At 72.5% G+C, this 43,872-nt stretch carries 41 protein-coding genes; 18 read left to right on the forward strand and 23 right to left on the reverse strand.

Going from position 1 to position 43,872, the window contains the following annotated elements:
• On the reverse strand, positions 1–389 hold a 389-nt coding region (locus tag L6E10_RS28805), incomplete at its 3' end, for an RICIN domain-containing protein (RefSeq protein WP_236223212.1).
• Between the two features lie 154 nt (positions 390–543).
• On the reverse strand, positions 544–870 hold the full coding sequence (locus L6E10_RS28810; RefSeq protein WP_236223214.1) for a YciI family protein: 327 nt from the start codon (positions 868–870) through the stop codon (positions 544–546).
• 172 nt (positions 871–1,042) lie between these two features.
• Here L6E10_RS28810 and L6E10_RS28815 point away from each other — a divergent pair, with 172 nt between their 5' ends.
• The 10 genes from L6E10_RS28815 (at position 1,043) to L6E10_RS28860 (ending at position 16,357) form a co-directional block, all read left to right on the forward strand.
• Entirely contained in the window at positions 1,043–2,113 is a 1,071-nt protein-coding gene (locus L6E10_RS28815; RefSeq protein ID WP_236223215.1) for a hypothetical protein, read from the forward strand.
• A gap of 1 nt (position 2,114) precedes the next feature.
• Positions 2,115–3,251, forward strand: coding sequence for a toxic anion resistance protein (locus L6E10_RS28820; protein ID WP_236223217.1), 1,137 nt, complete (start codon positions 2,115–2,117; stop codon positions 3,249–3,251).
• Complete coding sequence (locus tag L6E10_RS28825) at positions 3,248–4,849, forward strand: VWA domain-containing protein (protein ID WP_236223219.1); 1,602 nt, start codon at positions 3,248–3,250, stop codon at positions 4,847–4,849. The genes L6E10_RS28820 and L6E10_RS28825 overlap by 4 nt, the downstream gene beginning before the upstream one ends.
• A complete protein-coding gene (locus tag L6E10_RS28830; protein WP_308102899.1) occupies positions 4,836–5,399 on the forward strand; it encodes a hypothetical protein in 564 nt (187 codons plus the stop codon). Before L6E10_RS28825 ends, L6E10_RS28830 begins: the two co-directional genes overlap by 14 nt.
• A 131-nt stretch (positions 5,400–5,530) precedes the next feature.
• Complete coding sequence (locus L6E10_RS28835; RefSeq protein WP_236223221.1) at positions 5,531–7,858, forward strand: glycoside hydrolase family 3 C-terminal domain-containing protein; 2,328 nt, start codon at positions 5,531–5,533, stop codon at positions 7,856–7,858.
• A gap of 405 nt (positions 7,859–8,263) precedes the next feature.
• Complete coding sequence (locus L6E10_RS28840; RefSeq protein ID WP_236223222.1) at positions 8,264–10,948, forward strand: BTAD domain-containing putative transcriptional regulator; 2,685 nt, start codon at positions 8,264–8,266, stop codon at positions 10,946–10,948.
• Between the two features lie 189 nt (positions 10,949–11,137).
• Positions 11,138–13,534: a lantibiotic dehydratase gene (locus L6E10_RS28845; RefSeq protein ID WP_236223224.1), complete on the forward strand. Its 2,397-nt coding sequence runs from the start codon at positions 11,138–11,140 to the stop codon at positions 13,532–13,534.
• Between the two features lie 149 nt (positions 13,535–13,683).
• On the forward strand, positions 13,684–14,409 hold the full coding sequence (locus L6E10_RS28850) for a GntR family transcriptional regulator (RefSeq protein ID WP_236223226.1): 726 nt from the start codon (positions 13,684–13,686) through the stop codon (positions 14,407–14,409).
• Between the two features lie 333 nt (positions 14,410–14,742).
• On the forward strand, positions 14,743–15,342 hold the full coding sequence (locus L6E10_RS28855; protein WP_236223228.1) for a DedA family protein: 600 nt from the start codon (positions 14,743–14,745) through the stop codon (positions 15,340–15,342).
• 175 nt (positions 15,343–15,517) lie between these two features.
• Positions 15,518–16,357 carry an alpha/beta fold hydrolase gene (locus L6E10_RS28860; protein ID WP_236223230.1) on the forward strand — a complete coding sequence of 280 codons (840 nt, stop codon included), beginning with the start codon at positions 15,518–15,520 and terminating at the stop codon, positions 16,355–16,357.
• Here the strand turns inward: L6E10_RS28860 and L6E10_RS28865 are convergent.
• Genes L6E10_RS28865 through L6E10_RS28880 form a run of 4 tightly spaced genes read right to left on the reverse strand, consistent with a single transcriptional unit; the run spans position 16,332 to position 20,327 of the window.
• Positions 16,332–17,435 carry a macrolide family glycosyltransferase gene (locus tag L6E10_RS28865; RefSeq protein WP_236223232.1) on the reverse strand — a complete coding sequence of 368 codons (1,104 nt, stop codon included), beginning with the start codon at positions 17,433–17,435 and terminating at the stop codon, positions 16,332–16,334. The two genes, L6E10_RS28860 and L6E10_RS28865, sit on opposite strands and share 26 nt — an antisense overlap.
• A 34-nt stretch (positions 17,436–17,469) precedes the next feature.
• Positions 17,470–18,384: a Gfo/Idh/MocA family protein gene (locus tag L6E10_RS28870; RefSeq protein WP_236223234.1), complete on the reverse strand. Its 915-nt coding sequence runs from the start codon at positions 18,382–18,384 to the stop codon at positions 17,470–17,472.
• Positions 18,385–18,388: 4 nt separating this feature from the next.
• Positions 18,389–19,456, reverse strand: a complete 1,068-nt coding sequence (locus L6E10_RS28875) for an ABC transporter permease (RefSeq protein WP_236223236.1) — start codon at positions 19,454–19,456, stop codon at positions 18,389–18,391.
• A gap of 1 nt (position 19,457) precedes the next feature.
• Positions 19,458–20,327, reverse strand: a complete 870-nt coding sequence (locus tag L6E10_RS28880; RefSeq protein WP_236223237.1) for an ABC transporter ATP-binding protein — start codon at positions 20,325–20,327, stop codon at positions 19,458–19,460.
• Positions 20,328–20,416: 89 nt separating this feature from the next.
• Between L6E10_RS28880 and L6E10_RS28885 the strand changes: the two genes are divergently transcribed.
• Positions 20,417–20,890, forward strand: coding sequence for an NUDIX hydrolase (locus tag L6E10_RS28885; protein ID WP_236223238.1), 474 nt, complete (start codon positions 20,417–20,419; stop codon positions 20,888–20,890).
• Between the two features lie 85 nt (positions 20,891–20,975).
• On the opposite strand, the gene L6E10_RS28890 is transcribed toward L6E10_RS28885, so the two are convergent.
• The 6 genes from L6E10_RS28890 to L6E10_RS28915 all read right to left on the reverse strand — a co-directional run bounded on the left by L6E10_RS28890 (position 20,976) and on the right by L6E10_RS28915 (position 25,732).
• Positions 20,976–22,145 carry a 4-hydroxybenzoate 3-monooxygenase gene (locus tag L6E10_RS28890; RefSeq protein ID WP_308102900.1) on the reverse strand — a complete coding sequence of 390 codons (1,170 nt, stop codon included), beginning with the start codon at positions 22,143–22,145 and terminating at the stop codon, positions 20,976–20,978.
• The gene (gene pcaC / locus L6E10_RS28895) at positions 22,142–22,501 is read right to left on the reverse strand and encodes a 4-carboxymuconolactone decarboxylase (protein WP_308102901.1); all 360 of its coding nucleotides are present in this window, start codon (positions 22,499–22,501) and stop codon (positions 22,142–22,144) included. Before pcaC ends, L6E10_RS28890 begins: the two co-directional genes overlap by 4 nt.
• 7 nt (positions 22,502–22,508) lie before the next feature.
• Entirely contained in the window at positions 22,509–23,612 is a 1,104-nt protein-coding gene (locus tag L6E10_RS28900) for a lyase family protein (protein WP_236223240.1), read from the reverse strand.
• Complete coding sequence (locus tag L6E10_RS28905; protein WP_236223242.1) at positions 23,609–24,103, reverse strand: protocatechuate 3,4-dioxygenase subunit alpha; 495 nt, start codon at positions 24,101–24,103, stop codon at positions 23,609–23,611. The genes L6E10_RS28900 and L6E10_RS28905 overlap by 4 nt, the downstream gene beginning before the upstream one ends.
• Positions 24,096–24,833 (reverse strand): protocatechuate 3,4-dioxygenase subunit beta, encoded by a 738-nt coding sequence (gene pcaH, locus L6E10_RS28910; protein WP_374237570.1) that lies wholly within the window; start codon positions 24,831–24,833, stop codon positions 24,096–24,098. The genes L6E10_RS28905 and pcaH overlap by 8 nt, the downstream gene beginning before the upstream one ends.
• A gap of 95 nt (positions 24,834–24,928) precedes the next feature.
• Positions 24,929–25,732, reverse strand: a complete 804-nt coding sequence (locus L6E10_RS28915) for a cellulose binding domain-containing protein (protein ID WP_236223244.1) — start codon at positions 25,730–25,732, stop codon at positions 24,929–24,931.
• Between the two features lie 209 nt (positions 25,733–25,941).
• Between L6E10_RS28915 and L6E10_RS28920 the strand changes: the two genes are divergently transcribed.
• The gene (locus tag L6E10_RS28920) at positions 25,942–26,352 is read left to right on the forward strand and encodes a ribonuclease domain-containing protein (RefSeq protein WP_236223246.1); all 411 of its coding nucleotides are present in this window, start codon (positions 25,942–25,944) and stop codon (positions 26,350–26,352) included.
• A 4-nt stretch (positions 26,353–26,356) separates the two neighbouring features.
• On the opposite strand, the gene L6E10_RS28925 is transcribed toward L6E10_RS28920, so the two are convergent.
• Positions 26,357–27,487 (reverse strand): CdaR family transcriptional regulator, encoded by a 1,131-nt coding sequence (locus L6E10_RS28925; protein ID WP_236223248.1) that lies wholly within the window; start codon positions 27,485–27,487, stop codon positions 26,357–26,359.
• 161 nt (positions 27,488–27,648) lie between these two features.
• Here L6E10_RS28925 and L6E10_RS28930 point away from each other — a divergent pair, with 161 nt between their 5' ends.
• The 3 genes from L6E10_RS28930 to L6E10_RS28940 all read left to right on the forward strand — a co-directional run bounded on the left by L6E10_RS28930 (position 27,649) and on the right by L6E10_RS28940 (position 31,623).
• Positions 27,649–29,430, forward strand: coding sequence for an FAD-binding dehydrogenase (locus L6E10_RS28930; RefSeq protein ID WP_236223250.1), 1,782 nt, complete (start codon positions 27,649–27,651; stop codon positions 29,428–29,430).
• Between the two features lie 264 nt (positions 29,431–29,694).
• Complete coding sequence (locus tag L6E10_RS28935; RefSeq protein WP_236223251.1) at positions 29,695–30,543, forward strand: GDSL-type esterase/lipase family protein; 849 nt, start codon at positions 29,695–29,697, stop codon at positions 30,541–30,543.
• 141 nt (positions 30,544–30,684) lie between these two features.
• Positions 30,685–31,623: a class I SAM-dependent methyltransferase gene (locus tag L6E10_RS28940; RefSeq protein ID WP_236223253.1), complete on the forward strand. Its 939-nt coding sequence runs from the start codon at positions 30,685–30,687 to the stop codon at positions 31,621–31,623.
• 6 nt (positions 31,624–31,629) lie between these two features.
• Here the strand turns inward: L6E10_RS28940 and L6E10_RS28945 are convergent, their stop codons facing one another.
• The gene (locus L6E10_RS28945; protein ID WP_236223255.1) at positions 31,630–32,241 is read right to left on the reverse strand and encodes a TetR/AcrR family transcriptional regulator; all 612 of its coding nucleotides are present in this window, start codon (positions 32,239–32,241) and stop codon (positions 31,630–31,632) included.
• A 355-nt stretch (positions 32,242–32,596) separates the two neighbouring features.
• On the opposite strand from L6E10_RS28945, the gene L6E10_RS28950 reads away from it, so the two are divergent.
• Entirely contained in the window at positions 32,597–34,216 is a 1,620-nt protein-coding gene (locus L6E10_RS28950; RefSeq protein WP_236223257.1) for an SDR family oxidoreductase, read from the forward strand.
• 41 nt (positions 34,217–34,257) lie between these two features.
• Here L6E10_RS28950 and L6E10_RS28955 read toward each other — a convergent pair whose 3' ends face one another.
• The 6 genes from L6E10_RS28955 to L6E10_RS28980 form a co-directional block, all read right to left on the reverse strand.
• Entirely contained in the window at positions 34,258–34,704 is a 447-nt protein-coding gene (locus L6E10_RS28955; protein WP_236223259.1) for a tetratricopeptide repeat protein, read from the reverse strand.
• 53 nt (positions 34,705–34,757) lie between these two features.
• Entirely contained in the window at positions 34,758–36,188 is a 1,431-nt protein-coding gene (locus L6E10_RS28960) for a carboxylesterase/lipase family protein (protein WP_236223261.1), read from the reverse strand.
• A 56-nt stretch (positions 36,189–36,244) separates the two neighbouring features.
• Positions 36,245–37,213 (reverse strand): NAD(P)-dependent alcohol dehydrogenase, encoded by a 969-nt coding sequence (locus L6E10_RS28965; RefSeq protein ID WP_236223262.1) that lies wholly within the window; start codon positions 37,211–37,213, stop codon positions 36,245–36,247.
• A gap of 284 nt (positions 37,214–37,497) precedes the next feature.
• Entirely contained in the window at positions 37,498–38,457 is a 960-nt protein-coding gene (locus L6E10_RS28970) for a hypothetical protein (protein WP_236223264.1), read from the reverse strand.
• Positions 38,458–38,603: 146 nt separating this feature from the next.
• A complete protein-coding gene (locus L6E10_RS28975; RefSeq protein WP_236223266.1) occupies positions 38,604–39,350 on the reverse strand; it encodes an SDR family oxidoreductase in 747 nt (248 codons plus the stop codon).
• A gap of 78 nt (positions 39,351–39,428) precedes the next feature.
• Positions 39,429–40,295, reverse strand: a complete 867-nt coding sequence (locus L6E10_RS28980; RefSeq protein ID WP_236223267.1) for an RNA polymerase sigma-70 factor — start codon at positions 40,293–40,295, stop codon at positions 39,429–39,431.
• 125 nt (positions 40,296–40,420) lie between these two features.
• Here L6E10_RS28980 and L6E10_RS28985 point away from each other — a divergent pair, with 125 nt between their 5' ends.
• On the forward strand, positions 40,421–40,927 hold the full coding sequence (locus L6E10_RS28985) for a DinB family protein (RefSeq protein WP_236223269.1): 507 nt from the start codon (positions 40,421–40,423) through the stop codon (positions 40,925–40,927).
• Here the strand turns inward: L6E10_RS28985 and L6E10_RS28990 are convergent.
• From L6E10_RS28990 to L6E10_RS29000, 3 genes are read right to left on the reverse strand one after another with little or no spacing between them, the layout of a single operon-like run.
• Positions 40,914–42,065 (reverse strand): MAB_1171c family putative transporter, encoded by a 1,152-nt coding sequence (locus L6E10_RS28990; protein WP_236223271.1) that lies wholly within the window; start codon positions 42,063–42,065, stop codon positions 40,914–40,916. The two genes, L6E10_RS28985 and L6E10_RS28990, sit on opposite strands and share 14 nt — an antisense overlap.
• A gap of 17 nt (positions 42,066–42,082) precedes the next feature.
• Positions 42,083–42,592 carry a hypothetical protein gene (locus L6E10_RS28995; RefSeq protein ID WP_236223273.1) on the reverse strand — a complete coding sequence of 170 codons (510 nt, stop codon included), beginning with the start codon at positions 42,590–42,592 and terminating at the stop codon, positions 42,083–42,085.
• Complete coding sequence (locus L6E10_RS29000; protein WP_236223275.1) at positions 42,589–43,023, reverse strand: XRE family transcriptional regulator; 435 nt, start codon at positions 43,021–43,023, stop codon at positions 42,589–42,591. The genes L6E10_RS28995 and L6E10_RS29000 overlap by 4 nt, the downstream gene beginning before the upstream one ends.
• 390 nt (positions 43,024–43,413) lie before the next feature.
• Between L6E10_RS29000 and L6E10_RS29005 the strand changes: the two genes are divergently transcribed.
• Positions 43,414–43,701, forward strand: coding sequence for a muconolactone Delta-isomerase (locus L6E10_RS29005; protein WP_236223277.1), 288 nt, complete (start codon positions 43,414–43,416; stop codon positions 43,699–43,701).
• Positions 43,702–43,872: the final 171 nt, after the last annotated feature.

Genomic DNA, 43,872 nt, shown 5'->3' on the forward strand with positions numbered 1-43,872 from the left:
TTGTCGCCCGCGGACGCGGGGTAGTCGAGGCACCGGCCGCTGGCCTCGTTGACGAGGTTGTACCCGTAGAACATGCCGCTGTTCCACAACCGCAGGCGCCACCGCTCGGTGACTCCGCCGTTGCAGGTCCACAGCCCGACCTTCGAGTTGTTGGCGCCGCCTCCGCTGGCGAAGTTGTCCAGGCAGTAGCCGCCGCGGCCCAGTGACCGCAGGTAGAACCAGTCGGAGTCGGCAACCGCAGCGCCGGCCCTGAGCTGCTTCTCGGCGTTCTGCACGGCTTCACCGAAGGTGGTCGGCGCTTCGTCCGCGGCGACGGCGGTGGACGTTCCCAACGACGTCAGCGTCGCCACGGCGAAGACAGCGGACAGCACGATCTTGCTCAGTTTCATCAAGCCCCCAGGCTCGTGAACGCCCAACGGACGAGGACGGTCCCCCATGGCCCGCCTCTGACCCGTTGAGCCCGGCAAGTAAAGCGAACCTTCGATTTGGCTGTCAACGACCCGTTTGTGTCCCAAGTGGACTGTGAGTGGCGTGCGGCCGAAGTCACCCCTGCGTCAGCGGCCACACCTCGACGACCCCGTGCGCGACCGCGCACGGGGTCCCGGACACCATCCGGACCGCTTCCTCCACCGAGTCGGCCTCGATGATCGCGAACCCCGCGACGGGCAGGTCCGACCTCAGGAACGCCCCTTCCGCCACCGCCACGCCCGCCCCACCCGGGTTGCGCACCCGCACGGGTGCCCCGGCGATGCCCATCTCCGCTCCTGCCGCCCGCAGCCGGTCGTCGTGCGCGTGCGCGGCATCGCGGACCGCCGGGTCGGTCCGGTCGTAGTCCGAGCGCTCCCCGTAGCCGATCGTCACGAACTTCACCGCTGAACCTCCTCCGTCCGGAACCCTTCACCGGGTACCGACCCCCCGGCCGCCCGGAACTCATCGGCACGTTCATCGACTGTTCACCCCACGGCTGCCACCACCCCCCTCGCGACGGCGTCGAAGTGGCGAAAGATCTGTTCTCCGACAGGGTTTTCCGCAGGGGTGGGAAGTGAAGAGAACGCTCGGCATCGGCCTCGCGGTCGTGCTGCTCGCGGGTGTGGTGACCGCGATCGTCCTCGGTCAGGGCGACGGGGCCGCCGGCCTCCGGACCGTGCGCGGGGTGATCGGCTCGGAGAAGCTCGCGTTCTTCGCCGACCAGCGGGTCAGGGACGTGTTCGCGAGGCACGGGCTGGTGGTCGAGGTGGACCCGGCCGGGTCGCGGCAGATCGCGACGGCGACCGACCTCGGCCCGTACGACTTCGCGTTCCCGTCGAGCGCGCCGGCGGCCGAGAAGATCCAGCGCGACCGCAAGGCCGCGCGGACGTACGCGCCGTTCTCCTCGCCGATGGTGGTCGCGACGTTCGACCCGATCGTCGACCTGCTCGCCGGGGCGGGCGTGGTGAAGTCCGGGCCGGGCTACCGGACGTTCGACGTGCAGGCCTACCTGGCGATCGCGGCGACCGGGACGCGGTGGGACCAGCTGCCCGGCAACAGCTCCTACCCCGCGCGCAAGAACCTGCTCGTCACCACGACCGACCCGCGCGACTCGAACTCGGCGGCGATGTACCTCGCGATCACGTCGTTCGTCGCCAACGGCGGTGTCGTGAGCAGTCCGGACGCCGAGGCGAAGGTGCTGCCGGCGGTGTCGCGGCTGTTCCTGGAGCAGGGGTACACGCAGAGCAGCACCGAGGGGCCGTTCGAGGACTACCTGTCCGCGGGGATGGGCAAGACGCCGCTCGTGCTCGCGTACGAGGCGCAGTTCGTCGACCGGGTGGTGCGCGGCGACTCGACGGTCCGGCCGGAGATGGAGCTGCTCTACCCGGCGCCGACGGTGTTGTCCAAGCACACGCTCGTGCCGCTGCGCGAGGCCGGCGACAGGGTCGGGCAGCTGCTCCAGACCGACGCCGAGCTGGGACGGCTCGCGGCGGCGTTCGGGTTCCGCACGGCCGACCCGAAGCACTTCGACGACGTCGTGCGGGAGAAGCGGCTGACCGTGCCGCGGACGATCGTGGACGTGGTCGAGCCGCCCGCGCACGAGACGCTCGAGCGGATGCTCGAGGCGATCGCGAAGCAGTACTGACGTGGCCGACTTCGTCCTGACCCCACCGGAACCCGTCGGACCCGTGCCCGCCGACCGCGTCGCCGGGCTGATCCCCGTCGCCGGCTCCGCCGAGCTGTCCTCGCGCGCCGAGGCGTTCGTCGCCGCGCTGGGTGCCGTCGACCCGCGGTCCCCCGGCTTCGGCCGGATCGTGGACGAGGCGCTGGTGCTCGGCGAGGCGGAAATGCGCGTGGCGGCGCAGATCGCGGGCAGGATGCTCGACCGCACGCTGGCGTCCGTCTCGTCACCGCTCGGCGCACAGGTCTCGACGAGCCTCGCCGAACTGCGCCGCTCGGTGCGCGAGCTCGACCCGCGGGACCTGGGCGAGCTCACCGGCCGCAAGGTCCTGGGGTTCCTCCCCGGCGGCAACGCGGCGAAGGGGCTGCTGGCACGGCTGCGGGCGGCGGACGAGCCGGTCAACCGGATCGTGCTGAGGCTGAGGTCGAGCCAGGACGCCCTCAAACGCGACAACGCGGCCATCAAGGGCGAGCGGCAGCGGTTGTGGGACCTGATGACCGAGCTGTCGCGGGCCTCCGCCCTGGCCGCCGAGATGGACGAGGCCGTCGAACGCCAGGCCGCGATCCTCGACCTCGCCGAACCCGAACGCGCCGAGGCGTTGCGCGCGGACGTCCTCTTCGGACTGCGGCAACGACGTCAGGACCTGCTGACCCAGCTCGCCGTGTGTGCACAGGGGTACCTGGCGCTGGACGTCGTGCGGCGCAACAACGACGAACTGGTCAAGGGCGTCGAACGAGCCGTCACCACGACGGTGACGGCGCTGCGGATCGGTGTCGCGGTCGCGGCGGCACTGGCCGGGCAGCGCGAGGTGGCCGGCCAGGTCGACGCCGTGCGCGGGCTCACCGACTCGATCCTGAAGTCCAACGCGGCACTGCTGTCCTCCCAGGGGCAGGACGTCCAGCGCATCGCCGCCACCCCCGCCGTCGGCGTCGAGGCGGTGCGGACGTCGTTCGACCAGATCTACGCCGCGATCGACGCGATCGACACCTTCAAGGCCCGCGCGGCCGACTCCCTGTCGAGCACGGTCACCGCGCTCGACGCCGAGATCCGCCGCGCCCACGACCACCTGAGCCGCGTGCGCGGCGCCGAGGAGCAAGCATGATCCGCCGTCTCCTCCCCGCGGCCGCCGTCGTGGCGCTGCTGGCGGGGTGTTCCGATTCCCCCGACCCGGCGAAACCCGTCGGCGACGCCGAGCCCGGCACGCTGCGCGTCCTCGCCGGCAGCGAACTGGCCGACCTCCAGCCGGTCCTCGACGAGGCCGCCAGGGCCACCGGTGTCAGCGTCAAGTTCAGCTTCACCGGCACGGTCGAGGGCGCCGAGAAGGTCGCGAGCGGCGCGGCCGAGCAGGGCTTCGACGCCGTCTGGTTCTCCTCCAACCGCTACCTCGAACTCGTGCCGGACGCCCAGAGGCGGCTCGGCACGCCGACCAAGGTCATGTCCTCGCCCGTCGTGCTCGGACTGCCCGCCGCCAAGGTCGAGGAGCTCGGCTGGGACGGCCGGCGCGTCGGCTGGGCCGAGATCGCCGAGGCGGCCGGGGCGCGGAAGTTCACCTACGGCATGACCGACCCGTCCGCCTCCAACTCCGGGTTCTCCGCACTGGTCGGCGTCGCGGCCGCGTTGTCGGGATCGGGTTCGGCACTGGACGCGGCGCGGATCGACGCGGTCGCGCCGCGGCTCAAGCAGTTCTTCTCGGCGCAGACGCTGTCGGCTGGCTCGTCGGGCTGGCTGTCCGAGGCCTACACGAGGCGCGCCAGGGGCGAGGACCCCGGTGCGGGCGTGGACGGTCTGATCAACTACGAGTCGGTGCTGCTGTCGCTGCCCGAGCCGTTGACCCTGGTCTACCCGAGCGACGGGGTGGTGACCGCCGACTACCCGCTGACCCTGCTCACCTCGGCGTCGGCGGAAGCCCGTGAGGCGCACCGGAAGCTGTCGGACCACCTGCGCGGCGCCGACGTCCAGCGCAGGATCGTGGAGACCACCCACCGCCGCCCCGCCGTGCCGCAGGTGCGGCTCGGTGACGAGTTCGCCGTCAAGGACCTGGTGGAGCTGCCGTTCCCCGGCAGCCAGTCCGCTGTGGACGGTCTGATCACCACGTACTTCGACCGGTTGCGCCGCCCGTCCCGGACGCTCTACGTGCTCGACACCTCCGGGTCGATGCAGGGTGACCGCATCGAGGGCCTGCGCCAGGCGTTGACCGGCCTGACCGGGGCCGACGAGTCGCTGGCCGGCAGGTTCAGCCGGTTCCACGGCCGCGAGCAGGTGACCCTGCTGCCGTTCAGCAGCACCGCGCGGCCGCCGCTGACCTACGAGGTGCCGCAGGACGACCCGCGGCCGGTCCTCGACCGGATCCGCTCGACGGCGACCTCGCTCGACGCGGCCGGCGGCACGGCGATCTACAGCAGCCTGCGCGGTGGTTACGACGTGCTGCGCCGGCAGGTCGACGCCGATCCGGACAGGTTCACGTCGATCGTGCTCATGACCGACGGCGAGAACACCGGCAGTGAGGACGCCGGCGACTTCCGGCTGTTCCACCAGGCCCTGCCGAGCGACCTCAAGGGCGTCCCGATCTTCCCCGTGCTGTTCGGCGAGAGCGCGACCGCCGAGATGGAGCAGGTGGCGAAGATGAGCGGTGGCAAGGTGTTCGACGCCCGCAGCCGCTCGCTCTCCTCCGCCTTCAAGGAGATCCGTGGCTATCAGTAGGTACCTCGCCTCCTGGAAGAACCTCGCGGGCTGCGCCGGCGGCCTGATCGGCCTGGGGCTGCACCTCGCCGGGCTGGCCGGCTCCTACTGGCTGCTCGTGGTGGCGGGCCTGTACGGCGTGGGCGCTCTGGCCGCGCCACCCGAGCGGATCACCCTCGTGACCGACCCGGAGGAGGAAGCCGGCGCGCTGCGGTCGGAACTGGACGCGCTGGTGGACCGGGTGGGAGGCCTGCGCGTGCCCGCCGAGGCCGTGCCGAGGCTCGCGGAGGTCGCCGAGGTGCTGCGCGGCATGCTGGACCGCCCGCGCGAGCTGCGCGCGGACCCGGACGCCCTGCACGCCGTCACCCGGCTCGTCGGCACGGACCTGCCGCTGTCCGTGCAGTCGTACCTGAACCTCCCGTGGTGGTATGCCGCCGCACGCGGTTCGGGCGCGGAACTGCTCCGGCAGCTGGACCTGCTGCACGCCGACGCGATCAGCGCGGCGGAGCGGTTCCACGCGGCCGACGCACAGCGGCAGGCCGACCACACCCGCTACCTGGAGGACCGCTGAGTCCTCTTCGGACTCGAGGGCGCGGACCGGCGCCGGAGTCGCCGCACGGCACATCACCGAAGAGCAACCGAATGGTAACGGCGGGACATACCGACCAATCGCCCGGCCGACCGGGCTGGTGTGCTCGGACCATGGACATCGAGAAGGCGATCGCGGCCCTGGACCTGCCCGCGAAGGTGCGGCTGCTGACGGGCTCCGCGCTCTTCGCGCTGCACGACGAGCCCGGGATCGGGCTGGCGTCGCTCAAGCTGTCCGACGGGCCGACCGGTGTCCGCGGCGCGGAGCTCCGGGGCGGCACGGTCGCGTGCGTGCTGCCGAACGCCACCTTGCTCGCCCAGCACTGGGACACGGCGCTGGCCCACGAGGTCGGCGAGGTGCTCGCGGACGAGGCGCAGGCACAGCAGGTGCACGTCGTGCTCGGGCCGACGATCAACCTGCACCGCACCCCGCTCGGCGGCCGCCTGTTCGAGGCCTACAGCGAGGACCCGCTGCTCACGGGAGCCCTGGCGGCCGCCTACGTCCGGGGCCTGCAGGGAAAGGGCATCGCGGCGACGCCGAAGCACTACGTGGCCAACGAGTCCGAGACCGAGCGGCGCACGGCGAGCATGGTGCTCGACGACAAGACGTTGCGCGAGGTGTACCTGTTGCCGTTCGAGATCGTCGTCCAGGACTCCGCGCCGTGGGCGGTCATGGCGGCCTACAACAACGTCAACGGCGTTCCCGCCACCGAGCACACCGAACTGGTGGAGGGTGTGCTGAAGGGCGAGTGGGGGTTCGACGGCCTGCTGATGTCCGACTGGTTCGCCACCAAGTCCACGGCGGCGAGCGCCAACGGCGGCCTCGACCTCGTGATGCCCGGTCCCGGCGGCCCCTGGGAGGACCGGCTCGTCGCGGCCGTCGAGGCGGGTGAGGTCGCCGAGGCGGTCGTCGACGACCACGTGCGCCGGCTGCTGCTCCTGGCGTCGCGGACCGGCGCGTTCGGCGTCCCGCGGTCGTGGCCGCGGGACCTGCCCGCGCCGGACAGCCCGGGGCGCCGCGACCAGCTGAGGAGGTTCGCCGCGGGCGGCATGGCCGTGCTGAAGAACTCCGGGGTGCTGCCGCTGGCCGAGCCCGCGATCGCGTTGATCGGCCGGCACGCCACCGACACCGTCGCGCAGGGCGGCGGCTCGGCCGGGGTGCGGCCGCCGCACGTCATCAGCATCGCGGACGGCCTGACCTCGCTGCTCGGCGACCGGGTGTCCGTCGTGGACGGCGTGGAGGTCCGCCTGCGCCACGCCGCCCCTCGCGCCGGGGTGCTGCGGAACGTCCGCGCCACGACGTTCGACGCGAGCGGCGAGGTGCTGGCGTCGCGCGAGATGGAGATCGCGGAGCTCGCCGCGTACGGCGGCTGGGCGCAGGGCGCCGCGTCGATCGAGCTGTCCGGCGAGTTCGCGGCGGCCGTGCCCGCGCGGATGCTCGTCGGGGTCCGCGGGTTCGGCGAGTGGACGGTCGAGGCCGGCGGATCGACGTACTCCGAGCGCCTGGCCTGGGCGGACGGCATCGTCGAGGAAGCGCTGCTCAAGCCGCCGCACTGGACGACCGAGGTCCTGGCGGCCCCCGGAGACCGGATCACCGCGCGCGTCCGCGGGGCCAGCGCGCTGGTCGGCCTCATCGCCCAGCCCGTCCCCCGCGCTTCCGCCGACGCGATCGGTGCGGCCGTGCGGGCCGCGCGCGAGGCGGACGTGGCGGTCGTGGTCGTCGGCCTCACCGAGGAGCAGGAGACCGAGGGCTTCGACAAGACCACGCTCGCGTTGCCGGGCGACCAGGACGCGCTGGTCTCGGCGGTGGCGGCGGCCGCGAAGCGCACGGTCGTCGTGGTGAACGCCGCGACACCGGTGCTGATGCCGTGGCTCGCCGAGGTCGACGCGGTGCTGTGGGCGGGACTGCCCGGTCAGGAAGCCGGTGACGCCGTCGCCGCCGCGCTCCTCGGCCACGTCGAGCCGGCCGGACGCCTGGTCACCACGTTCCCCCGCGGCGACGAGGACGCGTTGCCGCTCGTTCCGTCCGACGGCGAACTGCGCTACTGCGAGGGCACCGCGATCGGCTACCGGGCGGCGACCGACCCGTTGTTCTGGTTCGGCCACGGCCTCGGCTACACGACCTGGGAGTACGGCGAGGTCTCCACGTCCCTCGCGGACGGGACGATCTCCTGCGTGGAGGTGGAGCTCACCAACTCCGGCGAACGGGACGGCCGGGAGGTCGTGCAGGTCTACCTGCGGCCGCGGGACGAACCGGTGCGCCTCATCGGTTTCGCGGTCGCGGACGTCGGCGCCGGCGAGACCGCGCGGGTCGAGGTGCCGTGTTCGGCGCGCGTGCAACGGGTGTGGGCGGACGGCTGGCACCCGCTGACCGGCGGTGAGGTGCTGATCGCCCGCGGGCTCGGTGACGTCCGGGTCGTCCTGCCGGCCGGGAACGGGTGACCGCGTCCAGTCGCGGGTGGACCCGCCGGGTGAGAGGTCCGGAGCGGAGGCGGTGGTGGCTGCCGCGACGTCGTGAGCCGCTCGAACGCCGGGAACGGCTCCCGCAAGGTGGTGGCCCGGATTCAGTCTGGGGGACCCGTCCGGGCCACCGGTCTTGCGGATAGGTGGCCGACGTGCGCGGTGACTTTCACACGCCGGCCGGGTTCTGGGGGAACCGGACCCGGGAACTGCGCCGACCCCCACTCCCGGGAGGTTGACCGGGCCTGGCGGCGCAGGTTCCGGATCTGGGTACAAAGGTGCCAGGAGGCGCGCACAGATTTCGCCCAGGCCGCGCACAGGTGGCCCGGAAGTGCGCGAGGATGGCTGTGCACCCCGGTGCCCGGATCATCGAGGAGAGATGCACCTGTGGAGTTCCTGCTGCTCGGTTCGCTGGAGGCACGGCGGGCGGGCACACCGCTGGAACTGGGCGGACCGAGGCGGCGCGCGGTGCTCACCATGCTGCTGCTGCACGCCAACGAGGCTGTCAGCGTCGCACAGCTGACGGACGCCGTCTGGGACTCACCGCCCGTTTCCCCCGAGTCGAACCTGCGCACGTACGTCGCAGGGTTGCGCAAGGTCCTCGGGGACCGGTTGAGAACCAGACCGGGCCACGGCTACGAGCTCGTCGTCGAACCGGGCGAGCTCGACCTGGACGCGTTCGAGGACCTGGTCCGAGCAGGTGAGAGCGCTCTCATCGAGGGGGACGCCGAAGCGGCGGCGGACCACCTGGGACAGGCGCTCGCCCTCTGGCGCGGTGTCCCGACCGCCGAGCTCAACGCGGGACCGTTGCTGCGCGCGGAGCTGACCCGGGTCCAGGAGCGCAGGCTGACGGCGGTCGAACGGTTCGCCAAGGCGTCGCTGGAGCTCGGCCGGTTCGACGACGTGGTCGACCGGTTGCGGCTGGAGACGGCGCTGCACCCGCTGCGCGAGGAGCTCTGGGCGCAGCTGATGATCGCCCTGGACCGCGCCGGCCGCCGCGGTGAGGCGCTGGAGGCCTACGCCGCGGCTCGCCGGCACGTGGTCGAGCAGGTCGGTGTCGAACCGGGCGCGCGGTTGCGCCAGTTGCAGCAGGTGGTCCTGGAGAGCCGGGCGCCCTCACCCGCGGCCTTGACCGCGCACCGCCAGCTGCCGATGGACATCGCCGAGTTCACCGGCCGCGAGTCGGAGCTGCGGCAGCTGTGCGCACCGGGACCGCAGACCACGGTCGTGATCTCCGCGATCGAGGGCATGGCCGGGGTCGGCAAGACCAAGCTGGCCGTGAGGGCCGCACATCAGCTGGTGCGGCGGTACCCGGACGTGCAGCTGTGGGCGGACCTGCACGGCTTCGACGCCGACGAGCTGCCCGCGGACCCGTCCGCCGTGCTGGAGAGCTTCCTGCGCCTGCTGGGCGTGTCCGGCGCGCAGATCCCGGAGTCGCTCGAGGAACGCGCGGCGCTCTACCGCGACCGGCTGGCGGGCAAGCGCGCGTTGGTGCTGCTGGACAACGCCGCCGGTGAGGACCAGGTGCTGCCGTTGCTGCCGGGCGGCGCGACCTGCATGGTGCTGATCACGAGCCGCCGCACGCTGCTGCGCCTCGACGGCGTGCGGTCGCTCTTCCTCGACGTCTTCACCGCCGCCGAGGCCCTGGCACTGCTCTCCCGGATCGCGGGCGAGGACCGCGTGCAGGCCGATCGCGAGGCGGCGGAGCGGATCGCCGAGCTGTGCGGGCACCTGCCGATCGCCGTGGCACTGGCCGCGAAACGCCTCGCCCGTCGTCCACAGTGGACCATGCGGGACCTCTTGACCCAACTGGAGCGAGGGGGCGGTCTCGGTGCGCGGGGCGTGTTCGACCTCTCGTACCAGGCGTTGCCCGAAAACCAGAGGCGTCTGTTTCGCCTCCTCGGACTCCACCCGGGAGAGGACGTCACCGCCGAGTCCGCCGCCGCCCTCGCCGGGCTGACCGCGTTCGAGGCGGGCGACCTGCTGGAGACGTTGCTCGACGAACACCTGCTGCAGCAGCACACCCCGGGCCGCTACAGCCTGCACGACCTGTTGCGCGCGTACGCCGCCGAACAGGTCGCGGCCGCCGAACCGCCGCCGGCCAGGGCGTTGGCGCGGCGCCGGGTGCTCGACTGGTACGTCAACACCGCGTGGCGGAGCGCCCAGCGGCTGAACCCGCAGCGCAAGCTGGAGATCGCGGCACCGGACCCGGCCGTGCACCCGCGTTCGTTCGCTGACCGGGACGCCGCCCTGCTGTGGTGCGACACCGAACGCGCGAACCTCGTCGCCGCCGTGCGCGAGGCAGCGGAGCACGACCTGCCGGAGCACTCCTGGAGCCTCGCCCAGTGCCTGTGGGACTTCTTCAACCTGCGCAAGCACTGGGCGGACTGGATCGACACGCACGGCATCGCGCTGGCCGCCGCGCGGTCGGTCGGCGACCGCGCCGCCGAGGGCAGGATGCTGATCACGCTCGGCATCGCGCTGCGCGAGGTCCGGCGGCACGACGAGGCGATCGAGCACACCCAGCGGGCCCTCGCGATCTTCCGTGCCACCGGGGACAGGTCGCGGCAGGAACCGGCGCTCAACAACCTGGGCATCGCCTACATGGTCCAGGGACGGGTCGACGAGGCGCTGGCGTGCTACGAGCAGTCCGCCGAGATCGCCCGTGAGCTGGGCAACGCGCACACCGAGGCGGTGCTGCTGAACAACATCGGCCTGCTGCACGCCGACGCGGGCCGGTTCGACGTCGCCCTGGCGCGGTACCTGCGGGCGCTCGAGATCCGGCAGGAGATCAAGGACCCGTACAGCGAGGCCATCCTGCTCAACAACATCGGCGAGGCGCACCGGGGCCTGCTCGACTTCGCCGGGGCCGCCTCGGTGGTCGACCGTGCGCTGGAGGTGTTCCGCGAGATCGGCGACCTGTACGGGCAGGCCGAGTCGCTCGACAACCTCGGGCTGGCGCTGGACGGCCTCGGCGACCGCCGGGGAGCGGAGAAGTGCTGGCTCGAGTCGGTCGCCCTGTTCGAGGAGCTGGGCGAACCCAAGGCCGACGAGGTCCGCGGGCGCCTGTGACGGGCGCGATCAAGCGGAGCGCGATCCGTGCCGTATCGCGCTCCTCCAGTCTGCCTGGACGGCCGCGGGCCGGGTGGTGACGCCTGAAGAGCAAGGACACGGCATGAGGGACCTCTCGTTCGACCTCGACGACCTGGAGCCGGGCGACCTCACGGCCGGTCCGTCCGTCCGGAACGCGTGAGCGTCCGCGTGCGGGGAGAAGCAGCGCCGTACGCACTCGTGCGCCTGGCTGCCCAGCCGCACCCGGCGGGCGCCGTGGCGGCAGCACCGTTCCGGCGGGCGGTGGAGGCGCTGGCGGCGGTCGAGGCCGCGCTGCTGTCGCTGGCCGGTCCGGTGTCGAAGCTGCTGCACGACAGCGCGGGCACCCACCCCGGCGCCTACCACCGCTCCGTCGTGCTGCCGCTGCGCCGAGACGTCCACAACGGACGGATGCCCCGCGCGTCCCTGTGCGCCGAGGCGGAGACCCTGGCGTCGCGGATCCCCCGGCTCGGCGAGTGGCTGTCGGCCGTGAGCCAGCGGGCCGTGCTGACCGCGGAGATCGACCGGCTGCTGCCGGACGCCCTCGCCGCGGAACGCGAGGTGCTCACGTCGGTGTGCGGGAACGAGTCCCTGCGGCGGGCCGCCGTCTTCGCCGGACGCGACGTCCGGCAAGGCCTCGCGCGGGCCGGCGCCGGGGACGGACGCGCTCGCAAGGCCGAGCCGGTGGTGCTGCGCCACGCCCTGCGCGCGACCTCGAAAGCCGGTCCCCCGTCCTGGTGCGCCGCGATCGGCTGGGCCACCTGGTCCCCCGACGCGCCCACGCCCGACTGGGGCACGCCGGTCGCCGTGACGCGGGTCAACCACGTGCTGCTGACCCGGCTGGTCGCCGCCCTGCTGGCCGACCGGGCCCACCTCTTCGACCACCCGCACCGCCTGGCCCCGGGCGTGCACACCGACGGCACCGTGAGGTTCCGCCGCGACGTCCCCGCCCTCGGCCCGCTGCGCGCGACCGCCGGCATGGAGGAGGACGTCGAACTGGCGTCGAGCCCGCCGTTGCGGTTCCTCATCGGTCTGACCGCGGCCAACCCCAAGGGCATCAGCCCCGCCGAGCTCGCGAGCGCGCTCGCCACCCGGCTGCCCGACGACGAGTCCGGCCGCGCGCAGCACCACGTCGCGCTGCTGCTCGACGTCAAATTGCTGGTGCCGGTGCTCCCGATCGACCCGCAGGACCCCGCCGCCCTGCCCGCGCTGGCCTCCTGGCTGCGCGACACCGGCCGCCGCGAGCTCGCCGGCCACGTGGCGTCGGTGCACCGCGACACGGTGGCCTTCGCCGGCCTCGACGCCGCCGCCCGTCCCGCCGCGCTGGCCGCCCTGTTCTCGTCGTGGGAGGCGCTGGGAGCGCTGGCCGGAACCGACCTCGGCGGCGTGACGCCGGTCAGCGAGGACGTCGTGCTGCCGCTGCCGGTCCGCCTCGGCCGTGCCCACGGTCGCGACGGCGTCCGCTCGCTGGCCGCGCTCACGCCGTTGCTCATGCTCTTCGACCGGCGCCTCGCGATCCGCCGGCACGCGCGCGACCGGTTCGTCGTGGAGTTCGGCCGCGGCGGCTCGGCCCGCCTCACCGCCTGCGCGCCGTCGCTGCGGGAGGCCATGTCCGGCGCGCCGACCGGTGGCCTCGGCGCCAGCCGTGCGCAGGTCGCCGATCTGGTGCGGGACGGCGTGATCACCGACGAGGCCGTCACCGCCGCCGAGGACCTGCTGCCCGCGTGGATGAGGACCAGGCCGGTCTCGTACTCGTTCTTCGCCCAGTCGTCACCGGACGGGCTCGTGGTGAACCGCGTCCACGACGGCTTCGGCCGCTTCCCAGGCCGGTACCTGGACCTGCTGCCGCCCGAGGCGTACGCCACCGTCCGGGCCACTTTGGACGGTGTGTTCCCGCGCGGTTTCGCCGAGTACCGGCCGGTACGGGGCTTCAACGCGAACCTGCACCCGCTGCTCGGCCGCGCCGAGGTCGGTGAGGACCCGCGCTGGGCCGACCACACGCCGGACGCCCTGGAGCTCTTCCACGACCAGGAGCACGACGAGCTCCGGCTGCGCCGCCGCGACACGGGTGCCCTGCTCGACGTCCTCCACCTCGGCCACCTCGCGCCGATCGCGCTGCCCGGCCGCACCGCCGCCCTGCACGCCGACCTCTCGTGCGGCGCCGCGGACCTCTCGCCGTTGCAGCCGGCCGAGGACGCCTCCGGCGTGCGCGTGGCGGGCCGCCTGCGCTACCGGGACGTCGTGCTCGGCCGTCGCCACTGGGACTTCCCCACCGGGTCGCTGCGGGAGGCGTTCACGTCGGTCGCCGGCGCCACCGCCCTCCGCGCCCGCTGGGGCATGCCCGCCGAGCTGTTCGCGGGCGGCGTCACCAGCTCTCGCGAGGAGTTCGAGGCGCACGGGAACGGACCCGGAGCGCAGTACGCGGACCTCACCAACGCCCTGCACCTGCGCCTGCTGCCCCGCCTGCTGTCCCGCCACCCCGGTCACCTCCGCCTCACCGAGGCGCTGCCGGTGCCGTCCGGCCAGGTGCTCGAGATCGTCGCGGAGACCTACCGGAGGGCCGGATGACCGCCGGCTCGGGGCAACGCGGCGGCGAGCGCACCCTCCCCAAACCCGCGCGGTGCACCGCCGCGCCGACGTGGGCACCGACCGCTCCGGACACCCCACCTGGCACTCCGGAAGGGCTTTTTGCATACGAAAAGCTGTAGTCTCGCGGGATGACCTCCCCGTCGGGTCGGCGCCGGGCTCCCCGCGGCTCTCTGAGCGCCGCCGCGGCGCGCCGGGTCGAACGACCCGCTCCGCTGCGCGAGGCCGTCTACGACGCACTGCTCGAGCTCATCGTCAACCGCACCCTCGCCCCCGGCCGGCACCTGGTCGAGGCCGAGCTGGCCGAGCACCTCGGCGTGAGCAGGCAGCCGGTGCGCGAGGCGCTGCAACGGCTGCAGACCGACGGCTGGGTCGACCTGCGGCCCGCCCAGGGCGCCTTCGTGCACACGCCGACCGAGGAAGAAGCCGACCAGCTGCTCGCCGTGCGCGGCGTGCTGGAGACCTACTCCGCGAAGCTCGCCGCCGAGCACGCCACCGCGACCGACGTGAAGCTCCTCAGGAAGCTCCAGGAGGCAGGTGAGAAAGCCCTCGCCTCCGCGAACGTCGACCGCCTGGTCAAGGCGAACGCCGACCTGCACGCGGCCGTCGCGACGATCGGCCGCAACAAGGTCCTGTCCGAGATGATCGGCCTGGTCGACCGCCGGGTGCGCTGGTACTACACGCCGATCGCCCGCCCCCGCAGCCGCGACTCGTGGAACGAGCACGCCGAGCTGGTCACGGCCATCGCCGACGGCGACGCCGAGCGGGCCGGCGAGGTCATGCACCACCACGCGGAGCAGACCCGCCGGACCTACCACGACCACAAGACGGCCGAGGGAACCGCGGACAGCGACTGATCCACCACCGGCGTCGAGCGAAGGACCCCTGTCCCGCTTCACCGGCACCGGGTCGCGCCTGGCCGGCGCCGCGAGGACGACCCGCGTGGTCGGCACCGTCTTGCCGGAACCGGCACGTCGAGCACGGCGGCGGCCAGCTCGGTGCGCTCGGCCCTGGTGAGCTCCAGCACCCCGCACGGTGGCGTGCCGGGCGAGGGGCCAGGCCCGCTGCCGCCACCCGACGCAGCAAGCCGAGCCGGCCCGCCACAACCGCCCCTCGTCCGGTGATCATCAGCGTGCCGAGGCCGCCGTGTCCCGTGGCCGGACCCGTCCGGCTGGAGGAAGATCACCGCTGTGCTGACCGAGTGGCTCCACACCGTTCCACCGCTGCTCGTCTACCTCGTCGTGGGCCTGGTCGTCGGCTTGGAGAGCACGGGCATCCCGCTGCCGGGCGAGGTCGTGCTCGTCGCGGCGGCGCTGATGGCCTCGCACCACGACGGGGTCTCGCCGCTGCTCGTGGGCGTCGCGGCGGCCGCGGGAGCGATCGTCGGCGACAGCGCCGGGTACGCGCTGGGCAAGCGGTTCGGGCCGCGGGTCTTCGAGTGGGCGGGCGAGAAGTTCCCCCGCCACTTCAGCGAAGACAGGATCGGCCGCGCCAGGGCGGTGTTCGAGAGGTTCGGCGCCGGGGCGGTCTTCTTCGGCCGGTTCGTGGCGCTGCTGCGGATCCTCTCCGGTCCGCTCGCGGCCACGATGGGCATGCACTACGGGAAGTTCCTGCTGGCCAACGCCGCGGGCGGCATCGTGTGGGCCGGCGGCACGACGGCGGCCGTCTACTTCGCAGGAGAGGCCGCCGAGCACTACCTCGCGGAGTTCTCGTGGGTCGCGCTGCTCGTCGTGCTGGTGGTGGTGATCGCGCTCGGCGTCCGCGCCCGGCTCCGCCGTTCACGCCGGTGACCTCAGGCGGTGACGTGTCCGCGCGGCCGTTCGCCGCAGAACCCCGGGCCACGTCGCCGGTCACCGGAACGTCCACTCGCGACGACAGGTCGCTCAGCGCCCGCACCGCTTCGACGTCCGCCGCGCCGTGCTGCGACTAGGCTGTCCAGACCCGACTCCACTGGGGAGAACCCACATGGAAACCCACTTCCTGGACACCGACGGCGCCTCCATCGCCTACGACGTGAGCGGCGAGGGCCGCCCGCTGATGATGATCGGCCAGCCGATGGACGCCAGCGGCTTCACCGCCCTGCGCGCGCAGTTCCCGGACCGCAAGGTGATCACCTACGACCCGCGAGGTCTCGGCAGGAGCACCCGGTCGGACGGTCGCACCGACAACACGCCGCAGACCCAGGCCGCGGACGTGCACGCGGTGATCGAGGCCGTCGGCGGCCCGGTCGACCTGTTCGCGTCCAGCGGCGGTGCCGTGACGGCCCTCGAGCTCGTCGCGGCCTACCCGGACGACGTCGTCACGCTCGTCGCGCACGAGCCGCCGATCATCGACGTGCTGCCCGACGCGGCCGCCGCCCGACGCGCACGTGACGCGTTCATGGACGTCTACCAGGCCAAGGGCGGTGGTGCCGGCATGGCCGCGTTCATCCAGATGAGCTCGTGGCCCGGCGAGTACACCGACGAGTACTTCGCCCAGCCCGCACCGGACCCCGCCCAGTTCGGCATGCCGTCCGAGGACGACGGCAGGCGCGACGACCCGCTGCTGGGCACCTCCTCGCTCGCCATCACCGACTACGCGGTGCGGGTGGACGCGCTGGCCGCCGCCCCCACCCGTGTCGTGATCGCCGTGGGCGAGGAAACCGGTGACACGTTCACGGCGCGCACGGCCATCCACACGGCACGGCTGCTCGGCCAGGAGCCCGTCGTGTTCCCGAGCCACCACGGCGGGTTCCTCGGTGGCGAGTTCGGCTACGCGGGCAAGCCCGAGGAGTTCGCGGTCAAGCTCCGCGAGGTGCTCGGCTGAGGACGACGTCGGCGGCCCTCGCGGCGCCGCCGCTGCTCGCGATGGCGGCACGCATCCGGTCGAGGGTGCGCCGGATCGTGCCGTCCGCCGCGACCCGGTCGACGGCCGCGCGCAGCTCGGCGTGGTCGTCGACCCGTTCGCCCAGGCCCAGTTCGGCGACGCGGTCGGCGTTCTGCTCCTGTTCCGGCGTCTGCGGGACGACGACCAGCGGCACTCCCGCGTGCAGCGCCTCCATCGTCGAGTTCATGCCTCCGTGGCTGATGAACGCCTTGGCGTGCCGCAGGACCGCGGGCTGCGGGAACCACGGCCGCACCTCGATGTCGTCCGTCCCGCCGGCACCGCGCGCACTCATGGCCACCTGCCAGACGCCGTCGGAGAACTGGTCGGCGCACGCCCGGTAGAACTCCGGGTCGCTCATGATCGAACCGAGCGAGACGTAGAGCAGCGGCCGGTCGTCACGGCGCGGTGCCCACCGCTCGTCGGCCCGGCGGCCGAGCACGGGCCCGACGAAGTGGAACGACTCGTCGAACGTCTCCCCGCACGGCTGGAACTCGCGCGGCACGAACACGATGCTGCACGCTTCCGGCGCCTCGACGGTGCTCCACGGGTCCAGTTCGACGTCGTGCTCGGCGGCGAACCGCGAGGTGTGTCCGGTCAGGTACCGGTCCAGGTCGACGTCCATGACCCGGTAGTGCTCGTTGGACACGACGTGCGGCACCGTGCGCACCGCCGGGACGCCGAGCTTGCGCGCCACGAGCCGCGCCGGCCAGTTCGTCGCGTCGTAGCAGATCAGGTCGGGTTTCGCGGTCCGGCAGTGGTCGAGCAGGACCGGGTACGCGGCGCTCATCGCGGCGAAGTAGTGCGGGAACCACTCGTCGACCGGGTTGGCGGTGACGGGCCGGAACTCGGGCAGCGCGGGGAGTTCCACCCACCGCGCGCCCGCGCTCCTCACCGCCTCGGCGTGCTCGGCGCCGGTCGCGTACTCGACGCCGACGCCGCGTCCGGCGAGTTCCTCGACCACCCCCAGCGTCGGCGTGACGTGGCCGTGCCCGGCGAGCGTGACGAACAGGATGTCCATCCACCCGATCCTGCCGAACCGGGTCAAGGGTTTTTCACCGCAGGAACGCCTCGACGACCTCGGCCACCCGCAGGCCGCTCGCGAAGTCCGCCAGGTCGCGCGGGTGCTCTCCCCGGACCGCCTCCGCGAACAGGGTGAGCCGCGAGTGGTCGGACCCGGTCTGCTCCAGCGGCACCTGTTCCCACGGTCCGCCGTCCGAAGTGGACAGCAGGGCCCACTGGTCGAGGCGCAGCGACCGTTCGGTGCCCCACGCGGTCCACTCGTAGACCTCGGGACCGGCCAGTCCGGAGAACGCCGACACGTGCACGGGCACCCCGCTGCCGCGCAGCACGCCGCGGGCGGCCACCTCGGCCGCGCCCGGCTCGGGGAAGTCCGACGACACCGACTCGACGGTGAGCGGACCGAGCAGCCGGTCGGTGAGGTAGACGAAGTGCGACAGCACCTCGCGGACGAACCCGCCCTGCTCGCGGTGGGAGAGCCAGGTCGCCTCCGCCTGGAACGCCCTGGGCCAGCGCGGGAACTGCAACCGGACCTCCACGCCGCGCAGCGCGCCCGGTTCCGGCAGCAGCCGCTCGATCTCGATGGTGGCCGCCATGTCCGACAGCGCGAAGTTGACCGCGTTGGGACGACCCTGCGCGGCCTCGGCCATCGCGCGGGCCTCGCCGAGGTCGACGGCGAGCGGCTTCTCGCAGAACACCGCCTTGCCCGCTGCGAAGGCCTTCAGCACGAGCCCGGCGTGCGAGGCGGGTGGCGTCGAGACGTACACCGCGTCCACTTCGGACAGCACTTCGTCGAGCGACGTGACGACGGGGAGGTGGTCGAGGGTCCGGGGTGCGACGTCGACACCCGCGACCACGGTGTAGCCGGGATGTGCCCGCGCCGCCGTCAGCATCCGGGTGCCCATGGCTCCCAGGCCGACGACGGCGAGGCGGATCGGATCAGCGGTCATGGGCCTATTCTGCCGGTGCCCACGCCTTGGCGAGCTTCACCCGCCCACCGGTCTGCAGCAGCGAGCCGGTGTAAAGCCGCGACGCGACCAGCAGGATCACGACCACGGTCACGGCGAGGATGCCGAGGGAGAGCAACGCCTCCCACGCCTGCGCCTGCTCGGCGAACAACCGCACCGGCATCGCGACACCGGCGGTGAACGGCACGAACGACATCACCTTGAGCACCGCGGGGTTCTCGTAGAAGAACTGCACGCCGAAGTACGGGCCCATCACCGCGAGCATGACCAGGCCCATCGTGGAGCCGAGGTCCTCCTGGCGGCTGACCAGCGCGCCGGCGACCGCCCACATCGACGAGATCAGCACGAAGCCGAACATCAGGAACGGGATGAACCAGCCCAGCGCGGGCGCCACCACCCCCAGCAGCGTGCCGAGGTCGGCGACCCGCAGCGCGATCGGCGCCGTGAGCGCGAGCACGACCACCTGGCCGAGCGTCAGGATCGTGTGCCCGAGGATCTTGCCCGCGAGCAGCGCCCGCACCGGCACCGTGGACACGAGGATCTCGACGATCCGCGTCTGCTTCTCGGTCACGGTGCTCTGCGCGATCGCCGCGCCGCCCATGCCGAACATGAGGAACACCAGCCCGAACACGATGACCGTGACGGACCGCTGGCCCGAGGTGACCGCCGACGCCGCCAGCAGCTCCACCGGGGGCGACTCGACGAGCTCGCGGACCACGTCGTTCGGCGGGCTGTTGAGCGCGAGGACCTTGATCCCGGCGCCGTCGGGCACGATCGCGGCCTCGACGTCGTCGGCGCGGACGAGGTCCGCGGCCTCCTGGACGCTGCCGACCTCCTGGACGTCGAGCGCCTTGCCCTGCACCGCCTGCACGGCGGACCCGACCGCGGCGACCTTGGGGTCGTCACCGCCGAACACCGTCGGCAGCACCGTCAGCGCGAACAGGCCGATGATCGTGAAGGCGAAGCCGATCCAGAAACCCTTGGTGGTGACCAGGGTCTTCATCTCGCGTTCGGCGACGAGCCACGTCGCCTGGCTGAAGGACGCGCGCGCCATGTCAGACCACTTCCTTGAAGATCTCGTCCAGCGTGGGCACGACGGGGGTGAACGAGCGGACCTCGCCGCGGTCCAGCGCCGTCCTGAGCACCTGCTGGGGTTCCGCCTCGAACACCGCGCGCGGGCCGTCGAGCTCCAGGATCGTCACGCCGGGCACGTCGCGGACCCAGCCCGCGTCCTGGGCGACGACGATCTCGTAGCGCTCGCCGGCGTGCTGGGCGCGCAGCTCCTCGCGCGACCCGTTCGCCGCGATCCGTCCCTTCGAGATGATCACGACGTCGTCGCAGAGCCGTTCCACGATCGCGAGCTGGTGGCTCGAGAACAGCACGGGCACGCCGTTCGCGGCGCGCTTGCGCAGCACGTCCAGCACCGTCTCGACGGCGATCGGGTCGAGGCCGGAGAACGGCTCGTCGAGGATCAGCACGTCCGGGTCGTGCACGAGTGCGGCGGCGATCTGCACGCGCTGCTGGTTGCCGAGCGACAACGCCTCCAGGCGGTCACCGGCCCGGTCGGTCAGCTCCAGGTCCTCGAGCAGCTCGTCGGTGTTGCGCTCCGCCGTGACGCGGTCGACGCCGTGCAGGCGCCCCAGCCACGTGATCTGCTCGCGCACCTTCATCTTGGGGTAGAGCCCGCGCTCCTCCGGCATGTACCCGAAGTCCGGCCGGTTCTGCGGCCCGACCTCGGTCCCCTTCCAGCTCACCGTCCCGCCGTGCGCGGCGAGCACCCCCAGGACGATGCGCATCGTGGTCGTCTTGCCCGACCCGTTCGCGCCCAGGAACCCCGTCATGCGGCCGGGCCGCACGTCGAAGCTCACCTCGTCGAGGACCTTGTGATCGCCGAAGCTCCGGCTGATCCCCCTCACAGTCAACATGCCGGGAACGGTAGAGCGGCGCGTTCAAGATCGCGTCCGCCGCGCGGCATCATCCTCGCGGAGGACGCCTTCCGGACTAACGTGGGCTCATGACGACCTTCCGGCTGGCGGCCTACGCCGTCGGCATCGAGAACGACCGCGTGCTGCTCGTCCGCTGCGCGTCGGAGTTCGACGACGCCCACTGGACCTTGCCCGGCGGCGCGGTCGAGCACGGCGAGGACCCGATCGACGCCGTGGTCCGGGAGGTGGCCGAGGAGACCGGGTGCGCCGCGGAGGTCGAGCGCCTGCTGGGCGTGGACTCGCGGGTCGTTCCCGCGGCCGAGCGCCACCAGCCGGAGAAGGGCGCGCACCAGAACGTCGGTGTCTTCTACCTCGTCCGCATCACCGGCGCACCGCGGCCGGAGCCGGGCGGCGCGACGTTCGATCCTCTGTGGACACCGCTCGCCGAGGTCGGCGGCCTGCGCCGGTCGTCGCTGGTCGACGTGGGCCTGGAGCTGGCGCGGTCGCGGCCGCCGACCGGTCACGTCCCCGCGGTCCCGGTCGGCGGGCTCGTCCTCCACTGACGGCTACTCGCGCATCAGCCACGTGCGGACGACACGGCCGGTGCGCAGCGCCGCAACGTTCACAAGGCAGCCTCACCGGTCCCGCTCAAGCGGGCCAGCAGCCCGTGTACCCCTCCGCCAGGAACCTCGACCCCGCCTCCGAACCGACCACCGACGCCAGTTCGCCGAGCTGCCTGCGCGCGTCGAACTCGGTGGCCGCGGGCAGCGCGTGCAGCATCGTCGTCATCCAGTACGAGAAGTGCTGCGCCTTCCACACCCGGCCGAGGGCGCGCGGGCCGTACTCGTCCAGCGCGTCGAGGTCGTCCTTGCGCAACGCCCGTTCGACCACCTCGGCGAGGACGCGGACGTCCTGCAGCGCCAGGTTCAGGCCCTTGGCACCGGTCGGCGGCACGGTGTGCGCGGCGTCGCCTGCGAGCAGCAACCTGTCGTGCCGCAGGGGTTCCGCGACGAACGACCGGAAGCGCAGCACCGTCTTCTCGGTGATCGGGCCTTCCTTCAGCGTGAACCCGTCCGGTCCGGCGACGCGCGCCTGCAATTCCTCCCAGATCCGGTCGTCGGACCACTGCGCCACGTCGGCCGACGGGTCGCACTGGAAGTACATGCGCTGGTGGGTCTCGGTGCGCTGGCTGATCAGCGCGAACCCGCGCGGCGAGTGCGCGTAGACCAGCTCGTCGGCGCTGCGCGGGGCCTCGGTGATGATGCCGAACCAGGCGAACGGGTACTCGCGGAAGCTGTGCGTGCGCACGGCTTCCGGGATCTCGGCGCGGCAGATCGAGCGGGAGCCGTCGGCGCCGACGAGCAGGTCGCAGCGCACCTCCTGGCGCACGCCCTCGCTGTCGGTGAAGCGGATCGCGGGCCCGGTGAGGTCGACCGAGGTGTCGCTGACGCCGAACCGCACGTCCCCGCCGTCGCGGGCGCGGGCGTTCGCGAGGTCCACGAACACGTCGGTCTGCGGGTACAGCCAGACCGGCTCGCCCACCAGCGCCCGGAAGTCGACGCGGTGGCTCTCGCCGCCGAACCTCAGGTCGATGCCCTCGTGCGGGTGCCCGTCGCGCAGCACCCGGTCGGACACGCCCGTGTCGACGAGCAGCCGGGCGCTGCCGGCCTCCAGGATGCCCGCGCGAACCGTGTTCTCGATCTCCGCCCTGGTCCTGTTGTCGACCACGACGCTGTCGATCCCGTCGAGGGACAACAGGTGCGACAGCATCAGGCCGGCGGGTCCCCCGCCGACGATCCCGACCCGGGTGCGCGTCACGAGCGCTCCTTCAAGACCTGACGCGCCACGGAGAACGCGTGGTTGGCGGCGGGCACCCCGCAGTAGACGGCGCTCTGCAGGATCACCTCGCCGATCTCGTCCTGGCTCAACCCGTTGCGCACCGCCGCGGCGACGTGCAGCCCGAACTCTTCCCAGTGCCCCCCGGCGATCAGCGCCGTGAGCGTGATCGCGCTGCGCGTGCGCCGGTCGAGGCCGGGCCGCGTCCAGATCTCACCCCACGCGTACCGCGTGATCAGGTCCTGGAAGTCGGCGGTGAACCCGTCCGGCGCGGCCCTGTCCACGTGCGCGTCCCCGAGCACCTCGCGCCGGACCTTCATCCCGTCGTCGTACGACACCGCGTCCTCACCCCTTCCACCGCTTCAGCGCCTCGTCCACGAAAGCCTCCGCCGCGCCGAGGTACGCGCCGGGATCCGTGCCGCCGCCGCGCTCCGCCAGCAGGTCCGCGGCGGCTTCCCTGGCACGCCGCGCCATCACGTCCGCGTGCACCTCGAGGCCCTCGACCAGTTCGGCGGCCTGCGAGGCCGCCACGACCACCAGCTCCAGCAACGCCCGCAGCGCGGGCCACTCCGCGTGCCAGGCGCCGTCCGGCCGTTCGTCGACCGCCCGCGCCGCGCACAGGTGCAGCCGCGCACCCAGGCCAGGAGCCTGCAGGGCCGCGCTGTTCACCAGCACCGACAGCACCGGGTTGCGCTTGTGCGGCATGGTCGACGACCCGCCGCGCCCGGCCACGGCGCCCTCGCTCACCTCGCCGATCTCCGGCCGTCCGAGCGTCAGCAGGTCCGCGGCCACCACACCGAGCGCGTCGCAGGTCCGCACCAGCGCGTCGCCGAGGCGGGTGACCGGCGCGCGGTAGGTGTGCCAGGGCATGCCGGGCCACACCAGGCCGAGGTGCCCCGCGAACGCCGTGGCGGACGCGATCGGGTCGTCCGCCCGCGACAACGTCCCGGCGGCGCCCCCGCACTGCACCGGCAGCGGTACGGCCTCCAGCTCGCCGGCCGCGTCCAGCACGCCCACCAGCCACCGCGCGGCCTTGAGCCCGAACGTGATCGGCACGGCGTGCTGCGTCAGCGTCCGGCCCGCCATCACGCTGGACCGGTGCTCCCCGGCCAGCCGGGCCAGCGCGCCGGCGATCCGTGCGAGGTCGGCAGAGGCCCGTTCCACCGCCTCGCGCGCCAGCAGCATGAACGCCGAGTCGAGGACGTCCTGACTCGTCAGTCCGGTGTGGACGGGACCGGGAACCCTGGCGCGCAGGGCCGTCACCAGGGGTAGCACCGGGTTGCCCGCGGCCTCGACCTCGACCGGGTCGAGCGCCGGGACCCAGCCGTCCACCGAGATCGGGTTGCCGAGCACGCGCGCCCAGGCGACCTCGACCCGGAGCATCGCCCGGACGAGGGCGGTGTCGTCGACGAGGCCGGCGGCGCGGTGGGAGCCGGGCAGCACGATCACGTCCGCGGGTAGGTCAGGAAGACCGTCTCGGACGGTCCCTGGAGGTGCAGGTCGAACCGCAGCCGCCCGTCCGCCTCGCGCTCGGCCACGAGCCCGTCCACGGCGTCGGCGGCACCGGGCAGGTAGATGCGCGTGAACAGCCGGTCGAGCAGTCCACGCGCGAAGATCGTGACCGCGAAGAACGGCAGGCCGGGTTCGACGGTGCTGAACCAGTAGCGCCCGGCGGCGTCGGTGCAGCAGCGGCCCCACCCCGTGAACTCGGCTCCGGCGCGCCGCAAGGACCCGCCCGCGCGCGGCACGACACCGGCGGCGTCGGACTGCCGGATCTCGATCATCGCGTCCGGCACCGGGTCACCGGCGCCGTCGCGGACGTAGCCGTGCAGCACCACGGAGCCGGCCGAGCCGAACGGCACGAGCTCGCAGTCGCCGGGGAAGGCGAGCGCGTGGTGGAAGAACGGGCCGATGGTCTGGCCCGGTGTCGCCTCAGTCATCGGACGGCTCCAGGTAGGTGGCGTGGCTCCCGGTCAACACGATGTCCCAGCGGTAGCCGAGCAGCCACTCGTGCTCCGACCGCGAGTGGTCGTACGCCGCGATGAGCCGGTTCAGCGCCGCGGGGTCGGTGATCGACTGCGCGATGGGGTCGAGCGCCAGCAGCTGGTCGCCGGGGAAGTACATCTGCGTGATCAGCCGCTGCGTGAAGTCGGTGCCGAACAACGAGAAGTGGATGTGCGCGGGCCGCCAGGCGTTGTGGTGGTTGCGCCACGGGTAAGGGCCGGGCTTGATCGACGTGAACGAGTACCGGCCGTCGTCGTCGGTGAGGCAGCGGCCGACGCCGGTGAAGTGGGGGTCGAGCGGCGCCGGGTGCTGGTCGCCCTGGTGGGAGTACCGGCCGGCGGCGTTGGCCTGCCAGATCTCGACGAGCTGACCGCGCACCGGGCGGCCGTCGCCGTCGAGCACGCGGCCGTGCACGCGGATGCGTTCACCGATGGGCTCGCCGCCGCGCTGCACGGTCAGGTCGGCCTCGACCGGGGCGACGTCGGAGTGGCCGAAGACCGGCGCCAGCAGCTCCGCGCCCTCGGGGTCGACGTGGCGGGGTTCTTTGGTCGGGTGGCGCAGCAGGGTGCTGCGGTAGGGCGGGAAGTCCAGCAGCGGCGCACCCTCCGGTGAGTCGGCCTGGATCTTCGCGATCTCGTCGCTGATCTCGTGCTGGCTGGTCGTCACGCGGTGCAACCCTAGGGACGGACCGCGCCGGAGTCGACAGCACGCTTCCGCTGAACGGAAAGGTGCTCCTCGATTGGACCCAGTTGGAACTCGAGCTAGCCCGCCGCGCAGGGCGCTCCGTTCATGGTGAACGAGCCGGGCGCGGAATTCGACCCTGACACCGTGCCGTTGAAGCCGAACGAGACCGAGCCGTCCACGACGATCAGCGCGTTGTAGCCCGCGTCGGTCACCTTCACGTCCCCGGACGGCTGGGACACGGTGGCGTTCCACGCCTGCGACACGGTCTGGCCGTCGGTGAACCTCCAGCCCAGCGACCAGCCGTTGACCAGCGCGCCGCTGACGTTGCGGACGGTCACCTCGGCCTGGAACGCGCCGCTCCACTCGCCGGTGACCCGGTAGACCACCACGCAGGCCGGCGCGGGAGGCGGTGGCGACGGCGTCGAGGCGGAGCAGTCCTGCGCCCACAGGCCGAGCTTCGCCTGCGAGGCCTTGGTCTCCGCCTCGAACAGCGGGCCGCCGTCGACGCCGGTGGTGCGCAGGAAGCCGTACTGCACGGCCAGCGTCGCGTAGTCCGTGCCGTCGGGCAGCGCCAGCGACACCTCGCCCGGCGTGATGCTGCTGACGCGGACCTCTTTGTCCAGCAACGCCTTCGTGGCGAAGTCCAGAGCGGCGTCGGCGGCGCACGACGGTGGTTCCGCCAGCAGGGAGACGCGCGCCCGCGTGCCGTCGGCCAGCTCGACGGTGCGGGCGTCCACGACGGTGCGCACCTTTGTGGACGGCTGCTGCTCCACAGAGGAGGAAGGGGCTCGCGGTGCGGGACGGGGCGCGCCGCTGTGCTCGGCCGTGCACCCGGCCACGAGCAAGGTCAACAGCACCACCATGTGCTTCCGTGCTGCCATTGGACGAATCTATCGCCGGAGGCAGCATCCGCAATCGGCTGTTCGGAGTTGATCAACGCTGGCTTTCGGAGTCGTCGCGGCCGGACGACGCGGGACGTGCGGGCGCGGAGCGGCCACAGTTGCCCGGATGGTTCCCCGCCGTTCACCGGCTCGTGGTGCTCGACCGAAATGATCACGACGTTCCTCGTTCCCGCCGATGGAGGTCTGAAGTGCACACCCTGCAACCGCACTGGACACGTCGACTGCTCGCCGCCCTCACCGTCGTCGCGTCCGTGTTCGCCGTGACAACGGTGGTCGCCCCCACCGCCGACGCCGCCGTCTACACCTCCTGCACGCAGACGCGCTGTTCCGCCGCAAGCTCGGCCGACTCGACGTGGAGGTCGAAGGGCTACCCCGGCTCGCGCGGCTGGTACAGCTGGCCGAACGGCCAGTGCAACTTCGCCGGCGGCACGTTCCAGAACCGCGAGGGGCAGCTGCCGTCCGGCCACAGCTACCAGGAGTTCGACGTCTACCCGCGCGCCTGCAACGCGTCCCGTGACGCGTACCGGATCGTCGTCGACCGCACGACGGGCTACGTGTACTTCTCGCCCGACCACTACGCGAACTTCTACCGCCTTTAGAAGATCACCTGGCGCTGCGGTCGATCCACGACCGCAGCGCCCACCAGGTGTGCAGCGTCGTCAGCACGTGCGAGCGCCCCGCGTCGGGGTTCTCGCCGAGGTCGGCGTCCGTCAGTTCCACGAGCCGGTCCAGCCGGTACCGCACGGTGTTCGCGTGGATGTGCAACGCCGCGGCCGTCGCGCTGAGCCGGCTGCCGTTGTCCAGGTAGCACAACGCCGTCGCCACGATCTCGTGGTGGAACGTGCTCTTCGGGTCGAGCCGGCCGAGCACCGAGTCCGCCAGGGTCTCCGCCAGTGCCGGGAACGCGGCGAGAGCGGTCTCGGCGGCGAGGTCGACCAGGCGCCGCACCCCCAGCGACGCACCCGCGGCCACCAGCGCCTGCGCGCACATCGAGTACATGCCCCGCAACGACTTCAGCGCGGTCGCCGGCGACACCACGAGCAGGTCGTCCGACCACGTCGGCGGCACGGGCGCGAGTCCCACCAGTCTTCCCTCCACCAGCCCGTACACGCCGCCGGACGCGTGCAGCCGCTGTTCGAGCACCCGCGCGTGGCTCGGGTCGGTCACCCCGGAGACGACGCAGTGGTACCGGCCGTCGGGCCGCAGACCGGCACGCGCGAGCTCGGACGCGTCGGGGAGCTCACCGGAGACCAGCAGCCGCCGCAGCACCTGGGCGTTCAGGTCGCGGGCGGTGCGGGAGAGCTGGAGCTCGGCGGTGTGGTAGCCGCTCACGACGTGCCGTTCGACCGCGCCGACGTACTGGTCGAGGTCGATCATGAAGTCCAGGACCGTGCCGTCGTCGACGCCGAGCGACCGTGCCAGCTCCACCGCGGCCCTGATCAGCTCGGTCCGGCCGGCGTGCACGCCGCGCAGCAGTCCCGCCATCGACACGCCCTGGGCGGCGCGGTCGGCTCCCAGCGCCAGGGCGGCGGAGAAGTCGCCGTCGTCGGGCGTCCCGCCCCGCTCGAGGTGCGCGATGCCCTCGGCCAGCAGGAACGCGATGTGCCGGCGGTTCTCCTCCGCGGGCAGCCGGGCGACCTCCGGCGAGTGGCCGCGCGCCGCGCCGACGACCCGCTCGACCACCTCGTCGTCGGCGGCGACGGCTTCGAGGACCTGCCGGACCATCTCGGACATCCCCGGCACGACACCTCCGCGGCGCAGGTTGTGCGACGGCCACAACACGGCCGTCGCCGTTTGGTGGCGGGACCCTATCCCCGGCTCTCCGGTTGCTGGTTAATTGCTTTACGCGAGAGTAATTCGCGTTGGCACCACCCTTCAACGAGGAAGGCCCTGGGATGTCGGACCGGAACATCAGCCGTCGCACCCTCCTGGCCGCCGGCGGGGCGATCGGCGCGATCGCCACGAGCGGGACGCTGGGACAGGCCGTCGCCGGGGCGGCGCCGCGGGTCGACGCGGACGTCATCGTCATCGGGCACGGCCTGGCCGGGCTCGTCGCCACGTCCGAGCTGGCCGCGGCGGGCCGCAGGGTCCTGCTGCTCGACCAGGAACCCGAGGCCGGCCTGGGCGGGCAGGCGTTCTGGTCGCTCGGCGGTCTCTTCTTCGTCAACTCCCCCGAGCAGCGGACCGCCGGCATCAGGGACTCCCTGGAGCTGGCCCGCGCCGACTGGTTCAACACCGCCGGGTTCGACCGCGGCGTGAACGACCCCCGCGGCGAGGACCACTGGGCCGCGAAGTGGGCGGAGGCCTACCTGGACTTCGCCGCCGGGGAGAAGCGCGAATGGCTCCACGGCCTCGGCGTGCGCTGGGTGCCGATCGTCGGCTGGGCCGAGCGCGGCGGCCAGTTCGCCGACGGCCCCGGCAACTCGGTGCCGCGCTTCCACATGACGCTCGGCACCGGCCCCGGCGTGCTGGAGCCGTTCGAGAAGAAGGTGCGCGACGCGGTCCGCGACGGCAAGGTCACCTTCCGGTTCCGCCACCAGGTCGACGGGCTCATCGTCACCAACGGCGCTGTGACCGGCGTGCGCGGCAGCGTCCTCGAGCCCAGCACCGCCCAGCGCGGCAAGCCCAGCTCGCGCACCAAGGTCGACGACTTCGAGCTGCACGCGCCGATGGTCGTGGTGACCTCCGGCGGCATCGGCGGCAACAAGGACCTGGTGCGCCGCAACTGGCCCGCCCGCCTCGGCCCGGCCCCGCAGCGGCTCGTCACCGGTGTTCCCGCGCACGTCGACGGCCGCATGCTCGCGATCGCGGAGCTCGCGGGCGCGCGGCTGGTCAACCGCGACCGCATGTGGCACTACACCGAGGGGATGATCAACCACACGCCGATCTGGCCCGATCACGGCATCCGCGTGCTGGCCGCGCCGTCGTCGCTGTGGTTCGACGCGCGGGGCCGCAGGTTCGCGAACCCGGGCATTCCGTCGCTCGACACGCTCGGGACGCTGGAGCTGATCGGCAGGTCGGGCTACGACTACTCGTGGTTCATCCTCAACAAGAAGATCATCGACAAGGAGTTCGTCCTCTCCGGCTCCGAGCAGAACCCGGAGATCACCGCCAAGAACCTGGTCGCCTACCTCGCGATGCGGCTGCTGACCAGCACGCCGCCGCCCGTGAAGGCGTTCATGGACAAGGGCGTCGACTTCGTCATCAGGAACAACCTCCCGGACCTGGTGGCCGGCATGAACGCGCTGACCGGGCAGAACCTCGTCGACCTCGACGAGCTGCGACGCCAGATCGTCGCGCGCGACCAGCAGGTCGACAACCCGTTCACCAAGGACCTCCAGGTGATGGGGATCCGCAACTCACTGGCCTACAGCGGCGACAGCCTCGCCCGCACGGCCTCGTTGCACAAGGTCCTCGACCCCGCCGCCGGCCCGCTGATCGCGATCAGGATGAACATCCTGACCCGCAAGACGCTGGGCGGCCTGCAGACCGACCTGCGGGGACGCGTCCTCGGCGCGAACGCGCAGCCGATCCCCGGCCTCTACGCGGCGGGCGAGGTGTCCGGGTTCGGCGGCGGTGGCGTGCACGGGTACCGGGCGCTCGAGGGCACGTTCCTCGGCGGCTGCCTGTTCTCCGGGCGGGTCGCGGGCAGGGCAGCCGCCGCGGAAAGCGCCTGACGCGCGGGTTCTCCGGGGTCTGCGGCCCTCCCCTGCCGGCCGCAGGCCCCGCACCACCCGCGGCCTGGTGGCCGCGGCGGACGTGATCCGGCTGTCGCGGCGCACGCCCGCCACGACCAGGGGCACCCTGCTTCGGGTGTTCGCCTCCACCGTCGCCGCATGGCCACTGACCGCGCTCGTCCGGCTGCGGGGCCTCCGCTGACACGACCCTCACGGGCGATCTCGTAACCTCGACACATCAGCTTCCGATGCGAAGGAGCGGTTGTGCCGAGGTTCGCCCTGGTCGTGGCGTTGCTGGCAGCGCTGGCGGCGTGCACCTCGACCCCGTCACCGCCCGCTTCCCCGCCGGCGCCGGACGGCAGCGCGCCGGCGCCCGCGCAGGAGAAGAAGATCCACCTCTCGATCGGCGACTCCTACGCCACCGGCTTCGCGCCGGGAGGCAAGAACACGAGCTTCGCCCAGATCGTCGCCGACACGGCCGGGCTGCGGCTCGTCAACCTGGCCTGCGACGGCGCCACGTCCGCCGACCTCGCCACCAGGACGGCCTGCGGGCCGGACGCCGGCGGCAAGACCCAGCTCGACGCCGCGACCGAGACGCTGAAGGGCGGGGACGTCGACCTCGTCACCATCGTGATCGGCGGCAACGACCTGACGCCGTGCGCGATCGTCCAGGACCCCGTCGAGTGCGCGACCAGGACCGTCGCCGGCATCCAGACCAACGTCGCCGGCGTGCTCACCGAGCTGCGGGTGGCCGCGCCGGACGTGAAGATCGTCGGCCTGACCTACCCGGACGTCTTCCTCGGCGCGTGGGTGAACCCGTCGTTCCCCAACGGCAAGAACCTCGCCCGGCTGTCGGTCACGATGTTCCAGGACTTCAACTCCCGGATCGCGGCCCAGTACGGGAAGTTCGGGGCCCGGTTCGCCGACGTCACGACCGCGACCGGCGGTTACGGCGCGCTGACCGAGCTGACCCCGGACCCGAAGTACGGCCGGATCCCGGGCTCCGTCGCCAGGGTGTGCTCGCTCACCTACTTCTGCGACCGCACCGACGTGCACCCGACGCCCGCGGGCCACCAGGCCATCGCTGAGGCCGTCACGGCCGCGAGCCGATGAGGACGCGCAGGTCCGGCGCGTCCAGTTGGTGATCTTCACCCGAACCGGTGCAGGATCTTGCCCGTACTACCCGAAAGACCCTGTCGTGCGGCCGCCGCAGCTGACAGGCTTCGGAACCGTTGCCGCAGCGAGGAAGTGACGATGCACAGCACCGATGTCCTGCACCGCCTCAGCGACACCGTGGACGGCTTCCTGCGCAGTGAGAAGGAGTTCGACCTCACCGATCCCGCCGCCAACGGCCTGGTCGGCGGCCGTTTCCGCGCGCTGGGCGACCAGATCGGCGCCACCGTCCTCGCGGGCGTGCCCGAGGAGGACGTCGCCGCGATCGTCCAGCCCGCGAAGTCGGCGTGTGCGCGCTCGCCGTTCATGCGCGACGAGAACGAGTGGGCGCGCGGCTACCCGAGCGACTTCCGGCTCGTCGAGCACGTCTTGGCCCAGGCCAACGGCGGCGCGCCGGGCACGCTCGGCTGGCACGTCGAGGCCCAGCTGCAGCGCTCGGCGCTGGCCCAGCAACTGCGCAACCGGGTGGTGCACCAGGCCCGGCTCATCGGCGACTGCCTCAGCGCGCCGCGCTCCGGCCCGCGGACGATCCTGGTGATCGACTCCGGTGCCGCGCCCGACCTGCGCACCCTCCCGCCCGGCATCGTGCGGCCCGGCGACCGGTTCGTGCTCACCGACGTCGACCCGGACGCGCTGGAGCTGGCGCAGCAGCGGCTCGGCCCGCTCAACGAGTTCACGACCGCGGTTCCCGGCAACATCTTCCGCGCGATCCCCAAGCTCGCCGAGCAGGGACCGTACGACCTCGTGCTCGCCAACGGCCTGTACGGCTACCTCAACGACCGCGCGGCCGTGCGGCTGACCGAGGCCGTGCTGACCAAGCTGACCCGGCCCGGCAGCACGGTCTACTTCGCCGGCACGGTTCCCGGCAACGAGTTCCGGTGGCCGCTGGAGTACCTGATGGACTGGCAGGTGATCGAGCGCGACGAGCAGGCCGTGCGCGCGCTGCTGCCGAGGTGCGACGTGTCGGTGACGCACGACCCGACCGGGCTCGCGCTGCTCACGCACGCACGGGTGCGCTGACGGCGCTCAACGGAGTCCGTGCGCGATCCGGGTCACGAAGGCCACCAGCCGGTCCGGTGTGAACCTGTCCGGGTCGGTCAGCACGAGCCGCCCGGACATCTCCGCGAGCGCCAGCATCGCGTGCCCGAGCAGGGCCGAGTCGAGGTCGTCCAGGCCGCCGAGCTCCTCGATGCCCAGGGCGGCGAGGTCCTCGACCTGGGCGACGACCCCCGCGCGCACCAGTTCGACCTGGGCGCGGAACTCCGCCGGCGTGCCCTCGGGTGGCAGCAGCACGAGACGCCACCGGTCGGGCGCCTCCACGACCGCGTGGACGAAGGCGCGGACGGCGTCGGCGAAGGCGTCGTCCGGCGAGCGCGTGGCGAAGTCCGTGGGCAGGGCGGCGAGGACCTGGTCCGTCGCCCTGCCCGCCTCGCGCTCCAGCAGTGCGCTGATGAGCTCTCCCCTGTTCGCGAACAGGTCGTAGAGCACGGGCTTGGTGACCTGCGCCTCCTTCGCGACCGCCTCCATCGTGACGGTGCCGAAGCCCTCCGGGATCAGGCGCAGGGCGGCGTCCAGCAACTGCTCGCGGCGCTCCCCCGGCGGCAGGCGGCGGGCGTACTTCCGGCGCGTTGTGCTCACGGGAGCATATTGCTACGGTGGCGTAGCTTTCACAAAGCTACGGGTGCGTAGCAATTCGGGGCAGGGGAGGTGGTGCACGTGTTCCGGCGAATCCTCGGGCCTCTCGGGCTCGGCCCCGATGGCGTTGTGCGCTGCTGCCGACCGGCGTCGATGCTCGACCAGGTGCGCCCGGGCTCTCCTCGCACCGGCGTGCGCCTCAGCCCGCCTCGTTCGTGGACGGCACCCGTTCACGAACGAACAGCGCCGCAGCGGGGTATCCCTCGACGTGCCCGCCGACCGGCCGGCTCCGCCAGGGGTTCCGCGGCACGTGCGACGTGGACAGGCCCACCGGTGACCGGCTCGTGATGGAGGAACCGTGAAGGTGCGTTCCGGGGAAGTCGACCTCGCCGTGCAGGTGCGCGGCACGTCCGGGCCGACGGTGGTGCTGGTGCACGGGTATCCGGACACCCACGCCGTCTGGGACCGCGTCGCCGCCGTGCTGGAGCGGGACTTCCGCGTCGTCACCTACGACGTGCGCGGCGCGGGGGCCTCGACCGCACCGTCCACCCAGGACGGATACCGGCTCGGACGGCTGGCCGCGGACCTGTTCGCCGTGATCGACGCGGTCAGCCCCGGCGAACCGGTGCACCTGGTCGGGCACGACTGGGGCTCGATCCAGTCGTGGGAGGCCGTCACCACCCCCGGCGCGCGGATCGCGACGTTCACCTCGATCTCCGGGCCGTGCCTCGACCACATGGGCCACTGGTCGCGCAAAGCCCTGTCGCTCGCCCACGTGAGGCAGTTCCTCCGGTCCTGGTACATCGGCGCGTTCCACGTGCCGGTGCTCGCGCCGCTGTTCTGGCGCCTGTACCTCGCGCGCCGCTGGGGAGACGTGCTGCGGCGGCGGGAGGGCGTCCGCACCGAGCCCGCCCCGACCATCGCCTCGGACGCGGTGAACGGGCTCTCGTTGTACCGCGCGAACATCCGCCCCGTGATGCGCTCACCCCGGCAGCGCCGCGCACCGATGCCGGTGCAGGTGGTCCAGCCGACCCGCGACCGCTACATCCGCACCGAGCCGCTCGACCTCGAACGCTGGGTGCCGTCCCTGCGGCGGCGCAGGATCGCGGCCGGGCACTGGGCACCGCTCACCCACCCGGACCAGCTCGCTCGCATGATCTCCGAGTTCGTCGAGGACACCGCTCCCCCGCGGCGGCTGGTCGTGATCACCGGCGGTGGCAGCGGAATCGGCCGGGCGACGGCCGTGGCGTTCGCGGCCACGGGCGCCCGCGTGGTCGTGTCCGATGTGGACTTCGCCGCGGCGGAGGAGACCGCGGGCATGGTCGACGGCCACGCCTACGAGGTCGACGTCCGCTCCGAAGAGGCCGTGCGGGCGTGGGCGCGGCAGGTCGCGGACGAGCACGGCGTGCCGGACGTCGTCGTGAACAACGCCGGCATCGGCCACTCCGGGTCGTTCCTGTCGACGTCCGCGGAGCAGTGGCGGCGGGTGCTGGACGTCAACCTCTGGGGCGTCGTGCACGGCTGCCGGGCGTTCGGCGAGCTGATGGTGGAACGCGGAGAGGGCGGCCACGTCGTGAACCTGTCCTCGGCGGCGGCCTACCTGCCGTCGAAGAACCTCTCCGCGTACGCCACGAGCAAGGCCGCGGTGTTCATGCTCTCGGACTGCCTGCGCGCCGAGCTCGCCCCGCACGCCATCGGCGTCAGCGCGATCTGCCCCGGCGTGGTGAACACGAACATCACCGCCACCACGACGTTCTCCGGCGTCAGCGCCGAGGAGGAACGCCGCGCGCAGGACCGCGCGTCCCGGCTCTACGCCCGGCGCGGCTTCGGTCCCGAGGGCGTGGCCGCCGAGATCGTGCGGGCGGTGCGGCGCAACCGCCCGGTGGTGCCGGTGACGGTCGAGGCGAAGGCCGCCCGGATCGCCGGCCGGGTGGCGCCGGGGCTGTTGCGGGCGTTCGCCAAGCTCGACCTCGGGTAGTCGTGGTGTGGCCCGGCACGTCGCCGAGCCACACCGCCAGGTCAGACCTCGACCGGCTCCCCGCCGAACGCGGCCGCGAGCCGCAGCCAGGGCGCGGCCTCCTCCGGCCGTCCCTGCCGCTCCAGCGTCCGCCCGAGCAGCAGGTGGGCGTAGTGCTCGACCGGGTCGCGGTCCACGACCACGCGCAGCGTCGCCTCGGCCTTGCCCAGCTGCGCCGAGTGGTAGTAGGCGCGGGCCAGCAGCAGGTGGAGGTCCGTCTGGAACGGCACCTCCCCGGCGACCGACGCGAGCAGCCGCGCGGCCCCGATGTAGTCGCGCGCCTCGAACAGCAGCTGTGCGCGCTCCCACTTCTCGGCCGGCGTCTCGACGTGGTCCGCGTCGAACAGGCGCGTCGCCGTCACCCAGCGATCCGCCGCCACCTCACCGTTGCGGTGGTACGCGTTGAAGTCGTAACCCGTGCTGTCGTGCACCGCGAATTCGTTCCCCATCGCAGAACCTCCCTTCCGGACGCGTACAACGCCGCGCACCGGCAGGTATTCCCTCACCGCAGCGCGCGGAAGGTGTGGTGCCGCCAGATCCGCCGCGAGACCTCCTCCGGGTAGGCGCGCACCTCGTCCCGCACGTCGAACACCCGCGTGAGCCGGTCGGCGCCGTAGGCCGGCCAGCCCGGGTCGCCGGTGCGCGCGAACGCCGTCCACGCGGACCGCATGCGGTCCGACAGAGCGAGGACCTCGCCGGTGACCTCACCGACGATCGCCGCGGTCTGCCCGAGCCCGGGGGTGCCGAACACCATCGGCACGTCCAGCCCGTGGCACGCGCCGAGCCCGCCCGGCGGTTCCCAGGTCAGCTCGTAGACGTGGGCACGGCCGCCACCGGCGATCGCGGCCTGCGCCAGGTGCAGCGTCGGCATCCGGAACAGCCAGTCCGAGCAGACCTCCTCGAACAGCTCCCCCGGGGTGAGGTCCGGGTACGTCAGGCCGGGCGCGAACACCCGCGCCGCAACGGATGCCTGCTCTGGGGTCACCTCGCCGAGCAGCCCCAGCACGGCGGAGAGCAACCTCTGCTCGTGCCGGGTGTGACCGACGACCAGCTCCACCTCGCGCGCCGTTCCCGACGCCAGCGCCTCCCACGGCGTCACCGGCAGGACGTCGCCGTCGACCACCGGGGCGAACGGGATCATCTTGTGGGCGGCCTGCCCCCACCGCCCGGTGAACCGGTCCATCTTGGACATGACCTCGTCGCACACGGCCGGCAGCAGCTCCGGCTCCACAGTGGACAGATCCGCTGCGGTGGGACGCAGGCCCAGTTCGGCGGCGCACACCCCGGCGATGTCGAAAGCCAGTTCCGGCGTGAAGAACGTGCCCGGCACGCTGCTCGCGACCGCCCGGTGGAACAGGCCTCGCGCGCGGGGCATCGCGAGCAGCGCGGCGACCGATCCGCCGCCGGCCGACTGCCCGAAGACCGTCACGCGGTCCGGGTCGCCGCCGAACGCGCGGACGTTCGCGCGCACCCACTCCAGCGCCGCCACCTGGTCCAGCAGGCCGCGGTTCGGCGGGGCGCCCTCCAACTGCGCGAAACCCTCGATGCCGACGCGGTAGTTGAACGTCACCACCACGACGCCGCCGGACGCGAGCCGCGCACCGTCGTACTCGGGCAGACCGGACGTGCCGAAGAGGTAGGCACCGCCCTGGATCCACACCATGACCGGCAACGAGGCCGTGACGTCCGGCGACCACACGTTCACCGTGAGCCAGTCGTCGCCGCTGCCGCCGAGCTCGTCCATGCCGAAGACCGGGGGCTGCGGTGGCGGCGGACCGAACGCGAGCGCGTCCCGCACACCGCCCCACGCCTCGACCGGTGCCGGTGCGCCGAACCGCACCGGCAGCGTCGCGAACGGGATGCCGCGGAACACCGCCGTGCCCGCTTCGACCGCACCACGAACAGTTCCGGCGTCCACCCGCGCTTCGACCATGCGCGGATCATGGCCCCGGCACCCCCGTGGAAGCGAGGGAATTGTCGCCGGGCCGATCAGGCCGTCACGACGACCTTGGCCCGCGCGTGCTCCGACTCGACGTGCCGAATCGCGTCCGGGGCGTCGGTGAGCGGGTAGATCCGCTCGATCACCGGCACGAGCCGTCCCGACTCGGCGAGGTCCCGCAGCGCCGCGAGGTTCTCCTTGCCGGGCTTGGCCTCCAGCACCACGAGCCGCTGCCGGGTGAACGAGCCGAGCAGCTTGCCCCCGATGATGAGCCGGTACGGCCCGAACAACACCCCGCCGGTGAAGCTGCCCCCGCCCGAGAGCACCAGCGTGCCGTCCGGCGCGAGCAGCCCCCGCAACTCGCGCATCGACCGGTTCCCCACCAGGTCGAAGACGACGTCGTAGCGCTCGCCGGTGCGGGTGAAGTCGGTGGTCCGGTAGTCGACGACGTGGTCGGCCCCGACCGACCGCACCTGCTCGACGTTGCGCGTGCTGCACACGCCGGTCACGACCGCCTGGCGCGCCTTGGCGATCTGCACCGCCATCAGCCCCACGCCACCCGACGCGCCGTTGATCAGCACCTTCTGCCCGGCCCGCACGTCGCGCAGGCCCGTCCACGCGGTGTTGCCCGCCAACGGCAGCGTCGCCGCCTGCTCGAACGTCAGGTTCGACGGCTTGTGCTCCACCAGGTGCGCCGGCACGCGGACGTACTCGGCGAAGGAGCCCTCGACCTCGCCGAACACCTCGTCCCCCACCTGCAGCATCCCGCTGACACCGGGCCCGACCTCCGCGACCACCCCCGCGAAGTCCCTCCCCCGGATGCGCGTCTTCGGCGCTTTCAGCCCGAGGAACAGCCGGGCGAAGTACGGGTCCCCGCGCATGATGTGCCAGTCGGCGGCGTTCACCGACGACGCCCGCACCCGCACCAGGACCTCGCCGTCGCCGGGCACCGGCCGTTCGACCTCCCTGAGCTCCAACACGTCCGCGGAGCCGTACCTGTCCTGGACGATCGCCTTCATGCGGCCTCCCTCGCTTGCACAGAAAGGTAGGCGGCCAAGGGTCCCCGCCACATCGGGGACGACCCCTACGGCGAGCCCGGATCTCCTCCCCGGACACGGGAGCGCGGGGAACGACCGACCTCGTCGACGTTCCCCGCTGCGCTGTAGCCCCGCGCCCCGCGGGGCTGCACGCCCGTCTGCTCCTTCACCAGGTACTCGGCGTACCACTCGGGCCAGGTCTCGTCGGCGAGGTCGGGGTGACTTCGCGCCGGCGGTTGCGCGACGCGAAGTTCCAGCCACCCGGCTCAGCCCGCGGTCCACCTGACCGCGGTCCCGGCGATCTCGTCCGCGTCCCCGGCGGAGCCGACGGCGACACCGCTGCCGTTGACCGCCGTCACCCTGCCGATGTAGGTGTCCGCGGGCAACGGCAGGGCGGTTCGCTCACCGGCGGCATTCCACCGGTAGGGCTTGAAGTTCACCGTGCTGACGGCGGAGCCGCTGTCGTCGATCCACGCCGCGCGGCCGTTGCCGCTGAACTCGGTGGTGGAGCCGTTGCTGTTCCAGCGCACCGAGCGCCCCTCCGACTCCCCGACGACGTCGCCGTGCCGGTTCACCCCGGTCCCCTTGGACGAACGGCCCCACGGCGAATCGAGAAGGGTGTACGACCCGTCGGGGTTCCAGCGAACCGCCCTGGTCGTTCCGTCGTCGATCCAGCCGGTCGCGAAACCGTTGGGCGACACGGAGTTCACCTGGCTGAAGCGGGTGCCCGCCGGCACCGCCAACGGCGTCGGGACGCCGTGGACGTCCCAGCGGACCGCGACCCACTCGGTCAGCTCCACCGAGTCGATGTAGTAGCCGTAGACCGCGCCGGTGTCGTCGATCCCGGTGACGGTGGTGCGACGGTCGGGAGGTGTGCTCAGGACCGTGTGCGTCCCGTCGAAGTCGAACCGCAGCGCGGCCTTGGTCCCCACCTGGCCGGCGACGACGCCGGCGCTGTTGACCGCCTTCGCCCTGATGTCCGGCGCGCCCGCGGGACCGCCGAGGTCCCTGATCCCGCCGTCCGCCTCCCACCTCACCGCGCGGATCTGACCGCCGACCGTCGCGGTGCCGACCGCGACGCCCGCGTCGTTGACCGCCTCCGCCTGGTGCGCCGTGGCACCGGGAAGCCTGTCGAGCGCCGCCACAGTGGTGGTCGCGTGTGCCGGTGCCGACGCGACTGACACGAACAACGCTGTGGACAGCGCAATGCCGAGAACACGACTCATCTCATCCCCCCAGATCTGTGAGCCAACGGAGTCGACCCTACCAGCGGGGAGATCGTCGGAACCAGGCCTTTCACCCGTGTTCCGCAACGAGTCCGATGTGGACGAAGTCCCGGGCGCGGCCAGGAGCCGCGCCCTTCGCACGAGGCTCAGTTCCCGGCGGCCAGCCACTCCGCCAGGCTGGTCGGCTGCAGTTGCGCACCCTCGCCCGGAACCAGCTGCCTGCCCGTCAGCGACGTCCCGAAGTACTCGGCCCGCGGGTCACCCACGACCTCGCGCTCGTCACCGCGGTGCGTCAGCACGGTGCGGATCCAACCGTCCATTGTGAACTCCTCCGGCCCGCCGATCTCCAGCACGCCGGCGACCGGCTCGGTGGCGGCGGTCCTGGCCACCACCGCGGCGACGTCGGAGGCCGCGACCGGCTGCACGCCGCCGTGCGGGAGGTGCACGGCGCCGTCGACCTCGGCGGAGTTCGCGATGGCGCCCGCGAACTCGAAGAACTGGGTGGCGCGGATGATCGAGAACGTGAGTCCCGACTCGCGGACCAGCTCCTCCTGCGCCACCTTCGCGCGCAGGTAGCCGGACTCGGGCAGTTCGTCCGCGCCGACGATCGACAGCGCGACGTAGTGGCCCACCCCCGCCTCGGTGGCGGCCTGGGTGAGGTTGGTCGTGGCGGTGGTGAAAAAGTTCATGACGTCGTCGTCGGCGAACGACGGCGAGTTCGACACGTCGACCAGCACGTCGGCGCCCTTCAGCACCTCCTCGACGCCCTCTCCGGTGAGCGTGTTCACGCCGCTGTTCGGAGACGCGGGCACGGCGTCGTGGCCGTGCTCGGCGAGCCTCTTCACGACCTGGCTGCCGATCAAGCCCGTGCCGCCGATGACTACGATCCTCATGGTCCGTCCCTCTCGCGAGCCCGCCCCGTGCGGGTGTTCACGAGCTGAGACAGGACAGCCCCCGCGGTTGTGACAGACCTACCGGAACGCCTTCAGCTTCTCGGGGTTGACCAGCCACAGCACCTGGTCGATGCCTTCCGGCGAGGCCGTCACGGTGATCACGGCGTAGGTGCCGCCCTCGTTGCGCAGCCGGATCGCGGCGAGGCCGTTCACCTCGACGAACGACGCCTCCGCGCCCGCCCAGAACGACGGCGCCCAGCCCGACACGATCTTGGCCAGCGAGGCGGCGCCGACCAGCGGGCGCCCGGCCGCCCTGATGGCGCCGTTGCTGTCGGAGTAGCTCACGACGTCCTTCGCGAACAGCTCCTCGAGCGCCGCCAGGTCACCGGCCTGCGCGGCGGCGACGAACGCCTCCAGCAGCCTGCGCTGGTCCGCCCGGTCGACGGGTGCGCGCCGCCCGGCCGCGAGGTGCTTGCGCGCCCGGCTGACCAGCTGCCGCGCGGCGGCCTCGCTGGTCCGCACGATCTCGGCGATCTCCCCGTACGGGTAGTCGAACGCCTCGCGCAGCACGTACGCGGCGCGTTCGGTCGGGGTGAGCTTCTCCAGCAGCATCAGCACCGCGAGCTCCAGCACCGCGCCCCGCTCGGCCCCGATCTGCGGGTCCGCCGAGGTGTCCACCGGCTCGGGCAGCCACGGGCCGACGTAGGTCTCGCGGCGGGCCCGCGCGGTCTGCGACTCGTTGATCGCGAGCCGGGTGATGGCGGTGGCCAGGTACGCCTCGGGGTTGCGCACGGCCGCGCGGTCGGCGAGCTGCCAGCGCAGCCACACCTCCTGCACCAGGTCCTCGGCGTCGGCCACACTGCCGGTCATGCGGTACGCGATGCCGAACAGCCTGGGCCTCGCCGCCGCGAACGCCGACTCGGCCCGGTCCAGCTGCTGCGACATCAGCACGCCCCTCTCTCCGCGGCAACGTTAGCGCCGTTCGGCGAGGGGTGTGCTGTGGCGCCCCGCACGGACGGCATGCGCCGAATGCGGATGCGCGTGACCCCTTTCGTGCGCAGACTGGCTCGATGACCACCGAACGTCCCAGTCCTCCGCTCCAGGCGGGCGAACGCGAGACCCTGCGCGGGTTCCTCGACTTCCACCGCGCCACTCTCGCGATGAAGTGCGACGGCCTGTCCGACGACGACCTGCGCCGCCGCTCCATGCCGCCGTCCACGCTCACGCTGCTCGGGCTGGTCCGCCACATGGCCGAGGTCGAGCGGACGTGGTTCCGCAAGGTCATCAACGGCGAGGACGTCCCGCTGGTGTGGTCGGACGAGGGCGACTACCAGGTGGCCTACGACGCCTCGGGGTCGACGAGGTCCGAGGCGTTCGCCGCGTGGCAGGCCGAGGTCGAGCACTCGCGCCGCGTCGAACGCGAGGCCGAGTCGCTCGACGTGACGGGCTACCAGCCGCGGTGGGGCGAGGAGGTGTCGTTGCGGCTCGTGATGAACCACCTGTGCCACGAGTACGCGCGGCACAACGGCCACGCGGACTTCCTGCGCGAGGGGATCGACGGCGTCACCGGTGCGTGAGGCTGCGCCGCGCCGCCGCCACGACGGCCGGATCGTGCAGATGCCGTTGCAGCGCCAGCAGATCGGCCACCTCGGCGTCCACATCGGACGCCGCCGACCACGCGGAGGTCTCCGCCGGGTGCAGCGCCGGCGGTGACAGCAGGCCGATCCGCAGCACGCACGCGTCCAGTGCCAGCGGTTCGACGACGCCCGCCTCCTCCAGCTCCACGCCGGCGAAGGCCCGCGTGTCCGGCGAGACCCGGCCGGACAGCTCCAGCTGGGCGTCGCGGATCTCCACGGTCCGCCGGTACAGCCGCAGCTCCAGCGACCCGGCGAACCAGCGCGGTGGTGCCCCGAGCACCACCGACGGCACCGCCTCGACCAGCTCCGTCCACAACGGACCCAGCCGGCGGTACCCGCGCAGCCGCCGCACCCAGCGCGCGACGTTCAGGCCCACTTGGACCAGCCCGGCCGTGACGGCGAGCAGGATCCCCAGGAACAGCGTCAGCTCCGTGATCTGCCCGTACGTCACGTACCGGGTGCCGCGCGGCACGAACCCGAAGCCGTACGCCACCACGTACCAGCACCGCAGGCCCGAGTAGGCGAGGTTCGCCAGGCAGGCCAGCCACAGCAGGAACAACGCCACCCGCAGAGGTCCGCGGGCCTCGCGGCGCCACAGCGGGAACAGCAGCACCGCTCCGGCGACCATGCCCGCGCTCGTGACGGCGATGTTCGTCAGGTGGTAGACGATCGTCGCCGGGTGCGTCGGGTGCCAGTAGGCGAAGTCCGGTTCCTCCAGGGACCGCGGCACGACCAGGAACATCGCGGTCATCACCACGGCGGCGCCGGCGAGGACGCACAGGCCCGCCGTGACCAGCCGGGTGCGCCTGCCCGTCACCATCAACCCGAACCGCAGCACGGACGCGACGCCCGCGAGCGCAGCGAGGTGCCCGATCATGATCGCGAGGTCCGGCACGCCGGTGACCTGGTCGATCGCGTACCGCAGCTCGCGCACGACGGTCGTGGCGGACACGGCGAAGCACAGGAACGCGAGCGCCACCACCCGGTCCTGCGGGGACCGGCTGATCGTGCGCAGCCGGAAGACGACGAAGCCCCAGACGACCACCAGCACGGCGAACACCGGAGCGGGCAGCTCCACGGACGGAAACCTGAGCACTAGCCGTCTCCCGATGGGCCGAACACGTCGTTGATCACGCCCAGTGCCCCGTCCGGGCGGACCGGCGCGGCACCCCAGCCCGCCTGCTCGCGGATGAGCGCGGCGACCATCTCGGCCTCCTGCTCCTCGGGCGTGGAGTAACGGGTGCGCAGCAGCACGCGCCGCACGACGGCCGGGTCGAGGTCACCGAGCAGCGCGGTGAGCCCGCTGTCGTCGTGGGCGAGCGTGTGGTCGCAGAGCATGTGCCCGATCTCGTGCAGGATGATGTTCTGCTGGTGCAGCGCGGACGCGCCGCGCGCGTGGAAGACGTGGTCGGCCGCGGCCGTCGACACCCACAGCCCGCACGGCAGGTCCGCCGCGCCCGTGCAGGGAAGCGGGTGCAGGTGGAGCTCACGCCCGCGACTCGCGGCGACGTGTGCGCGCAGGGCCTCGATCGAGAACGGCCTGGGCACCTCGAACCCGGCGAGCCGCTCCCGGGCCCGCCTGCGCAGCCGGCCCCACCCCGTCACGGCTCGTCGTCGTCCCCGGCGGGCGGCAGGCCCTCGATCGAGCGGGCGTGCTGGATCATCCCGAGCACGGCCTTGATGCTCGCCGGCGAGAGTCCGTTCGCGCGCAACGCCAGTGAACGCACATCGCTGTCGCGCAGCGCGACCAGCAGCTCCAGCTGGTCCTCGATGCCGCTGGTGTCGTCGTCGAGGAAGTACGACGTCGGCACTCCGAAGAAGTGCGCGAGACCTTCGAGGTGGCGTTTGGTCGGGTTGTCGCGCAGGCCCTTGCGCAGCTGCCAGACGTAGGTGTGCGAGATCGAGATGCCAGCCTCGCGGATGGCGGCGGCCACCTCTTCGTAGGTGTACTCGCGCTGACCCGCCGGGCGCACCGCCTTGAACAGCCGATCCAGCCGCCCGGCCAGCGAGCCGGGCTGCTCCCCCTGGGCTACCACCCGCCCATCCTAGTTGACCGCGATCACACGGCATCCGCTTGACCGGACTTTCCGGCGCGTGCGAGAGTGGCGTCAACTCAGATTTATGATCATGAGCAGGCGTCAACGGCGCCGAAACTGGGGGTGTGGAGGGCGGACGTTCCCTGGCGTCCACCCTCCACCGGCCCGTCAGCGCCCGGCCGCGGCGCCGGGCGTCATGGGTCAGCGACTTCTCCGACCTCCCCACCGGTGCCGACTGCGCGGTGGAACCGCACGGCTGCGCAGCGCACACCCCGCCGTCCGTCGCTTCGATCGAGGTCGTGGCGGGTATTCCTGATCACGGCGCCGCCCGTGCGAGAGGGCCGCCGACCCGCATCGCCGCCACGACGGCGGCCAGACCCGGAGGTGATCGTGCTCTTCCACGTGCGGATGGACGTCTCCCTGCCCCACGACCTGGACCCGAACCGCCGCGCCGAGCTGGTGCGCGCCGAGAAGGACCGCGCGCTGGAGCTGCAGAAGATGGGCGTGTGGCTCCACCTCTGGCGCGTGGTCGGCCAGTACGGCGACATCGGCATCTTCGACGTGCCCACCCACGACGAGCTGCACGCGTTGCTGTCGTCGTTACCGCTGTGGGAGTTCATGCGGGTCGAGGTGACCCCGCTCGCGACGCATCCTTCCGACCTCGACGCCCAGCCCTGACCGCTGCCCGGCGTGCCGTGGGGAACACCGCGTGCTCGAATGTCGACTTCCCGGGACCTCGTTCGTCCTCGGAGCGACGACTGGAGGACACGGCATGCACTACATGTTCCTCATCTACAACTGCGAGGACCGCCCGAAGCCCGGCGAGCCGGGGTTCGAGGAGATCCTGAC

The organism is Lentzea sp. CC55, assembly GCF_021056325.1.
Classification (GTDB): Bacteria; Actinomycetota; Actinomycetes; order Mycobacteriales; family Pseudonocardiaceae; genus Lentzea; species Lentzea jiangxiensis.

Bases quoted from the DNA above. Each gene is read 5' to 3' on its own strand.
- L6E10_RS28970 (WP_236223264.1), bottom strand. From the start codon at position 38,457: ATGAGTCGTGTTCTCGGCATTGCGCTGTCCACAGCGTTGTTCGTGTCA.
- L6E10_RS28975 (WP_236223266.1), bottom strand. From the start codon at position 39,350: ATGAGGATCGTAGTCATCGGCGGCACGGGCTTGATCGGCAGCCAGGTC.
- L6E10_RS28885 (WP_236223238.1), top strand. From the start codon at position 20,417: ATGACGACCTTCCGGCTGGCGGCCTACGCCGTCGGCATCGAGAACGAC.
- L6E10_RS28905 (WP_236223242.1), bottom strand. From the start codon at position 24,103: ATGACTGAGGCGACACCGGGCCAGACCATCGGCCCGTTCTTCCACCAC.
- L6E10_RS28985 (WP_236223269.1), top strand. From the start codon at position 40,421: ATGACCACCGAACGTCCCAGTCCTCCGCTCCAGGCGGGCGAACGCGAG.
- L6E10_RS28930 (WP_236223250.1), top strand. From the start codon at position 27,649: ATGTCGGACCGGAACATCAGCCGTCGCACCCTCCTGGCCGCCGGCGGG.
- L6E10_RS28960 (WP_236223261.1), bottom strand. From the start codon at position 36,188: ATGGTCGAAGCGCGGGTGGACGCCGGAACTGTTCGTGGTGCGGTCGAA.
- L6E10_RS28980 (WP_236223267.1), bottom strand. From the start codon at position 40,295: ATGTCGCAGCAGCTGGACCGGGCCGAGTCGGCGTTCGCGGCGGCGAGG.
- L6E10_RS28915 (WP_236223244.1), bottom strand. From the start codon at position 25,732: ATGGCAGCACGGAAGCACATGGTGGTGCTGTTGACCTTGCTCGTGGCC.
- L6E10_RS28860 (WP_236223230.1), top strand. From the start codon at position 15,518: ATGGAAACCCACTTCCTGGACACCGACGGCGCCTCCATCGCCTACGAC.
- L6E10_RS28875 (WP_236223236.1), bottom strand. From the start codon at position 19,456: ATGGCGCGCGCGTCCTTCAGCCAGGCGACGTGGCTCGTCGCCGAACGC.
- L6E10_RS28850 (WP_236223226.1), top strand. From the start codon at position 13,684: ATGACCTCCCCGTCGGGTCGGCGCCGGGCTCCCCGCGGCTCTCTGAGC.
- L6E10_RS28835 (WP_236223221.1), top strand. From the start codon at position 5,531: ATGGACATCGAGAAGGCGATCGCGGCCCTGGACCTGCCCGCGAAGGTG.
- L6E10_RS28925 (WP_236223248.1), bottom strand. From the start codon at position 27,487: ATGTCCGAGATGGTCCGGCAGGTCCTCGAAGCCGTCGCCGCCGACGAC.
- L6E10_RS28870 (WP_236223234.1), bottom strand. From the start codon at position 18,384: ATGACCGCTGATCCGATCCGCCTCGCCGTCGTCGGCCTGGGAGCCATG.
- L6E10_RS28965 (WP_236223262.1), bottom strand. From the start codon at position 37,213: ATGAAGGCGATCGTCCAGGACAGGTACGGCTCCGCGGACGTGTTGGAG.
- L6E10_RS28865 (WP_236223232.1), bottom strand. From the start codon at position 17,435: ATGGACATCCTGTTCGTCACGCTCGCCGGGCACGGCCACGTCACGCCG.
- L6E10_RS28825 (WP_236223219.1), top strand. From the start codon at position 3,248: ATGATCCGCCGTCTCCTCCCCGCGGCCGCCGTCGTGGCGCTGCTGGCG.
- L6E10_RS28880 (WP_236223237.1), bottom strand. From the start codon at position 20,327: ATGTTGACTGTGAGGGGGATCAGCCGGAGCTTCGGCGATCACAAGGTC.
- L6E10_RS28955 (WP_236223259.1), bottom strand. From the start codon at position 34,704: ATGGGGAACGAATTCGCGGTGCACGACAGCACGGGTTACGACTTCAAC.
- L6E10_RS28940 (WP_236223253.1), top strand. From the start codon at position 30,685: ATGCACAGCACCGATGTCCTGCACCGCCTCAGCGACACCGTGGACGGC.